Source organism: Pseudomonas sp. BSw22131 (assembly GCF_026810445.1).
Classification (GTDB): domain Bacteria; phylum Pseudomonadota; class Gammaproteobacteria; order Pseudomonadales; family Pseudomonadaceae; genus Aquipseudomonas; species Aquipseudomonas huanghezhanensis.
In genome coordinates this window covers 4,931,745-4,988,629 of sequence record NZ_CP113949.1, presented here as the reverse complement: position 1 = coordinate 4,988,629, position 56,885 = coordinate 4,931,745, and the positions used below count along the sequence as shown (strand labels likewise).

Annotated in this window: 50 protein-coding genes, 5 tRNA genes and 1 pseudogene (2 of these 56 cut by a window edge); 28 read left to right on the top strand and 28 right to left on the bottom strand. The window is 57.2% G+C overall.

All coding sequences use genetic code 11. The features are described from left to right. The 6 genes from OYW20_RS22515 to OYW20_RS22490 form a co-directional block, all read left to right on the top strand. A protein-coding gene (locus OYW20_RS22515) for a PilW family protein (protein WP_268798097.1) crosses the window boundary here: on the top strand, positions 1 to 97 show its 3' end. The gene continues 596 nt to the left of window position 1, outside the view; only the last 97 of its 693 coding nucleotides appear in the window; its start codon lies beyond the left edge, outside the window; the stop codon is at positions 95 to 97. Between the two features lie 11 nt (positions 98 to 108). Then, complete coding sequence (locus tag OYW20_RS22510) at positions 109 to 636, top strand: pilus assembly PilX family protein (protein WP_268798096.1); 528 nt, start codon at positions 109 to 111, stop codon at positions 634 to 636. Next, positions 623 to 3,730, top strand: coding sequence for a pilus assembly protein (locus tag OYW20_RS22505; RefSeq protein ID WP_268798095.1), 3,108 nt, complete (start codon positions 623 to 625; stop codon positions 3,728 to 3,730). The genes OYW20_RS22510 and OYW20_RS22505 overlap by 14 nt, the downstream gene beginning before the upstream one ends. Positions 3,731 to 3,742: 12 nt before the next feature. Continuing rightward, the gene (locus tag OYW20_RS22500; protein WP_268798094.1) at positions 3,743 to 4,171 is read left to right on the top strand and encodes a type IV pilin protein; all 429 of its coding nucleotides are present in this window, start codon (positions 3,743 to 3,745) and stop codon (positions 4,169 to 4,171) included. A 27-nt stretch (positions 4,172 to 4,198) separates the two neighbouring features. Then, the gene (gene thiO, locus OYW20_RS22495; RefSeq protein WP_268798093.1) at positions 4,199 to 5,302 is read left to right on the top strand and encodes a glycine oxidase ThiO; all 1,104 of its coding nucleotides are present in this window, start codon (positions 4,199 to 4,201) and stop codon (positions 5,300 to 5,302) included. 197 nt (positions 5,303 to 5,499) lie between these two features. Beyond that, complete coding sequence (locus tag OYW20_RS22490) at positions 5,500 to 5,664, top strand: hypothetical protein (RefSeq protein ID WP_268798092.1); 165 nt, start codon at positions 5,500 to 5,502, stop codon at positions 5,662 to 5,664. 108 nt (positions 5,665 to 5,772) lie between these two features. Here the strand turns inward: OYW20_RS22490 and OYW20_RS22485 are convergent, their stop codons facing one another. From OYW20_RS22485 to OYW20_RS22470, 4 genes are all read right to left on the bottom strand, one after another. After that, entirely contained in the window at positions 5,773 to 7,113 is a 1,341-nt protein-coding gene (locus OYW20_RS22485) for a sigma-54-dependent transcriptional regulator (RefSeq protein WP_268798091.1), read from the bottom strand. A 2-nt stretch (positions 7,114 to 7,115) separates the two neighbouring features. Beyond that, positions 7,116 to 8,708 (bottom strand): sensor histidine kinase, encoded by a 1,593-nt coding sequence (locus OYW20_RS22480; protein WP_268798090.1) that lies wholly within the window; start codon positions 8,706 to 8,708, stop codon positions 7,116 to 7,118. Continuing rightward, positions 8,698 to 8,937, bottom strand: coding sequence for a PP0621 family protein (locus tag OYW20_RS22475; protein WP_268798089.1), 240 nt, complete (start codon positions 8,935 to 8,937; stop codon positions 8,698 to 8,700). Before OYW20_RS22475 ends, OYW20_RS22480 begins: the two co-directional genes overlap by 11 nt. Positions 8,938 to 9,068: 131 nt before the next feature. Beyond that, a complete protein-coding gene (locus tag OYW20_RS22470; protein WP_268798088.1) occupies positions 9,069 to 10,085 on the bottom strand; it encodes an outer membrane protein assembly factor BamD in 1,017 nt (338 codons plus the stop codon). A 151-nt stretch (positions 10,086 to 10,236) separates the two neighbouring features. On the opposite strand from OYW20_RS22470, the gene rluD reads away from it, so the two are divergent. From rluD to OYW20_RS22435, 7 genes are all read left to right on the top strand, one after another. Continuing rightward, complete coding sequence (gene rluD, locus OYW20_RS22465) at positions 10,237 to 11,199, top strand: 23S rRNA pseudouridine(1911/1915/1917) synthase RluD (RefSeq protein ID WP_268798087.1); 963 nt, start codon at positions 10,237 to 10,239, stop codon at positions 11,197 to 11,199. 8 nt (positions 11,200 to 11,207) lie between these two features. Then, positions 11,208 to 11,936, top strand: a complete 729-nt coding sequence (pgeF, locus tag OYW20_RS22460) for a peptidoglycan editing factor PgeF (RefSeq protein WP_268801208.1) — start codon at positions 11,208 to 11,210, stop codon at positions 11,934 to 11,936. Between the two features lie 366 nt (positions 11,937 to 12,302). Continuing rightward, the gene (gene clpB / locus OYW20_RS22455; RefSeq protein ID WP_268798086.1) at positions 12,303 to 14,867 is read left to right on the top strand and encodes an ATP-dependent chaperone ClpB; all 2,565 of its coding nucleotides are present in this window, start codon (positions 12,303 to 12,305) and stop codon (positions 14,865 to 14,867) included. Between the two features lie 340 nt (positions 14,868 to 15,207). Next, positions 15,208 to 15,283 (top strand) — tRNA-Asn (locus tag OYW20_RS22450). Between the two features lie 21 nt (positions 15,284 to 15,304). Next, positions 15,305 to 15,381, top strand: a tRNA-Pro gene (locus tag OYW20_RS22445). 7 nt (positions 15,382 to 15,388) lie between these two features. Next, positions 15,389 to 15,464 (top strand) — tRNA-Lys (locus OYW20_RS22440). A gap of 94 nt (positions 15,465 to 15,558) precedes the next feature. Next, positions 15,559 to 15,635, top strand: a tRNA-Pro gene (locus OYW20_RS22435). Between the two features lie 108 nt (positions 15,636 to 15,743). On the opposite strand, the gene pstS is transcribed toward OYW20_RS22435, so the two are convergent. From pstS to OYW20_RS22410, 5 genes are all read right to left on the bottom strand, one after another. Beyond that, entirely contained in the window at positions 15,744 to 16,763 is a 1,020-nt protein-coding gene (gene pstS / locus OYW20_RS22430) for a phosphate ABC transporter substrate-binding protein PstS (protein WP_408005530.1), read from the bottom strand. 229 nt (positions 16,764 to 16,992) lie between these two features. Further along, positions 16,993 to 18,426, bottom strand: a complete 1,434-nt coding sequence (gene aldA / locus OYW20_RS22425; protein WP_268798084.1) for an aldehyde dehydrogenase — start codon at positions 18,424 to 18,426, stop codon at positions 16,993 to 16,995. 21 nt (positions 18,427 to 18,447) lie between these two features. Next, positions 18,448 to 19,248 carry an HpcH/HpaI aldolase/citrate lyase family protein gene (locus OYW20_RS22420; protein WP_268798083.1) on the bottom strand — a complete coding sequence of 267 codons (801 nt, stop codon included), beginning with the start codon at positions 19,246 to 19,248 and terminating at the stop codon, positions 18,448 to 18,450. Between the two features lie 12 nt (positions 19,249 to 19,260). Continuing rightward, positions 19,261 to 20,445 (bottom strand): L-rhamnonate dehydratase, encoded by a 1,185-nt coding sequence (rhmD, locus tag OYW20_RS22415; RefSeq protein WP_268798082.1) that lies wholly within the window; start codon positions 20,443 to 20,445, stop codon positions 19,261 to 19,263. A 30-nt stretch (positions 20,446 to 20,475) separates the two neighbouring features. Beyond that, entirely contained in the window at positions 20,476 to 21,774 is a 1,299-nt protein-coding gene (locus tag OYW20_RS22410) for an MFS transporter (protein WP_268798081.1), read from the bottom strand. A 145-nt stretch (positions 21,775 to 21,919) separates the two neighbouring features. Here OYW20_RS22410 and OYW20_RS22405 point away from each other — a divergent pair, with 145 nt between their 5' ends. Continuing rightward, positions 21,920 to 22,867, top strand: a complete 948-nt coding sequence (locus OYW20_RS22405) for a LysR family transcriptional regulator (protein WP_268798080.1) — start codon at positions 21,920 to 21,922, stop codon at positions 22,865 to 22,867. A gap of 158 nt (positions 22,868 to 23,025) precedes the next feature. Then, positions 23,026 to 24,426, top strand: coding sequence for a diguanylate cyclase domain-containing protein (locus OYW20_RS22400; RefSeq protein ID WP_268798079.1), 1,401 nt, complete (start codon positions 23,026 to 23,028; stop codon positions 24,424 to 24,426). Positions 24,427 to 24,652: 226 nt separating this feature from the next. Here OYW20_RS22400 and OYW20_RS22395 read toward each other — a convergent pair whose 3' ends face one another. The 4 genes from OYW20_RS22395 to OYW20_RS22380 all read right to left on the bottom strand — a co-directional run bounded on the left by OYW20_RS22395 (position 24,653) and on the right by OYW20_RS22380 (position 27,397). Beyond that, the gene (locus OYW20_RS22395) at positions 24,653 to 25,951 is read right to left on the bottom strand and encodes an NAD(P)/FAD-dependent oxidoreductase (RefSeq protein ID WP_268798078.1); all 1,299 of its coding nucleotides are present in this window, start codon (positions 25,949 to 25,951) and stop codon (positions 24,653 to 24,655) included. Between the two features lie 125 nt (positions 25,952 to 26,076). Next, positions 26,077 to 26,190: a hypothetical protein gene (locus OYW20_RS22390; protein WP_408005529.1), complete on the bottom strand. Its 114-nt coding sequence runs from the start codon at positions 26,188 to 26,190 to the stop codon at positions 26,077 to 26,079. A gap of 41 nt (positions 26,191 to 26,231) precedes the next feature. After that, on the bottom strand, positions 26,232 to 26,771 hold the full coding sequence (locus tag OYW20_RS22385; protein ID WP_268798077.1) for an MOSC domain-containing protein: 540 nt from the start codon (positions 26,769 to 26,771) through the stop codon (positions 26,232 to 26,234). Continuing rightward, positions 26,768 to 27,397, bottom strand: a complete 630-nt coding sequence (locus OYW20_RS22380) for a DUF1780 domain-containing protein (protein WP_268798076.1) — start codon at positions 27,395 to 27,397, stop codon at positions 26,768 to 26,770. The genes OYW20_RS22385 and OYW20_RS22380 overlap by 4 nt, the downstream gene beginning before the upstream one ends. 143 nt (positions 27,398 to 27,540) lie before the next feature. Here OYW20_RS22380 and OYW20_RS22375 point away from each other — a divergent pair, with 143 nt between their 5' ends. Further along, the gene (locus tag OYW20_RS22375; protein ID WP_268798075.1) at positions 27,541 to 28,002 is read left to right on the top strand and encodes a hypothetical protein; all 462 of its coding nucleotides are present in this window, start codon (positions 27,541 to 27,543) and stop codon (positions 28,000 to 28,002) included. A 53-nt stretch (positions 28,003 to 28,055) separates the two neighbouring features. On the opposite strand, the gene yacG is transcribed toward OYW20_RS22375, so the two are convergent. Genes yacG through pilB form a run of 5 tightly spaced genes read right to left on the bottom strand, consistent with a single transcriptional unit; the run spans position 28,056 to position 32,666 of the window. Further along, a complete protein-coding gene (yacG, locus tag OYW20_RS22370) occupies positions 28,056 to 28,259 on the bottom strand; it encodes a DNA gyrase inhibitor YacG (RefSeq protein ID WP_268798074.1) in 204 nt (67 codons plus the stop codon). After that, a complete protein-coding gene (gene coaE, locus OYW20_RS22365) occupies positions 28,256 to 28,879 on the bottom strand; it encodes a dephospho-CoA kinase (RefSeq protein ID WP_268798073.1) in 624 nt (207 codons plus the stop codon). The genes yacG and coaE overlap by 4 nt, the downstream gene beginning before the upstream one ends. After that, positions 28,876 to 29,748: a prepilin peptidase gene (locus OYW20_RS22360; RefSeq protein WP_268798072.1), complete on the bottom strand. Its 873-nt coding sequence runs from the start codon at positions 29,746 to 29,748 to the stop codon at positions 28,876 to 28,878. The genes coaE and OYW20_RS22360 overlap by 4 nt, the downstream gene beginning before the upstream one ends. A gap of 3 nt (positions 29,749 to 29,751) precedes the next feature. Beyond that, positions 29,752 to 30,969 carry a type II secretion system F family protein gene (locus OYW20_RS22355; RefSeq protein WP_268798071.1) on the bottom strand — a complete coding sequence of 406 codons (1,218 nt, stop codon included), beginning with the start codon at positions 30,967 to 30,969 and terminating at the stop codon, positions 29,752 to 29,754. 2 nt (positions 30,970 to 30,971) lie between these two features. Further along, on the bottom strand, positions 30,972 to 32,666 hold the full coding sequence (pilB, locus tag OYW20_RS22350; RefSeq protein ID WP_268798070.1) for a type IV-A pilus assembly ATPase PilB: 1,695 nt from the start codon (positions 32,664 to 32,666) through the stop codon (positions 30,972 to 30,974). Positions 32,667 to 32,891: 225 nt separating this feature from the next. On the opposite strand from pilB, the gene OYW20_RS22345 reads away from it, so the two are divergent. Beyond that, positions 32,892 to 33,326 (top strand): pilin, encoded by a 435-nt coding sequence (locus OYW20_RS22345; protein ID WP_268798069.1) that lies wholly within the window; start codon positions 32,892 to 32,894, stop codon positions 33,324 to 33,326. Between the two features lie 70 nt (positions 33,327 to 33,396). Beyond that, positions 33,397 to 33,472: transfer RNA gene (locus tag OYW20_RS22340), tRNA-Thr, on the top strand. Positions 33,473 to 33,703: 231 nt separating this feature from the next. On the opposite strand, the gene nadC is transcribed toward OYW20_RS22340, so the two are convergent. Next, complete coding sequence (nadC, locus tag OYW20_RS22335; RefSeq protein ID WP_268798068.1) at positions 33,704 to 34,552, bottom strand: carboxylating nicotinate-nucleotide diphosphorylase; 849 nt, start codon at positions 34,550 to 34,552, stop codon at positions 33,704 to 33,706. A 371-nt stretch (positions 34,553 to 34,923) separates the two neighbouring features. Here nadC and OYW20_RS22330 point away from each other — a divergent pair, with 371 nt between their 5' ends. From OYW20_RS22330 to OYW20_RS22310, 5 genes are all read left to right on the top strand, one after another. After that, a complete protein-coding gene (locus OYW20_RS22330; protein ID WP_268798067.1) occupies positions 34,924 to 37,170 on the top strand; it encodes a DUF1631 domain-containing protein in 2,247 nt (748 codons plus the stop codon). 142 nt (positions 37,171 to 37,312) lie between these two features. Further along, entirely contained in the window at positions 37,313 to 37,879 is a 567-nt protein-coding gene (gene ampD / locus OYW20_RS22325) for a 1,6-anhydro-N-acetylmuramyl-L-alanine amidase AmpD (RefSeq protein WP_268798066.1), read from the top strand. Next, positions 37,876 to 38,712 (top strand): regulatory signaling modulator protein AmpE, encoded by an 837-nt coding sequence (gene ampE / locus OYW20_RS22320; protein ID WP_268798065.1) that lies wholly within the window; start codon positions 37,876 to 37,878, stop codon positions 38,710 to 38,712. The genes ampD and ampE overlap by 4 nt, the downstream gene beginning before the upstream one ends. Positions 38,713 to 39,014: 302 nt before the next feature. Further along, positions 39,015 to 40,424 (top strand): putrescine-ornithine antiporter, encoded by a 1,410-nt coding sequence (gene potE / locus OYW20_RS22315; protein ID WP_268798064.1) that lies wholly within the window; start codon positions 39,015 to 39,017, stop codon positions 40,422 to 40,424. After that, positions 40,421 to 42,706 carry an Orn/Lys/Arg family decarboxylase gene (locus OYW20_RS22310; protein ID WP_268798063.1) on the top strand — a complete coding sequence of 762 codons (2,286 nt, stop codon included), beginning with the start codon at positions 40,421 to 40,423 and terminating at the stop codon, positions 42,704 to 42,706. Before potE ends, OYW20_RS22310 begins: the two co-directional genes overlap by 4 nt. 399 nt (positions 42,707 to 43,105) lie before the next feature. Here the strand turns inward: OYW20_RS22310 and OYW20_RS22305 are convergent, their stop codons facing one another. The 4 genes from OYW20_RS22305 to OYW20_RS22290 all read right to left on the bottom strand — a co-directional run bounded on the left by OYW20_RS22305 (position 43,106) and on the right by OYW20_RS22290 (position 45,336). Then, positions 43,106 to 43,378 (bottom strand): hypothetical protein, encoded by a 273-nt coding sequence (locus OYW20_RS22305; protein ID WP_268798062.1) that lies wholly within the window; start codon positions 43,376 to 43,378, stop codon positions 43,106 to 43,108. 96 nt (positions 43,379 to 43,474) lie between these two features. Beyond that, positions 43,475 to 43,756: a hypothetical protein gene (locus tag OYW20_RS22300; RefSeq protein ID WP_268798061.1), complete on the bottom strand. Its 282-nt coding sequence runs from the start codon at positions 43,754 to 43,756 to the stop codon at positions 43,475 to 43,477. Positions 43,757 to 43,822: 66 nt separating this feature from the next. Beyond that, on the bottom strand, positions 43,823 to 43,960 hold the full coding sequence (locus tag OYW20_RS22295; protein WP_268798060.1) for a hypothetical protein: 138 nt from the start codon (positions 43,958 to 43,960) through the stop codon (positions 43,823 to 43,825). Between the two features lie 194 nt (positions 43,961 to 44,154). Further along, a complete protein-coding gene (locus tag OYW20_RS22290; RefSeq protein WP_268798059.1) occupies positions 44,155 to 45,336 on the bottom strand; it encodes a sugar transporter in 1,182 nt (393 codons plus the stop codon). A gap of 402 nt (positions 45,337 to 45,738) precedes the next feature. On the opposite strand from OYW20_RS22290, the gene OYW20_RS22285 reads away from it, so the two are divergent. Continuing rightward, positions 45,739 to 47,316 (top strand): sensor domain-containing diguanylate cyclase, encoded by a 1,578-nt coding sequence (locus OYW20_RS22285; protein ID WP_268798058.1) that lies wholly within the window; start codon positions 45,739 to 45,741, stop codon positions 47,314 to 47,316. Between the two features lie 115 nt (positions 47,317 to 47,431). On the opposite strand, the gene OYW20_RS22280 is transcribed toward OYW20_RS22285, so the two are convergent. After that, a complete protein-coding gene (locus tag OYW20_RS22280; RefSeq protein ID WP_268798057.1) occupies positions 47,432 to 49,090 on the bottom strand; it encodes a putative bifunctional diguanylate cyclase/phosphodiesterase in 1,659 nt (552 codons plus the stop codon). A 154-nt stretch (positions 49,091 to 49,244) separates the two neighbouring features. On the opposite strand from OYW20_RS22280, the gene OYW20_RS22275 reads away from it, so the two are divergent. Then, entirely contained in the window at positions 49,245 to 50,756 is a 1,512-nt protein-coding gene (locus OYW20_RS22275) for an IS3 family transposase (protein WP_268798056.1), read from the top strand. Positions 50,757 to 51,037: 281 nt separating this feature from the next. Here the strand turns inward: OYW20_RS22275 and OYW20_RS22270 are convergent. Further along, positions 51,038 to 51,217, bottom strand: a pseudogene (locus OYW20_RS22270) (hypothetical protein); the annotation flags it as partial. 333 nt (positions 51,218 to 51,550) lie between these two features. On the opposite strand from OYW20_RS22270, the gene OYW20_RS22265 reads away from it, so the two are divergent. From OYW20_RS22265 to OYW20_RS22255, 3 genes are all read left to right on the top strand, one after another. Continuing rightward, a complete protein-coding gene (locus tag OYW20_RS22265) occupies positions 51,551 to 52,183 on the top strand; it encodes a LysE family translocator (protein ID WP_268798055.1) in 633 nt (210 codons plus the stop codon). A 443-nt stretch (positions 52,184 to 52,626) separates the two neighbouring features. Then, positions 52,627 to 53,994 carry a DUF6861 domain-containing protein gene (locus tag OYW20_RS22260; RefSeq protein ID WP_268798054.1) on the top strand — a complete coding sequence of 456 codons (1,368 nt, stop codon included), beginning with the start codon at positions 52,627 to 52,629 and terminating at the stop codon, positions 53,992 to 53,994. Between the two features lie 11 nt (positions 53,995 to 54,005). Then, on the top strand, positions 54,006 to 54,614 hold the full coding sequence (locus OYW20_RS22255; RefSeq protein ID WP_122358475.1) for a GAD-like domain-containing protein: 609 nt from the start codon (positions 54,006 to 54,008) through the stop codon (positions 54,612 to 54,614). Between the two features lie 31 nt (positions 54,615 to 54,645). On the opposite strand, the gene tnpC is transcribed toward OYW20_RS22255, so the two are convergent. The 3 genes from tnpC to tnpA all read right to left on the bottom strand — a co-directional run. Then, complete coding sequence (gene tnpC / locus OYW20_RS22250) at positions 54,646 to 56,256, bottom strand: IS66 family transposase (protein WP_268798053.1); 1,611 nt, start codon at positions 56,254 to 56,256, stop codon at positions 54,646 to 54,648. A gap of 61 nt (positions 56,257 to 56,317) precedes the next feature. Further along, positions 56,318 to 56,653 (bottom strand): IS66 family insertion sequence element accessory protein TnpB, encoded by a 336-nt coding sequence (gene tnpB / locus OYW20_RS22245; protein ID WP_268798052.1) that lies wholly within the window; start codon positions 56,651 to 56,653, stop codon positions 56,318 to 56,320. Beyond that, positions 56,650 to 56,885, bottom strand: partial view of an IS66-like element accessory protein TnpA gene (gene tnpA, locus OYW20_RS22240; protein ID WP_268798051.1) — the 3' portion only. It continues 97 nt past the right edge of the window; only the last 236 of its 333 coding nucleotides appear in the window; its start codon lies off the right edge, out of view; it ends in the stop codon at positions 56,650 to 56,652. Before tnpA ends, tnpB begins: the two co-directional genes overlap by 4 nt.

The following is a 56,885-nucleotide window of genomic DNA, read 5'->3' as shown; positions in this document are numbered from 1 at the left end:
CAGCGTGCGACTCACCATTGAATTGAAAGATGCGACCGGGAAAGTTGAAAACCAGACGTTCAGTGTGCTGGCTGCTTTGCGCAATCTGATTAATTAGGTGAAGTCCGAATGAGCTTATCCGGGAACAAACCGAGGGCGCCGATCAAGGGCGCCGAAAAAGGGATGGCGCTGATTGTCAGCCTGATATTTCTTTTGCTGCTCACATTGATTGGCATTTCATCAATGCAGAACGCAAACCTGCAGGAAAAAATGTCGGGCAGCGTAAAACTGCGAAATGAGTCCTTTCAGTATGCGGAGGCGGCGGTGCGCGCTGGCGAGTCAGTTGTTCAATTGAGCAGCTACAAATTGCTTGTCTGCAGCAAATGCGCGCCACCACCGGATGCGAGCAGTGTGGTTGCAGCGGGAACCAGCGGCGTCTCTGGCGTTACGTGGGTGGCAAGTAGTATTACGGTTGCAGGGGCATCTCGGATCACTGGCTATTATGCCGTTCAAAAATTTGCGACAACCAGGGACCCCGTCAACATCAATCTGGTGGGTACGGATGAAAGTAAATCCTGGACGCTTTATCGAATAACCGGCGTTGGCTTGCAGGGCAACTCGCGAACCGTGGTGGAAAGTATTTATGCCAAGCGTTAAGTCATATCGCAATGAGTGGCTATGGTTTGCCAAACTGTGGGCCGGGGTGTTCTTCGGGCTATACGGAGCAGCCACGGCCTATGCGGCGTTCGTCCCTTCAGACTCGCCGCTGTTGACGGCCGGTTCTGTGACACCGAACGTGATGCTGTTGGTCGACGACTCCGGGAGTATGAACAGCATTATCTGGGCCGCCGGGTTTAATCCTAATGCGACTCCGGTGCAGGTTTACAACTGCAGTTCTGACAATGACTGCGACTTCATCAATGCACTGGACATGGATAACACTAACTACTTTGTCGGCAATTTGAGGCGGGGCGGATGTTCCTCGGGGTACGACGGCTTTTACAAGGTCTCGACCAATAGTATTGTCTGTCTCCGGCTCCCGGACCCGGTTGGGAATGGCAATACCCGCTACACCACCGCTTACATCAGTTACCTGATTTCAGCGACGAACTTGTCGAAAAAGGATTACACCAACGACAGCACGATTCCCAATGATTACCGAATCAACGTAGCGCGTAACGTGTCTTCGGCGCTCGTGACCAGCAATCGAAATCTGCGTATCGGACTTGCAACCTTCAACGCACCGACCAACAGTAACCCGGGCCCGGGCGGCAACATTGCGCGCGCCATCACTGACCTTACCCAGACGACCACCACGACCTCTGATCAGGCGACAAAGAACTACAACGATTTGATCTCATCGATCTCGGGTCTGGCAGCCATTGCCAACACCCCGCTGGCGGAAACCTACTACGAGATCACCCGTTACTTTCGCGGTATGGCCCCTTACTACAACACAGTGCCGACTACGTACACCAGCCCCATCCAGTACCGCTGCCAGAAGAATTATGGTGTGGTCATCACCGACGGCTTGCCAACCTATGACCGGACGTTCCCGGCCAATGATCCATTGGGTGGCACAAACATACCTAACTGGGATCCGAACGATGATGATGGCGATAATCTGAATGGTGACGGTGAGGGCGATACGCTCTATCTCGACGACATCGCAAAGTTCGCTTACGACATTGATATGCGCATTGGAGGCACCGACGCTGCCAGCAAGAGTTGGGACGCCGCCGATTTCACCAAACAGAATCTGTTCACCTACACGGTAGGTTTCACCGCCGCCAATAAAATGCTCTTGAACGCGGCTAATAATGGTAAGGGCATTTACTATCAGGCCACCGACAGCGCTGGCTTGAACACCGCTCTATCGGCGGCACTCAATGACATTACTTCCAGGGCGGGCACCGGCGGTGGCGCGGCTTCGGACTCATCTTCGTTGTCCAGCAGCAGCGTGTTCTATCAAACCCAATATGATCCGACCGACTGGCGGGGCACGATCAAATCACTGGCGATTGGAGCAGACGGAACGGTCAACACGGCTTCCCCGAACTGGACGACAGATAGACAAATCGTCCCCGGCACCGTTGCTGCGAGCGCGACGTATGAGTCCTGGAACGCTGCCACCAGTAGCGTCATCCCCCTTTCCTACAACAGTTTTTCACTTGCGCAGAAGACCGTCCTCAACTCGAACCTCCCTTCAGGGATAACTGGCTCTGACCTGGTGGAGTGGAGCAAGGGCACAAACAAGACCGGCCTTAAAACTCGTACTGTTTTACTGGGCGATGTGATCAACTCCCCATTGGCTTTCGCCTCTCCATCGGACATCCTGGCTTCGGACCCGGCAGCCGATAACAGTTACACCACCTATCTGGACGTCAAAGCGGCGTCGATGGATCAAAACATAGTCGTCAACGCCAATGATGGTTTGGTCAATGTGATCAATCCATCAAATGGTAATAGACGGTATGCCTACATGCCATCCACTGTTCTGCCTAACCTCCACTATGTAGCGGATACCGCCTACGTGAATGGGGTGTCCCACAAGTTCCTGGCTGACGGGCAGGTGTCCATCGTCGATGTTCAGTTCTCCTCTTCCTGGAAGACCTTGGCGCTGGGTGGTGTGGGTGCGGGTGGCAAGGGTTTCTATGCTTTGCAGCTGTTTAATGCTTCTGGTTCAAACGCAGTAAATGCGCTTTGGGATATCAGCAGCACTACCACGGGCTACGCAAACATGGGGTATGCGTATGCCAAACCGGAAGTCGCCCAATTACCTGATGGTCGCTGGGCTGCATTTATCGCCAACGGCTACGGAAGCACCAATGGCGTCGCGTCGCTGTTTGTTGTCGATGTCAGTAACGGGTCGCTAATCAAGGAGATTCCCGTCGACATTACCGGTAACAATGGCCTGTCTTCGGTGAGGCTGCGGGTTAATGCGCAAAGCGTCGTCCAGTACGCTTATGGCGGAGATCTGAAAGGGCAGATGTGGAAGTTCGATTTCACTACGACCGCTGCGCCTACCGGGAAAGTTGGCTTGGGCGGCAGCCCGCTGTTCGTGGCATCAGGTGGTGCTAACCAGCCCATCACTGCGCAACCGATTGTGGGTAATAACCCAAATGGCGGCAAGATGGTGTACTTCGGTACTGGGAAATTGCTGGAAGTCGCTGACAAAACAACGAAGACGACTCAGGCTTTCTACGCTATTTGGGACAATGACGGCACGACTGCCAACTACCGTGAAAGCGATCTGGTAGCACAGGCAATCAACGGGGTTTATAGCGGCTCGGCGGGCCAGTTCTTCACTACAACCCAGAACGACGTCAACTATGCCGCCAAGAAGGGTTTCTATCTCCCGTTGATCTACAACAACGTGGCAACGGGTGAACGGGTCATCTACGCCGCAGATCTCGCCTTTGGCCGGGTGCGCTTTACCACCGCCATCGTTGATACGGCTGACCTGTGTTCCAGTTCGGGGTCTGGCCGATTTGTAGATCTGGATGCATTGAGCGGCAAAATGCTCAGTTATCCTGTTCTCGATAGTAACGGTGACAATGTAATCAACAGTGCTGATGGTACCGCCAGCGGCTTGCTGGTCAGTGGCGGCGTGCCGTATCTGGCGGCAACGCTGAATAAAGAAAACGGAAATCAGAGTCTTATTTTGAGCGGTGATCCTACCAAGCCCCTGCAACTGCTTGAGTTAGGCGGCTTGTTGAACCGACGCATCATGTGGCGCCAAATCAAGTAAGGAATGTGAATCATGCGTCGTAAATTTTCAGGCTTCACCCTCATCGAGCTGATGATTGTGGTGGCTATCATCGGTATCCTCGCGGCGATTGCCTACCCCAGCTACACCGAATACGTCAGGCGCACCCACCGTTCGGAAATCGCCGGACTGTTGTCCGAAGTCACTCAAAGCCTTGAGCGGTTTTATTCGCGAAACGGGACCTATGCGGATGTCGCTGCTGCGGGATCGGTACCTGCAGTGACGCTCGCTATTCCTGCGGGTAATGGTTTCTACACGATTGCTGCCAATCGTACGAATCCCCAAGCATTCACCCTTACCGCCACGCCGACTGGCACGATGGTGGGAGATAGGTGCGGCAGTTTCGTGATCGACAATACGGGAGCCCGCAGCAATACCGGTATGACGGGAAACGCAACGACGGCCACATGCTGGAGCCGGTGAGTCTTCAATTTCTGTATTGAGCATCTTATGTCCAAGCAACAGGTGGTCATCATCGGCGGCGGCGTCATTGGCCTGCTGACCGCTTTCAACCTTGCTTCAACCGGTATCCAGGTCGTTTTGCTTGATCGCTCAGCCGTCGGGCAAGAGTCTTCATGGGCGGGCGGTGGCATTGTTTCGCCGCTTTACCCGTGGCGCTACAGCCCGGCAGTCACGGCCCTGGCGCACTGGTCTCAGGATTTTTATCCACAACTGGCCCAGCGTTTATTTGCTGCCACCGGCATCGATCCAGAAGTGCACACCACGGGTTTGTACTGGCTGGACCTGGATGACGAACCGCAGGCGCTGGCGTGGGCTGCTCAGCAAGATCGTCCGCTTAATGCGGTGGATATCTCGTCGGTGTACGACGCAGTGCCTGTGCTGGGCGGCGGATATCGTCGCGCGATCCACATGGCCGACATCGCCAATGTGCGAAATCCTCGCTTGGTCAAATCGTTGAAAGCCGCGCTGCTGGCGCTGCCGAACGTGACGCTTCTTGAGCAGTCCGCGGTCACCGGGTTTGTGCGTGATGGCGACCGCATCCTCGGCGTCAGCACCGCTGCTGGAGAGGTATTGGGTGATCGTGTGGTTCTGGCGGCCGGTGCCTGGAGCGGGGAGTTGTTGCAGTCGCTGGGCATCAATCTGCCCATTGAGCCGGTCAAGGGGCAGATGATTCTGTACAAATGCACGTCGGACTTTTTACCGAGCATGATCCTCGCCAAAGGTCGCTACGCCATCCCGCGCCGTGACGGTCACATTCTTATCGGCAGTACGCTGGAACACGAAGGCTTTGACAAAACGCCTACCGGGAACGCGTCGGACAGTCTGAAAGCGTCCGCTGTGGAGCTGATTCCTGCGCTGGCGAACGCCGAAGTCGTGGGGCATTGGGCAGGTTTGCGGCCTGGCTCGCCGGAAGGCATTCCGTTCATCGGGCAAGTACCGGGTTTTGAAGGTTTGTGGCTCAACTGCGGTCATTACCGCAACGGCCTGGTCTTGGCGCCAGCGTCATGTCAGTTGCTGACGGATTTGCTGACAGGCCACACACCGATTATCGACCCCGCACCGTATGCGCCCGAGGGACGCCTTCAGGGCTGACGTTTTAACGCCTGCTCGACGCGGTGACACAATTGGCCTGTTTTGGAAAGCAGCTCTAAAAGCGCGTTACTCGGCAGCAGCATGTCGAGATTCACTGAACGCCTCAGCCTGGCCTGACTCCAAATCTTGCCCAGGCGCTTAGAAACAGCGTGTCGCGTCGATGGGTGTTGAATAATCTGCCCAATCAAGGATTCCCCATGACTGACCCACGTAACGTCGCCCACGACAAAAAAGTCCAGCAAGAGAAAAAGAACCACGGCGAAGAAATCGCGCCCAATGCCGAGCACGCGCCCCAGCCAGGCATGAAACCAGCGCTCAAGCACGACGATGACAAGCAAGACGAACAAGACGAGCAGGCTTGAACCAGGCACAGACCTGACTTAAAGACTGCTGTTTGGCGGCGCTGGCTGAAGTCAGCCGCCGCTATATCGCCCCGCCTCCACAAGCCTCGCCCCGCATTCGAAACGCTCTCAGTCCAGCCCCAGTTTCTTCAACCGATACCGCATGGACCGAAACGACAGGTTCAGGCGCTGTGCCGCCGCCGTTCTGTTCCAGCGCGTTTCTTCGAGGGCTTGCAGGATAAGCTTGCGCTCGATGCTCTCCAGGTAGTCTTCCAGATTGTCGATGTCTGCCAGGTTTGGATCGCTTTGCTCGCGGGCATTGCCGGGCTCGGCGAGGCGTAAGTCTTCGGCATTGATCTGATCGTCTTCGCACAGCGTGTACGCCCGTTCAAGCATGTTTTCCAGCTCGCGCACATTACCGGGGAAGCGATAGTTTTTCAGCGCATCCAATGCTTTGGGTTGCAGGCGGGCAGGGGGTTGAGCGCTATCAATAGAAAGCCGTTTCAGCACAGCGTTGGCCAGGTCCTCAATGTCTTCCCGACGCTCGCGCAACGAGGGCACGCGCAGTTCGATGACATTCAGACGGTAATACAGATCTTGCCGGAAGCGTCCGGCCGCGACCTCTTCGCTCAGATCCTTATGCGTAGCGCAGAGTATGCGCACATCCACCACCAGCTCTTGCTGGCCGCCTACTGCGCGGATGGATTTCTCCTGGATGGCGCGTAGCAGTTTCACCTGCATGGCCAGCGGTAAATCCGCCACCTCATCGAGAAACAGCGTTCCTCCGTTCGCGGCCTGAAACAGGCCTGGTTTGTCTTCATGGGCGCCTGTGAAGCTGCCTTTTCGGTGGCCGAAAAACTCGCTTTCCATCAGGTCCGACGGAATTGCGCCACAGTTGACCGGCACAAACGGCTGATCCACGCGCGGTCCTTGTTCGTGAATCAGCCTGGCGACGAGTTCTTTGCCACTGCCCGACTCGCCGCTGACATAGATCGGCGCCTGACTTCTGGCGAGTTTGCTGATCTGCTTGCGCAACGCCTGCATGGGCGGAGACTCGCCCAGAAGCCGCTTTTCAAGTCGACTCTCACTTGGCGTTGCAAGGCGCAGTCGCAGCGCGCTGCTGACCAGCTCACGCAGGCGACCGAGGTCTACCGGTTTGGTCAGAAAGTCGAAAGCACCCGCCTTGAGCGCGTGGATCGCTGTGTCCACGCTGCCGTGTGCGGTAATCATCGCCACCGGCACTTGCGCGTGCCGCTGCTGGATGTGCTGCACCAGTTCAAGGCCGTTGCCATCTGGTAGGCGCATGTCAGTGAGGCACAAATCGAACGGCTCACGGGCCAGCCATTCATGCGCCTCTTTGACATTGCGCGCACTGCGCGTGTCGAGCTTCATGCGCCCTAGAGTGATTTCCAGCAGTTCGCGGATGTCGGGCTCGTCGTCGACGATCAGGATTTTTTGCCGTGGGCTCATGTTCAACTCAATTTGAACGGATGGGCGAAGGTAATTCGCATGCAACTGCCGCCACCTTCCCGTGGTGAGTAATCCAGATTGGCCTGATTGCTCTCGCACAGCTCGCGCGAGAGGTACAGACCCAGGCCGGTGCCTTTGCTTTCGGTGGTAAAAAACGGTTCGAAGATATTGGTCAGGTGTTCCTGCGCAACACCAGGGCCGTCATCCAGCACTTCCAGAGTAGGCAGTTCGCTCATGGGGTTGTGATAAAGCTTGAGCCATACCTGACCAATCTCATTGTTTTGCGCACTGTAGCGCAGGCCGTTTTGCACCAGATTGCTCATCACCTGCTGCAGTTGCTCAGCATCCATGCGCGTAGTGAGGGTGCCCGGTCCTGCCTCAAGATGCACTTGCCGACCGTCGGTAACGGCGCTGTGATGTTCCGCGACAAATTGCTGGAGCCATTGCTTGAGGTCGAGCAATTGGGGCTCGGTTTGGCGCCTGCGAGAAAGCTGCAACACGTTTTCGATCACCAGATTCATCCGTCGCGACTGATCCTGGATGATCTGACTGAGACGCCGGTCTGCCGCGTCCAGTTCCTCCGACTCGCCCAGCAACTGCGCGGCATGACTGATGGCGCCCAGCGGATTACGGACTTCATGGGCAATGCCTGCGGTCAGCCGGCCCAGCGCAGCCAGTTTCAACTGCTGCGCCTGTTGCGAGATTTGCGACAGGTCTTCAAGAAAAATCAGCGTGTGATGATGGCTGTGCCGGGTCAGGGCAATAAATCCTGCGCGCAGTACCGGGCCTATCGCCGATGTGGGAATGCTGCGCGGCGCAAGCATTGGATTGATCTGCCATTGGCGCAAGCGATCCAACAGTGCTGGCGAATAATCATCAATGGTCTTGCCGAGCAGTTCTTCATGGCCGAGCAGCGTCAATGCGCTCTGATTGGCCAGCAACACCTGGCGGCGGGCGTCGAGCACGAGGATGCCGGTGCGCATGCGTTGCAGGATCAGTACGTTGAGTTCTTCGAGATTGTTGACGTGCGCTGCGCGTTGCTCGGCGATACCCTCGCTGACCTGTTGGCGTCGAACCAGGGCCTGGACGAGCAATGCCGCAGCGAAACACAAGGCGCCCAGCGAGCCTGCCTGCACATAGTGACTGGCGGCGGAGGGTTTGTTGTAGCTGATATAAAACGTCAGGTAGATGATGCCGATCGCCGAAATGGCTGCGATCAACAAACCGGTACGCTTGCGCAGCAGCACATTGCTGATCGCCACCGAGGCAATGATCAGATTGCCAATACCGCTCGGGGCGCCACCGCCTGCGTAAAACAGTGCTGACAGCATGAGCGCGTCGCTCAATGCCATAAACACCAATGGGCCTTGGGTGCTGGGGCGTTCCAGCAGTACCACGACCAGAATGTTGAGGACCAGATACACCCAGCAGCCGGTTCGAAACAGTTCGATATCGGCCAGCTCGAGCAGCTCTGCGTCCAGGCTGCTGGAGATGAGCAGTACCAGCATCACGCCAATGGTCAGCCGATAAAGGTGATACAGCCGAAGAATCCGCTGAGCCTGCGGGGTAGCCAGAGAAAGCGTTTCAGCGCTCACGTGTCGCGGGGCCCTGAAGCCGGTGCGGCTCGCTGCAATACCATTGCTGCCCTGAACTGAGCGCGCGATCCTGCGGAACATGCACGCCGCATTGAGCGCAGCGCACCATTGGCGCGGCTGCGAGTTCCGGCGGCTGTGATTTTGCGCGCGAAACAGTGCCACGGACAAGGCGTTTGAAAAACCAGATGGTCGCCATGATCAAGGCGATCCACATAATCAAGCGAATCATGTTTACCAGCTTAATGAGTGAAGATTTCGCAGTGTAGCCAAGGCGCTGCCAGCCGCACAGTGATGCACGTGCTTATAAAGTGTCCGGGCATGAAAAAAGGCCCCGAAGGGCCTTTTTCAGTGACCGAATGATCAGTCAAACACACCGAACGTCGCGTAGCTGAACCACGAGCGATCGGTGTTGCCTTCGGATTCGTGTTCCTGCTCGTCGAGTTCTGCCTGGTTTTCCGGCAGCAGATCTGCAGGAATCGCTTCCTTGGCGTCTTCATACTGCTTGATGACGTCCTGGTTGGCGCGGGTCTGACCTGGCGGCAGCGGAGGGCGGCTCTCGATCAGGCCCAGTGTCGCTTTCGACAGCCAAGAGCGGTTGTCGGCCTCTTGCTCTCTTGGTTCGAACTTGCCGTCCGCCAGTTGCGGGTGGTCAGGGTAGTTGGCTTTCAGGACTTCAAGGCTGGTGTTGGCCAGATCGTCCAGGTGCATGCGCTGATACGCTTCGACCATCACGGCGAGGCCATCGCCTACCGCTGGCGTTTCCTGGAAGTTCTCGACGACGTAGCGGCCACGGTTAGCGGCGGCCACATAGGCCTGACGGGTCAGGTAGTAGTCGGCAACGTGGATTTCATAAGCGGCCAACAGGTTGCGCAGGTAAATCATGCGCTGCTTGGCGTCGGGCGCGTAGCGGCTGTTTGGATAGCGGCTGGTGAGCTGGGCGAATTCGTTGTAGGAGTCACGCGCAGCGCCAGGGTCACGCTTGGTCTGGTCCAGCGGCAGGAAGCGCGCCAGCAGGCCGACGTCCTGGTCGAACGAAGTCAGGCCCTTCAGGTAATAGGCGTAATCGACGTTCGGGTGCTGAGGGTGCAGGCGGATGAAACGCTCTGCAGCCGATTTTGCAGCTTCAGGCTCGCCATTCTTGTAGTTGGCGTAGATCAGCTCCAGCTGGGCCTGATCGGCGTATCGACCGAACGGATAGCGTGATTCCAGCGCCTTGAGTTTTTCAGTGGCGCTGTTGTAGCTGTTGTTGTCCAGATCGGCCTGCGCCTGCTGGTACAGCTCGACTTCGCTGAGGTTTTCATCGACGACTTCTTTCTTCGAAGAACAGGCAGCGGTGAGTGCGAGGATGGCGATCAGCAGCAGGTGTTTCACTTGCATGGCGGCTTGCGTCCCTATAACGGCCTGCTGTCTTGCGCAGGACCGTCCTGTTATGATGAGCGCCCCGTGGAACCCCCGGGACAAAAGACGCCGTATTTAACCACAAGCGCGCAGCCGAAACCAAAGGCCAGTGCCACCTCCTAGTTTGAGCATGTCTGAGATCATAGAACTCCGCGCAGAGGTGCCGTCCGAATTGGGCGGTCAACGCCTCGACCAAGTCGCCGCCCAACTCTTCGCTGAGCACTCACGCTCGCGCCTTTCCGCCTGGATCAAAGACGGCCGCCTGACTGTGGACGGGGGCGTTTTGCGCCCGCGTGACATCGTGCATGGTGGTGCCGTACTGGCTTTGGTCGCCGAACAGGAAGCCCAGGGCGAATGGATCGCTCAGGACATCGAACTCGACATCGTCTATGAAGACGACCAGATCCTGGTCATCAACAAACCGGCAGGTCTGGTGGTTCACCCGGCAGCGGGTCACGCCGACGGTACGTTGCTGAATGCATTGCTGCACCACATTCCGGACATCGTCAATGTTCCGCGTGCAGGTATCGTGCACCGTCTGGACAAGGACACCACCGGTCTGATGGTGGTGGCCAAGACCATTCAGGCGCAGACGCAACTGGTCACCCAATTGCAGAACCGCAGCGTCAGCCGCATCTACGAATGCATCGTGATCGGTGTGGTAACAGCGGGCGGCAAGATCAACGCCCCGATTGGTCGCCATGGGCAGCAGCGTCAACGCATGGCCGTGATGGAAGGCGGCAAGCCAGCTGTCAGTCACTACCGTGTGCTGGAGCGTTTCCGCTCCCACACCCATGTACGCGTCAAGCTTGAAACAGGCCGTACGCACCAGATTCGCGTGCACATGTCACACATCAACTTCCCGCTTGTCGGTGATCCTGCGTACGGCGGCCGTTTCCGGATTCCGCCTGCGGCCAGTGTCACGATGGTGGAATCACTCAAGCATTTCCCGCGTCAGGCGCTTCACGCTCGCTTCCTGGAGCTGGATCATCCGACTACCGGTCAGCGCATGAGCTGGGAATCGCCTCTTCCGGATGACTTTGTCTGGTTACTGTCGCTGCTCAAGCAGGACCGCGAGGCGTTCATCGGATGAGCGAAGGTGTGACGGACTTTTTGATCCCGGACTGGCCTGCGCCGGTCGGCGTCAGATCGTGTGTCACGACGCGGGCGGGGGGTGTCAGCATCGCCCCGTTCGACAGTTTCAATCTGGGTGATCACGTCGACGACGATCCTGCTGCCGTTGCCAGCAATCGCACAGCACTGACGTCACAGCTCAATGTTCAGCCAACTTGGTTGCGTCAGGTGCATGGCATCGACGTTGTCGCTGCCAACTCAACCGCGGTGATGGAAGCTGATGCCAGCTGGACCGCCACCCCCGGTGTCGCTTGCACCATCATGACTGCCGACTGTTTGCCCGCGCTGTTCTGCAATCGCTCAGGCAGTCAGGTCGCTGCGGCTCATGCGGGCTGGCGGGGGCTGGCGGCGGGTGTGCTTGAGGCGGCTGTGGGAAGTTTTTCCGATGATCCGTCCGAGATCCTCGTCTGGCTCGGGCCTGCCATCGGGCCAGATGCCTTTGAAGTGGGTCCCGAGGTGCGCGAAGCCTTCATCAGTACGCACCCCGAAACCGCTCAGGCATTTGTGCCGAGTGTGAATGCAGGCAAGTTCATGGCCGACATCTATGCACTGGCGCGCCTGCGTCTGGCGGCGCATGGGGTGACGGCCGTTTACGGTGGCGGCCTGTCGACCTACAACGATTCACGTTTCTATTCCTACCGCCGAAGCGCTCGTACGGGCCGCTTCGCTTCCCTTATCTGGATCGAACTCGCCTGAGCCGTTTCTGCCCGAAGGGCTCAGGATTCCGGCTTGCCGACGAAGCTGAGACCTCGATTTGTCCTGACACTGCGCGTCGTTAGCTTCGCGGGCAATCCTCGCTCCAACAATGATCGGGTTCCGCCGGACGTAACGCATGCGCAGGTTTCATTGCCGCTTCGCGCTCGGCATTCTCGCTCCAGACAAAATCAAAATCAGATGTCCCATCATCCGTGTATCAAACTGACTGGCGACAGCTATCGTTGATCCACATCAATCAATCTTTGCTTGAATCCTGCGTAATTGCCCGCATCTAAAGGACCATCTGCCAGGTTCTCTTTATCAGGTGTGTTCATTGCTCCGGCCTGGCTATTAGGAAGGTGACTAATGCGTATCGATCGTTTAACCAGCAAATTACAGTTAGCCCTGTCTGACGCCCAGTCACTGGCGGTGGGCATGGATCATCCTGCCATCGAGCCTGCCCACTTGATGCAGGCGTTGCTTGAACAACAGGGCGGGTCGATCAAGCCATTGCTGCTGCAAGTAGGATTCGACGTCAACAGCCTGCGAAAAGAACTGAGCAAAGAACTCGACCAACTGCCGAAAATTCAGAACCCGACCGGTGACGTGAACATGTCGCAGGATCTGGCGCGCCTGCTCAATCAGGCTGACCGTCTGGCGCAGCAAAAAACCGATCAGTTCATCTCCAGCGAGCTGGTGCTGTTGGCGGCCATGGACGAAAACAGCAAGCTCGGCAAATTGTTGCTCGGGCAGGGTGTCAGCAAAAAGGCGCTCGAAAACGCAATTCTCAACCTGCGGGGCGGCGGAGCGGTCAACGACGCCAATGTCGAGGAATCGCGTCAGGCTCTGGACAAATACACCGTCGATCTGACCAAGCGTGCTGAAGAAGGCAAGCTGGACCCGGTGATTGGTCGCGACGACGAAATTCGCCGCACCATCCAGGTTTTGCAACGCCGGACCAAAAACAACCCGGTGTTGATTGGTGAGCCCGGCGTGGGTAAAACGGCGATTGCTGAAGGCCTGGCTCAGCGCATCATCAATGGCGAAGTGCCGGATGGCTTGAAGGGCAAGCGATTGCTGTCCCTGGACATGGGTGCGTTGATTGCCGGCGCCAAGTTTCGCGGCGAGTTTGAAGAGCGCCTAAAAAGCTTGCTGAACGAGCTGTCCAAGCAGGAAGGCCAGATCATTCTGTTTATCGATGAGCTGCACACCATGGTCGGCGCCGGTAAGGCGGAAGGCTCGATGGACGCTGGGAATATGCTCAAGCCCGCCCTGGCCCGAGGCGAGTTGCATTGCGTCGGTGCGACCACGCTCAACGAATACCGACAATATATAGAGAAGGACGCAGCGCTCGAGCGACGGTTCCAGAAAGTCCTTGTAGAGGAGCCGAGCGAAGAGGACACCATTGCCATTCTCCGCGGCCTTAAAGAGCGCTACGAGGTCCACCACAAAGTTGCGATCACCGATGGGGCGATTATCGCTGCGGCCAAGCTCAGCCATCGCTACATCACGGATCGTCAGTTGCCGGACAAGGCCATTGATCTGATCGACGAAGCGGCCAGCCGCATTCGCATGGAAATCGATTCCAAGCCTGAAGTCCTCGACCGTCTTGAGCGTCGCCTGATTCAACTGAAGGTAGAAGCCCAGGCGCTCAAGAAGGAAGACGACGAAGCGGCGATCAAGCGGCTGGAAAAACTTAAGGAAGAAATCGTACGGCTGGAACGCGAATACGCGGACCTGGAAGAAATCTGGACGTCGGAAAAGGCTGAGGTCACGGGGTCTGCGCAGATCCAGCAAAAGATCGAGCAGTCGCGCCAGGAGCTGGAAGCGGCACGTCGCAAGGGCGACCTCAATCGCATGGCTGAATTGCAGTACGGGATCATTCCTGACCTGGAACGCAGCCTGCAAATGGTCGATCAGCACGGCAAGCCGGAGAACCAGTTGCTGCGCAGCAAAGTGACCGAGGAGGAGATCGCCGAAGTCGTGTCCAAGTGGACCGGCATCCCTGTGTCGAAAATGCTCGAAGGCGAGCGCGACAAGCTGATGAAGATGGAAAGCCTGCTGCACCAGCGCGTGATTGGTCAGAACGAGGCGGTGGTGGCTGTGGCGAACGCGGTGCGTCGTTCACGCGCCGGGTTGTCCGACCCGAATCGTCCGAGCGGCTCGTTCATGTTCCTCGGCCCGACCGGTGTCGGTAAAACCGAGCTGTGCAAGGCGCTGGCGGAGTTTCTGTTCGACACCGAAGAGGCGATGGTGCGGATCGACATGTCCGAGTTCATGGAGAAGCATTCTGTGGCGCGGCTAATCGGCGCGCCTCCGGGCTACGTCGGTTATGAAGAGGGCGGTTACCTGACGGAGGCTGTGCGTCGCAAACCCTACTCGGTTATCTTGCTGGACGAGGTGGAGAAGGCGCACCCGGATGTATTTAACGTGCTGCTGCAAGTGCTTGAAGATGGACGCCTGACCGACAGTCATGGGCGCACCGTGGACTTTCGCAATACTGTGATCGTCATGACTTCCAATCTTGGGTCAGCGCGGATTCAGGAGCTTGAGGGTGATCGCGAAGCCCAGCGTGCAGCGGTGATGGATGCGGTCAGCTCGCATTTCCGTCCTGAGTTCGTCAACCGCATCGACGAGGTGGTGGTGTTCGAGCCTTTGGCCCGCAACCAGATTGCCGGCATTGCCGACATCCAGTTGGGACGCCTGCGTAAACGCCTGGCTGAACGCGACCTGGCATTGGAACTGAGCCCGGAATCGATGGACAAGCTGATCGCCGTCGGCTACGACCCGGTGTATGGCGCGCGGCCTCTCAAGCGTGCGATTCAGCGCTGGATCGAAAACCCGCTGGCGACGCTGATTCTGTCCGGTGGCTTCATGCCAGGCACGAGCATCACCGGCCGGCTCGAAGGCGAAGAGATCGTTTTCGGCTGATTCGGGGTCTGGTTTCATAGAGTGGCGAAAAGGGGCTTCCTGCGTGGAGGCCCTTTTTCTGAGCGGCGCTTTTGAAGGCGCACTTGGAATGACAGGGCTGAAGGGGTCTTCTTTGAAAAAGTCGCAAATCATTGTCTTAAAAGCAATTTAGAGGGTTGACAGCTGTTTCTGGAAATGTAGAATAGCGCGCCTCGGAGACGTGAACGCAGCGATGCAGACAGGCCGAAGAGACTGAAAATGCAGGAGATTCAGGGTAGTAAATGCAAGACATTGTTTTGCATGGATGTACTGAGTTTTTTGTGCTGAAAGTGCTGTAACGTTGCATCTGAAATTGAATAGTTCCGTGATAGCTCAGTCGGTAGAGCAAATGACTGTTAATCATTGGGTCCCAGGTTCGAGTCCTGGTCACGGAGCCAATTTTCAGAATGTAGCTTTGTCGGGGTATAGCGCAGTCCGGTAGCGCGCCTGCTTTGGGAGCAGGATGTCAGGAGTTCGAATCCCCTTACCCCGACCACTATTTTGGGTCGTTAGCTCAGTTGGTAGAGCAGTTGGCTTTTAACCAATTGGTCGTAGGTTCGAATCCCACACGACCCACCATTTTCTGCCCAGCTTCATCGGGTTGAATCTTAGGGAGTGACGCCAGTTGCGTCACCCGCTTAGAATGCACCCAAGAGGTGTGTTCTCGTTTCATCGGGGTATAGCGCAGTCCGGTAGCGCGCCTGCTTTGGGAGCAGGATGTCAGGAGTTCGAATCCCCTTACCCCGACCATTTTCTGCCCAGCTGTATCCGGGTTGAAGACTGGCCCCAACGCCAACCGCGTTGAGGCAATTAAAAAAGGCGTCCTTCGGGACGCCTTTTTTATTGCCTGTTTTTAGCTTAATTCGCCTTCGGCGCATCGCCCCACGAAGCTTCGATCTGATTCTTCAGATCCATAGGGATTGGTGCGAAATCCAGAGATCGCGCTTGTTCCTGTCCGTTGTCCAATGTCCAGCGGAAAAAGTCATTCACGGCTTTCTGGCGATCCGCGTCCTTGGGTTGTCGGTGCATGATGATGAACGTGGCGGCCGTAATCGGATACGCCTTCTCGCCCGGGGCATTCAGCATCGAGATATCAAAATCCTTGGCGTTTTTCCAGTCTGCGGTTGCCGCAGCGGCCTGGAAGCTTTCCGTGCTCGGCGCGACGAATTCCCCAGCCGCATTGCGCAGCAGTGCGTAATTGAGCTTTTGCTGCTTGATGTAGGCGTATTCCACATAGCCGATGGCGTTGGGCATTTGCTTGACGTAAGACGCCACACCTTCACTGCCTTTGCTGCCCAATCCTACGGGCCATTTCACCGACGTTCCCTCGCCCAATCGGGTTTTCCACTCAGGGCTGACTTGCGATAAGTAACCTGTGAAGTTAAATGTGGTGCCCGAATCTTCCGAGCGGTAAACCACTTGAATGGCCGCATCGGGCAACTTCTGGCCGGGGTTCAGCGCAACGATTGCCTGATCGTTCCACTTGCGGATATTGCCCAGGAAAATGTCGGCCAGTACCGGCCCGGTCAGCTTCAGGCTGCCAGGCTGGACGGACGCGATGTTGATGACGGGGACGACCCCGCCGATCACTGAGGGGAATTGCTGAAGACCTGACGATTGCAACTGCGCAGACTTCATCGGCATGTCGCTCGCGCCGAAGTCCACCGCAGCCTCTTTGATCTGAGCGATGCCAGCGCCGGAGCCAATGGACTGGTAATTAACGCGGATGCCGGTTTTCTGGTTGTAATCAGTGGCCCACTTGAACAGCACCGGGTAGATGAACGTCGAGCCCGCGCCCGTCACTTCGGTGGTGGCAGCCTGGGCGCTGATGCAAAAGGACAGATTAAGCGCGATGCCCAGACCGGCGCTGAGCATCATTCGGGAAAGCTGAAGCATGGAGTGACTTCCTGTGATCGAACGACATCGAGTGAGATGCTCTTATGGGATCACAGTAATCAGCATGTTTTTGTGACAGGAACTGAACATAGGCAGCTAGCACTATCTGCAGGAGCGAATTCATTCGCGAAGCAATCTGTCAGGCGATGAAAGCGGGTCGTCTGAACCGTTTTCTCGCGAATAAATTCGCTCCTACAGGTCACACGCTCCATCAGCTCTGTATGTAAACCGCATGCGTATGCGTGTACTCATACAACCCATGCTTACCATCCGCGCCGCCGATCCCGGATTTGCGAACACCGGCATGGAACCCTTGCATCGCTTCGAAGTTCTCCCGATTGACGTAGGTCTCGCCGAAGTCGATTTCGCGAATCGCGTGCATCGCCTTGCTCAGATCCCGTGTGTAGATCGAGGACGTCAGGCCGTATTCGCAGTCGTTGGCCAGTGTGATGGCTTCGTCCAGATCGTCGATGATCTGAATGGGTAGCACCGGGCCGAAGATCTCCTTGCGCATGATCTCCATGTCGGCGCGGCAGCCGGTCAGCACGGTCGGCTGGTAGTGGAAACCCTGTGGCAGATCGGCTACTGAACCGCCCGTCATGATCTCTGCGCCTTGGGCCAGAGCTGTCCTGACCTTGGCGGCAACGCTGTCCAGACCCTGGCGGTTGATCAACGGCCCCATCTCCACGTCACCTTGCGCCAGCGGGTCGCCGTAGCGAGTTGCGGCCATCGCGGCGGTGATCTTGCCGATGAATTCGTCGGCCACACGCCGCTCAACGTAAACGCGCTCGGCGCAGTTGCAGACTTGCCCGGTGTTGATGATGCGTGAGTCCCGGATGGCCTTGACCGCCAGATCGATATCCGCGTCCCCAAGCACAATGGCGGGCGCCTTGCCGCCCAACTCCAGATTGAGTTTGGTGATGTTGCTGGCGGCGGCGGCCATAATGCGTGAACCCGTTTCGACGCTCCCGGTGAAGCTGATCATGTTCACTTGCTTGTGCGCACTCAAGGCTGCGCCCACACGCCCGTCGCCACTGACCACGTTGAACACACCTGGCGGCAAATCGATCTCTGCCACCAGTTTGGCGAACTCAAAACAGTTGTTCGGGGTTTCTTCGCTCGGCTTGATCACGATGGTGTTGCCGGTGATCAGCGCGGGCGCCATTTTGCGGGCGATCAAAAAGAACGGGAAATTCCACGGCAGAATCCCTGCGACCACACCCAGCGGCTTGCGGAACAGAAAAATATTTTCGCCAGGGCGGTCGCTGGTGATGATTTCGCCTTCAATTCGTCGCGCCCACTCGGCCATGTAATCCAGGTAATCAGCGGTGAAGTTCACTTCGACTTCGGCCAGGCCGCTGATCTTGCCCTGCTCCAGGGTAATGGTGCGGGCCAGATGCGCGACGTTTTCACGCAACTTGCTGGCGATCTTGCGCAGATAGCCTGCGCGTTCGATGGCGGGTTTGCGCGCCCAGTCTTGCTGAGCGGCGCGGGCGGACCCCAGTGCGCGGTCGACTTCGTTGCTGTCACTTGCGGGGACTTTTGAGAGCACCGCGCCGGTGGCCGGGTTGGTCACTTCAAAATGCTCTGCACTGCTGCTGAACTGGCCGTTGATGTAGTTCTGATAAACCGGGATGGAGGACATTGGGCAGACTCCTTCTTTCAGTTAATAAGTGCGCGACGGCGCAGGTGCATTCGGGGTGTCGCGATAGCGCGCAAGATTGGCCTGCGCGGCCTGGCGCAGCAGACTGATGTCGATCCCGACTGCGACAAACTGGCAGCCCCAGCTCAGATAGCGTCGAGCGTCGTCTTCGGCGGGCGCGAGGATGCCGCAGATTTTGCCGGCGGCCAGCGTGGCCTCTACGGCGTGGCGAATCTTTTCCTGCACTTGAGGGTGTGACGGATTGTTGATGTGGCCCAGCCCTGTGGATAAGTCAGCCGGGCCTATAAACACTGCGTGCACGCCCTCGACCGCCGCAATGGCTTCGACGTTTTCCACGCCTTTGCGCGATTCCACTTGCACGATCAGGCACAGCTCCTCATGTGCGGTGTTGAGGTAGTCGGGCACGGCGTCCCAGCGGGTGGCGCGGGTCAAACCGCCGCCGACGCCGCGTATGCCGTGAGGCGGGTAGCGCATGGCATGCACCAGCGCGCGGGCCTGCTCGGCGGATTCAACCATTGGTACCATCAACGTCTGTACGCCGACGTCGAGCAGTTGCTTGATCAGCACCGCGTCGCCGGTCACTGCGCGCACAACCGGCGCGGTGGAGTAGGGAGCCACTGCCTGCAACTGAGCCAAAATACTCGGCACGGTATTGGGCGCGTGCTCGCCGTCGATCAGCATCCAGTCGTAACCCAGCCCGGCGACGATTTCTGACGCGTAGCCGGTGGCAAAACCTGCCCAGATTCCGTACTGCGGCTCGTTTTGAGTCAGCGCCGCCTTGAACGCGTTGTGAGGCATTTTCATGAACGGCTCCTGTCAGTGAGTGTACGGACGGTGCAGCTGGCATTCGGGGTTGAGCGTCACGCCAAAGCCCGGTTGATCGAGTTTCGACAAGCGCATCCGGCCGTTCTCGGGCACCGGTTCGCCGAGCAGTTGCGGGTGGAACATCGGCACCACCTCGTCGGCCTTGGGCGCCATCATCAAAAATTCTGCGAACGGGCTGTTGGTGCGCGTGGCGACGAAGTGATAGCTGTAGACCGACGATCCATGGGGCACGACCATGGCGTTGTGGGCGTCCGCCAGCGCTGAAATCTTGATCAGCTCGGTGATCCCGCCGCACCAGCCGACGTCCGGCTGAATGATGTCGCAGCAGCCCATTTCCAGCAGCATGCGAAAACCCCAGCGCGTGGCTTCGTGCTCGCCAGTGGTCACGAGCATGCCTTTTGGCACGTTCTTGCGCAGCTGCGCGTAACCCCAGTAATCGTCGGGGGACAGCGCTTCTTCGATCCACTTCAGCCCGAACTCATGAGCGCCGTGTGCCAGTTTGGTCGCGTAGTTAAGGTCCAGGCTCATCCAGCAGTCGAGCATCAGCCAGAAGTCCTTGCCCACACGCTCACGCATCACCGCCAGTTCTTCGAGGTTCTTGCGCAAGCCTTCTTCACCTTCGGAGGGGCTGTGATGCAGCGGCAACTTGCCACCGATGAAGCCCATTTTCTGCGCGAGATCCGGCCGCGCACCGGTTGCATAAAACTGCAATTCATCGCGCACCGCGCCACCGAGCAGTTGATGAACAGGCTCTTGGCGCACCTTGCCGAGCAAGTCCCATAGCGCCAGGTCGATGCCGGAAATGGTGTTGATCACCAGCCCTTTGCGCCCGTAATACTGGGACGATAAATACATCTGGTCCCAGATTTTCTCGATGTCAGTCACCTTGGCGCCTTCCAGAAAGCGCGCCAGATGTTTTTCGACGATATAGGCCGCCGGCTCGCCGCCTGTTGTGACTGAGAAGCCCACGTTGCCTGCCGAATCCTCGATCTCAACCACGAGGGTGCCCAACACGTTGATGCCGAAGCTGCGACGGCTTTGGCGGTACTCCGGGTATTTGCTCATGGGCGTGGAGATGTGATCGTCGATCCAGTGGCCGTCGCCCTGGTCGTGGTAATCGGCGCCGCCGCCCCGCAGGACGAACGCGCGGACGTGTTTGATGGTGGGCGTGCTCATTGAGGACTCCTTGCGTCGTAAAAATCGAAATCAGTGCTGAAAGGTCGGCTGCTTGTGAGGTGTTGCCTGCTTCGGCGGTCGGATGCCCATCACCAATGCGGCGGCGATCAGCGTTGTGCACGCCAGCAGATACAGACCGGCGGTGGGAGATTGAAACGCGCCCTCGGCCCAGTTCTTGAGAATCGGAGCGATGAAGCCGCCCAGTGCGCCGAATGAGTTGATCAGCGCGATTGCAGCGGCTGCGGCGCTGCCAGCCAGAAAGCTGCCAGGGAAAGTCCAGAAAACAGGTTGCACGGCGATGAAGCCCGAGGCAGCAAAGCACAGCGCCAGAATCCCCAGCAGTGGATTGGAAAAAGTAACGGAAGCGGCGATGCCAATGCTCGACACCACCAGCGTCAGCGCGGCGACCAGACGGCGTTGCCCTGTGCGATCGGCAATGGCCGGGACGCGCCAGGCGGCGATCAGCGCGCAGATCCACGGAATAGCGCTGACTAGCCCGACCATGAAGCCGACCTTGCTGCCCATCAGTCCGGCGACTTGGGTCGGGAGGTAAAACACGACGCCGTAGACGCTGGCCTGGATCAGCAGATAAATCATGCACAGGTACAACACCGCCGGTTGGCACATCGCTTTGATCAGGCTGCCGTGGCCCTGTTTGCTGGCGTTTTCTGCGTCGAGTACCGCCTGAAGTTGTTGACGCTCATCGGCGCTCAGCCATTTGGCATCGGCGGGGCGATTGTCGAGATAAAAGTACGCCCAGACGCCGACCACCGTCGCCATCAGACCTTCAACAGCGAATAGCCACTGCCAACCGTGGCTGCCGAGCACGCCATCCAGTTCCAGCAGCAGGCCGGACAACGGGCTGCCAAAAATGAACGCCAGCGGTGCGCCAAAGTAAAAGAAGCCCATGGCTTTGCCGCGCGCAGCCTGAGGAAACCAATAGGTGAGATAGAGGATGACGCCGGGGAAGAAGCCCGCTTCGGCCACGCCCAGCAGAAAACGCAGCACGTAGAAGGTCGTTTCGGTATGGGCGAACACCATCGCAGCCGACACCAGCCCCCACGTCACCATGATCCGGCACATCCAGAGGCGGGCGCCTATCTTGTGCATGATCAGGTTGCTCGGCACTTCGAGCAGCGCGTAGCCGACGAAAAATACGCCAGCGCCAAACGCGAAGGCGGCGTCACCGATGCCGGTGTCTGCCTGAAAAGCCTGTTTGGCGAAGCCGACATTGGCGCGGTCGAGAAACGCCATGATGTACATCAGCAGCAAGAAGGGGAGAAGCCGCCAGGAAACCTTGGCGAGCAGGGACGCGGGGAGAGTATTCACGGCAGTTTCCTTTTTGGAATTATTGACTGCGTCAGCCAGCGTCAAGCTGGAGTGGATGCGAATGTACTGCCGCCATGCGATGCATGACCAATCGTTTTTAGCTTAAGATCGATACCCTCACGGTATCGTTGGCAGGAAGCAATTCATGTCCGAAAACAGCTCCCCTCATCACCTTTTCAGCCGTCTGCGTTACAAGCATCTGCAGATGCTGGTCGTGCTTGGCTCCAGCATGAACCTGCACCGGGCCTCGATGAACATGCACATGTCGCAACCTGCGGCGACGCGGATGCTGCATGAGATCGAAGACATGTTTGGCTGCGAACTGTTTGAGCGGCTGCCGCGCGGCATGCGGCCGACGGCCCTGGGCAAGGAGCTGCTGCGCTTTGCCGAATCGGCGCTGAGTGGCCTGGACCGCTGCGCTGCAGATATGCAGGCGCGTAAGCACGGAGGTTATGGTTATCTGGCCATCGGCACGATCATGGGCGCAGCGCCCGATCTGGTGATGAACGCAGTGGCCGAGATCAAGGCGCTCAACCCGCAGTTGCGCATCCGGATCATGGGCGATACCAGCGATCAGGTGATTCAGTTGCTTGAGCAGGGGCGCATCGACCTGGCCATCGCCCGGCGCAATGCGGCCACCGATCGGGAGCATTACACCTTTGAGCCGCTGGGCAACGAGCGCTTGATGGTGGTCGTGCACCAGGGTCATCCTCTGGCCAAACGGCGCAAGCTGGACTGGGCCGAACTGGTGAGCGACTGGCCGTGGATTCTGCAACCGGACAGCAGCCCGGCGCGCATCGCATTCGATCAAGCGCTCGAACGGTTGGCCCTGCCATTGCCTGCGGACATCATTGAATGCAGCTCGGTCTACTCGATGCAGCAACTGGTGCAGTTGACCGACGCGATCATGGTGCTGTCCGAATCGGCGCTGCGTGATTACCTGAAGATGGGGCTGGTCAAAGCGTTGCCGGTCAAGATCGAGGAGCGCATGGCGCCGTTTGGTCTGCTGACGCGCAACGGCGAGTCGATGAGTCGTGAGTTGGCGCAGTTCACTGAGCTACTGCGGGCCCGCAGTGCTCAGGCAATCGACTAACCCTGTTTGGAGGCTTGCCCACGAAGTGAGTGGCCCGGTTTCACCTGACTCTCTGCGTCCTCAGCTTCGCGCGCCAGCAGGATTGCATCAAGCAGGTGGGTGGCGTCTGTGGGCACGCGGTATAAACTCCCAAGTGTATTGTCAGTCCGGTCGGTCCTATGAAAGCCCCCATTGCGCTGTACGAAACTGAACGACTTCAAGCGCTCCGGGCGCTGGAGATTCTCGACACCCCTGCTGAAGCATCGCTGGACCGCATCACCCGGCTCGTCGCCACGGTGTTGCACGTACCCGTTGCTTTGGTGACGCTGGTCGATGAGCAGCGCCAGTGGTTCAAATCCCGCGTGGGGCTTGAGGCCCAAGAGATGTCCAGAGACGATTCCTTCTGCGCGCACGCTATCCTGGAAAACGAGCCGATGGTGGTGCCTGACGCCCTGCAGGATACGCGCTTCAGCGACAATCGACTGGTCACCGGAGGCCCCCATATCCGTTTTTATGCGGGTGTCCCGATCCGCACCAGCAAGGGGTTCGCTGTCGGTACGCTGTGCGCCATCGATCAGCAGCCACGGATCCTGACCCAGGAAGAAATCAACACGTTGAGTGATCTGGCCGAGATCGTCAGCCGGGAGATCCAGCTGCGTGAAAACCTGAGAATGGTCCATACCCAGGCCAAGAAGTCCGACGATTTGTTCGAGGCGAGCGAGGCGGCCTACCGCTCGATGTTCGAACTGGCTTCAGTGGGTATTGCGTTGGTGGCGCCCGATGGCTGCTGGATCAGTGTCAATCAGGCACTGTGTGATCTGGTGGGCTATAGCGCGCATGAGCTTCAGCACCTGACGTTTCAGGACATCACCTTTCCCGATGACCTCTATGCCGACATGGGCCTGTTGGGCAGTCTGGTTGCTGGCGACATAAATCATTACCAGCTTGAAAAGCGCTTCCTGCATAAAGATGGAAAGCCGGTCTGGGTTGACCTGAGCGTTACGAAAAAGCATTCGGCCACAGGCGAACTCGAATACTTCATCTCTATCATCCAAAACATTCAGGGCCGCAAGGAGCTGGAGCAAGAGGCCAAGCATGACTCGCTGACCGGCTTGCTGAATCGGCGGGCTCTGGACGCGTTGCTGCCGATTGCTCAAGCCCGTTCTGATCGTTCCGAGACGCTGCTGGCATTGCTGTTTCTCGATCTCGATGGCTTCAAAGGCATCAACGATACTTACGGTCACGATGCAGGCGATGAATTGCTGCGCACGATAGCTGAACGCTTGAAGGTCAACGTACGGCGCACCGACAGCCTGATCCGGTTGGCGGGAGATGAATTTATCGTGATTCTGGAAGGCATCGTTCCCGGCGCCGATGAAGCCCGTGAAGTTGCCAAAAAGCTGCTGGTGGCGATTGCCGAGCCGATGACCATCAAGGGTCATTCAATCGCGACCCGAGCGAGCATCGGCTTTTCGATTTACGAGCCCAATTCCGGCAAAGCGCCTGATGAACTGATCCGTGAAGCGGACCGCTGGATGTACAAGGCCAAGCACTCAGGCAAGGGCCAGGTTTTACCCTAGAGGGGCACACGGCATGCGCAGTCGTTGTAGGAGCGCGGGCGTCTGGCCGAAGGCCGCGGGAGTCTGGCTTGCCGACGATCTGCTGCGAAGCAGCAGTGAGCCGGATAAATGCGGTGCGTCAGAATGACCCTTTTCTCAGGTTTTGCGACCGGTTTCCGGCCGATCGCTGGCAAGCCAAGCTCCTACGCCCTCCGGGCAGAAACGGAGCAAATGCGGTCTGGTTGCATCAGTGCAGTTTCATTCTCGGCTCTGTCCCGCGGCCAATGCGGCTGCCGAGCATCAGCATGGCGGTGCGGAATACGCCGTACAGCGCCATCTGGTGCATGCGGTACAGCGAGACGTAAAACATCCGCGCCAGCCAGCCCTCCAGCATCACGCTGCCGGTCAGGTTGCCCATCAAATTGCCCACCGCCGAGAATTTCGACAGGGAAATCAGCGAGCCGTAATCCTTATAGCTGTACTCCGGCAGGTTCTGGCCCTCGATACGCAGCTTCAGCGATTTGACCAGCAACGACGCTTGCTGATGCGCCGCCTGAGCGCGTGGCGGTACGTTGCGGTCGGTGCCCTTCATCGGGCAAGACGCGCAATCGCCGAACGCAAAAATGTTGTCATCACGCGTGGTTTGCAGCGTCGGACGCACTTGCAACTGATTGATCCGGTTGGTCTCAAGCCCCGCTATGTCCTGCAGAAAAGCCGGCGCGCGTATCCCCGCCGCCCAGACTTTCAACGTCGCGGGAATCACCTGGCCTGACGCTGTGATCAGCGCATCGGCTGTCACTTCGCTCACTGCCGAGTTGGTGAGCACGGTCACGCCGAGCTTTTCCAGCGTTTTGTGTACCGGCCCGCCGATGCGTTCCGGCAGTGCTGGCAACACGCGCGGACCGGCTTCGATCACGGTGATGCGCAGGTTCTCCGGCTTGATGTGGCCAAGGCCGTAAGCGGCCAGCTCGTGCGCGGCATTGTGCAGTTCTGCTGCCAGTTCGACGCCTGTGGCACCGGCACCGACGATGGCAACGTTGATCTCTTCAATGACATCCGTCTGGCTCGCGTGAGCACGCAGGTAGCGATTGAGCAATTGCTGGTGAAAGCGCTCGGCCTGTTTTCGCGTGTCCAGAAACAGACAGTGCTCCGCTGCGCCTTTGGTGCCGAAATCGTTGGTGGTGCTGCCGACCGCGATCACCAGCGAGTCGTAGTCCAGGCTGCGTTCCGGCACCAGTTCGTTGCCGTTTTCGTCCAGCGTAGCCGACAGGTGAATCTGCTTTTTCTCACGGTCCAGGCCCATCATGCGGCCCAGTTGAAACGTGAAGTTGTTCCACTTGGCCTGCGCCACGTAGTTCAACTCGTCTTCATAGGAATTGAGCGACCCGGCAGCCACTTCGTGCAGCAGCGGTTTCCAGATGTGCGTCAGATTGGCGTCAACCAGCACTACGCTGGCGGTGCCTTTCTTGCCAAGGGTTTTACCAAGACGGGTGGCCAGCTCCAGACCGCCAGCGCCTCCGCCGACAATCACAATACGATGGGTCATGGGGATATCTCATAAGGCTTAAGGAATTCGGTTTGAGCGCGCCCGTTGTTCTCCGGGCCGACGCGAGCGCAAGGCAGCTCATAGCGTCAGATAGCTCGGTAATTGGCTAAACAGGCCCGGGCCGATCACGACCACAAACCCCGCCACAAGGAGCAGCCCTGGCTCAATGGCCCGGCGCTCGACTGATGTTGGGGGGGGTGAAGGCAGTCTTCGACACGTCTTTGGTCGTCAGGGTTCAGGCGGCTGTTCAGGTGAGCCTCTTCATGGACGTCGGTCTGTGTCAGGAAGCTACGTGACTGGGTGAATTTAATGCGCTATCGAGGGTGTCCAGCGGTTCGATGCAGAGTTCGTCATCGAGCCGGATGATTCCGCTTTGTAGCACCCGCACGGTGATTCCGCCACGCCCGCGCACGGCCTGAAAAGTCCCGTGTCCGAGACGTTGCTCAAGTCGTGCGCAGGGCTGGCACCAACCGGTGGTTTCGAAGATCGCCTGCCCGATGCGAAAGCGCCGGTTTTTCAGGCTGAACAGATTGATCCCGCTGATCACGATATTGCGGCGCAAGTCTTGGGGCATGACAGGGTTGTCTGCGGCGCGACCCATCAGCGAGCTGACGACCGCCAGGTGCTCCCACTGAATCAGCGTGACCTGCCGCGCATTGCGAGGGCCAGGGCGTGCGTGATCGCCGGTCAGTCCGGCTTCACGGCGTGCCTCGACCGCGTCCAGTTCAATCATCTCGCCACGCGATTCCGGGCGCACGCCAATCCAGCGTACGCGGCCTGTCTGCGGCACATCGGCGATCAATTCCTGCAAGGGACTCATAGACTGATTCCTACGTCGAACACCACGCTGCGGCCCAGGTTGGTCCTGAGAAAATCCGGCGCGTCGGGATGGGCAAAAAGCACGCGTGCGAAGGTGGGGCCGACCAGTGACAACGAGCGCCAGCCTTGGCGCAGGTATTCGGTGGGCGGCGGAAAGTGGCTGTTGAGGTCAAGCACTTCGCGTTTGAGGCTGGCGAAGGCGATGATGTCCAGTTCGCCGAGGTCCAGCCCGCGTTCTTTGTAGTTATGGGCCTTCTTTTTCAGGGTAGGCGCCAGGCGGTGCAGCAGTTCAGACGCTGGAATGCGCTTGGGCTTGGCCTCGCGGCGCACCAGTTGGCTGAGCGAAAACGCGCTGCGCCGGCGCTGCAATTCTTCACGCCATTCATCATTCAACCGACGGCCTTCATCCAGCACAAAAAAAACCTCGAAACAGGCATCGCGAAACAGCACGTCCGGCGGCTCTTGTCCTGCCGGCAGAAAGTCTTCATTGCGATGCGGGATGTTCAAACCCTGTAGCAAGCGCTGGCAAACCCAACGCTCACGCTCCCACTTGCGCGCATTGGAAAGGAACGCGTTGGCTTGTTCGGCTTGAGTCGTCAAAAGACGCAGGTAGTCAGAGTCATCCATGCGCCCAAGCTTAGCGTTCTACGGCGCAGAAAAAACCTGTCTGGCTGGATTAAAGTTAATGGCGAGCGCGGAGTCGACTGCGACTTGGCGCTAGAATCGCTGGCAACTGCGCTCAGCGCCTTTTCTGCCACAGGATGATCGGATTGAAAATCTTCCCTGCATTGCTGTTAGCACTTGTGCCCCTGACTGCGTCGGCGCTTGAGGTGGGCGATCCCGTTGCGCCCTGGACATTGCTGGACCAGTACGATCAGCCGTACACCCTGAGCCGGGACGCGCAGACCTTATTAGTGGCGCGCAGCATGGATGCGGCCAAACTGGTCAACGCTGCCTTACAAGACAGCCCGAAGGGTTACCTTGAACAGCACCACGCGGTGTTCGTGGCGGATATTCAAAAGATGCCGGCCATCATCGCCAAGATGTTTGCCGTGCCTGCCATGCGTGCTTACTCGTACCGGGTCATGCTGGATCGGGATGCGCGCGTGGTACCGCGTTACCCCGGTGATGCCGAGAAAGTCTTGCTGCTGCGTTTGCAGGACGGAAAGGTGTTCAGCCAGGAGCAGTTTTCCCAGGCTCACGATTTGCGCCAAGCGCTTGATAAGCGCTGATGAACCTTCGTGGCGTCTGCAAGGACGCCACTTCAATGAGTGACAGGGCGTGATCAATGGTGGCGGGGGTCGAAGTCACCTGAAAACAGCTCGTCTTCGGCATCCGGCGCTACCGGTATTGAGTGCTCATCTGACGCCCAGGCGCCCAGGTCAATCAGTTTGCAGCGGTCAGAACAGAACGGCCGGAAGGTGCTCTCGGGCTTCCATTCCACCGGCGCTCCACAGGTTGGGCAATCGACGGTCATTGGTTGGCTCATGATTGGCCTCCACACAAAGTTAAATAAAAGTGATGCAAGCGCTCGACCTCGCTTTTCAGCCAGGCGGGATCGCGGTCATTGACGATCACGTCATCGGCGCGGCTCAAGCGTTGCTCCCGCGTGGCCTGCGCCTTGAGGATCGCCCGGACTTGTTCTTCGTTGCTGCCATCGCGTGCGACCGTGCGCTGAATCTGAATCGCCTCTGGCACATCGATCACCAGCACGCGTTTCACCATCGCGTGCTGAGTGGTTTCGAGCAGCAGCGGTGACACCAGAATGGCGTAGGGCGATTGGGCTTTGGCGAGGTAAGCAGCGATTTCCTCACGTATCAGCGGGTGCAGCAAAGCTTCTAGCCAGACGCGCTGCGCCGGGTCTTTGAAGATCAACTCGCGTAACGCTGCACGATCCAGCGTGCCGTCTGCCTGCAACACGCCTTCACCGAAGTGGCCGGCAATGGCGGCGAGAGCAGGGCGGCCCGGTTCGACCACCCAGCGTGCAGCCTGATCGGCGTCCACCAGATGCACGCCGAGATCGACAAACACTTGCGCGGCTGCGCTTTTGCCGCTGCCGATGCCGCCAGTCAGGCCAAGAATCCAGGGTTGAGCAACAGCGTGGGTCATCTGAAACCGGCAATTTGCAGATACGAAGCGGTTATTTGATCACCCCAGAGCAAAGCGATCCACCCCGCGATGGCCAGATAAGGACCAAACGGGATTGGCGTGCTGGTTTCGACGTTGCGCAAGCGCAGCATGATCAAGCCCAAAACCGCGCCCACCAGCGACGACAGTAGAATCGTCAGCGGCAATATCTGCCATCCACCCCATGCGCCGAGCATGGCCAGCAGCTTGAAATCCCCATAACCCATGCCTTCTTTGCCGGTGACCAGCTTGAACAGCCAGAACACCAGCCACAGCACCAGATACCCGGCCACCGCGCCCCAGAGTGCGTCGGTCAGCGAGGTGAACAGGCCAAACGTATTGACGATCAGGCCCAGCCACAGCAGGGGTAGAACGATTGAATCGGGCAGCAGTTGGTGATCGGCGTCGATCAGGCTCATCGCTAACAACCCCCAACTCAAGACCAGCATCGCCCCGGCCTGCCATCCAAACCCGAAATGCCAGGCGATAAACGCCGACAGCAATCCGCAGGTCAGCTCCACCAGCGGATAACGCTTGCTGATCGGCGCTTTGCAGCTTGAGCATTTGCCGCCCAGAAACAGGTAGCTGATGACCGGCAGGTTTTCCCACGCACGGATCTGGTGTGAACAATGCGGGCAGCGTGAGTGCGGGAGGATCAGATTGAACGTTGGCGTCGTTGGCTCTGCTGGCAACTCGAGCATCTCGCGCGCCTGGGTTTTCCAGTCGCGGATCATCATGATCGGCAAGCGGTAAACGACCACGTTGAGAAAGCTGCCAACCAGCAGGCCTAAAACAAGCGTGCACAGGATAAAGGCCAGGGGAGAGCTGGCCAGGAGATCGAGGAGGGACATGGGTTAGACGACGTTTCCGAGTTGGAAGATGGGGAGGTACATGGCGATGACGAGGCCGCCGACGACAACGCCGAGGAAGGCCATGATCATCGGCTCCATCAGGCTTGTAAGGCTGTCGACCAGGTTATCGACTTCGTCCTCGTAATAGGTCGCGACCTTGTCGAGCATATTGTCCAGTGCGCCGGACTCTTCGCCGATAGCCGTCATTTGCACGGCCAGCATCGGGAAAACACCGGTGCTGCGCATGGAGAAGTTGAGTTGCATGCCGGTTGAGACGTCTTGCTTGACCTTGTTGACCGCGTTTTTAAAGACGACGTTACCGGTTGCGCCTGCTACCGAATCAAGCGCTTCAACTAACGGGACACCCGCAGCGAAGGTGGTCGACAGCGTGCGGGCGTAACGGGCGACCGCAGACTTGTAGAGCAAAGGGCCGATGATGGGAAACTTGAGAAGCGCACGATCTACACCGTTGCGAAACTTTTCGGATGTTTTGTGTGCCCGTTTGAACGACCAAAAGGCGAGAAACATCGCGCCCAAAAACATGTACCAATACTCCTGTACGGCTTCCGACAAGCCAATCACCATCAGCGTAAATGCTGGAAGTTTGGCGCCGAAGCCTGCAAACACCGATTGAAACTGCGGCACCACTTTAATCAGCAAAATGCCGGTCACGATGAAGGCGACCACGACAACCGCAATCGGATACGTCATGGCTTTTTTGATTTTTGCTTTCAACGACTCGGTTTTTTCCTTGTAAGTCGCAACCCTGTCGAGCAGCGCTTCCAGCGCACCGGCTTGCTCGCCTGCGTCCACCAGGTTGCAGAACAGGTCATCAAAATATTGAGGCTTCTGACGTAGCGCCGTGGCAAAGCTGTGGCCGGATGCGACTTGCTGTTTTACGTCATCAACCAGTGTGCGCATGTTCGGGTTGTCTGTGCCCTCAATGATGATGTCGAACGACTGCAACAGCGGTACGCCCGCCTTCATCATGGTTGCCATCTGGCGGCTGAAAAAAGCGATGTCCAGCGGCTTGATTTTCTTGCCTTTGCTGAAGATCGAAACGGACTTTTTGCGGACTTTTGTGGGGTTGATACCTTGTTTGCGCAGCTGCGCCTTGACCAGGGCCGGGTTGTGGCCGTTGATTTCACCTGTGACTTTCGTGCCCTTCTTGTCCAGACCTTCCCAGGTAAAGGCGCTGACTTTTACTGCTTTGGTCGCCATGCTTAATCCTTGGTCACCCGGTTGATTTCCTCAAGGCTGGTCACGCCCTGCATGGCCTTCATCAGGCCGGAGGTGCGCAGGTCGTTGAAACCGTCCTTGCGCATCTGCTCGGAAATCTCGATGGAGTTGCCTTCTTCCATAATGATGCGTTCCAGCGCCGGCGTGCTTTTAACCACTTCGTAAATCCCGACGCGGCCTTTGTAGCCGCCGTTGCACTGGTCGCAGCCCACTGGGGAGTAAAGCTTAAAACTGCCGATTTTTGCCTCGGGGAAACCTTCCGCAATCAAAGTCTCGCGGGGGATATCCACTTCCTTCTTGCAGTAGGGGCACAATTTGCGTGCCAGCCGCTGGGCGATGATCAGGTTGATCGCGGTCGCGATGTTGAACGCTGCGACGCCCATGTGGTGCAGGCGGGTCAGGGTTTCTGCAGCACTGTTGGTGTGCAGCGTCGACAGCACCATGTGACCGGTTTGTGAGGCCTTGATCGCGATCTCGGCCGTCTCCAGGTCACGAATCTCCCCGACCATGATCACGTCCGGGTCTTGCCGCAGAAACGCGCGCAGCGCCTGCGAGAAGTCCATGCCCTGACGCGGGTTGACGTTGACCTGATTGATGCCTTCCAGGTTGATTTCAACCGGGTCTTCGGCGGTGGAGATGTTGATGTCTACCGTGTTGAGAATGTTGAGGCCGGTATAAAGCGAAACGGTCTTGCCGGAACCGGTTGGGCCTGTCACCAGGATCATGCCCTGCGGCTGGCGCAAGGCTTCCAGATAAAGTGCCTTTTGCTCCGGCTCATAACCCAGCGCATCGATGCCCATCTGCGCCGTGGTCGGGTCGAGAATCCGCATCACGATTTTCTCGCCCCACAGTGTCGGCAGCGTGTTAACCCGGAAATCGATCGCACGGTTTTTTGAGATGCGCAGCTTGATGCGGCCGTCTTGCGGTTTGCGTCGTTCTGAAATGTCCAGACTCGCCATCACCTTCAAGCGTGCAGCAATTCGACCGGCCAGATGAATGGGCGGCCTCGCCACCTCGTGCAAGATCCCGTCGGTACGCAGACGCACGCGGAACATCTTTTCATAAGGTTCGAAATGAAGGTCGGAGGAGCCCAGGCGGATGGCGTCCATCAGCATCTTGTTAACGAAACGCACGACCGGCGCGTCGTCCGCATCCTGACCGCCAATCGAGCTCTCTTTGCTCTCGTCGACAGTTTCGATTTCAAGGCCGAGATCGACGTCGGCCAGATCGCCCATTCCGCCATTGCTGTCAAAAAATTTATCGATGGCGATGGTGAGCTTGTCGTCTTCGACGAGAATTGCTTCGGTTGTCAGGCCGGTGCTGAACTGGATGTCGGTAATGGCTTGGTGATTTGTCGGGTCCGAAATACCCACGAACAACTTATTGCCACGCCGCCACAGAGGGAGCGCGCAATGCTGACGAACCAGCTTTTCGCTGACCAACCCTTTGGGCTGGCTTTCCTTGTCCAGCATATTCAGATCAAGAAAAGGAATGCCGAACTGGTCAGATGCCACTTCAGCCAGCGTCAGGCTTTTGACCAGCTTGCTTTGTACCAGGTGATGAACCAGCGACACCTTGTCACGGCGAGCCTGTTGGTAAGCCTGCTGCGCAGCTTTTTCATTGAGCAGTTCGGCAACAACGAGTTGCTTCGCCAAACCGGTTAAGACGACATCAGTCATTGCGGGCACCAGACACAGACAATGAATGGTTTATAACCCAGTCGGGCTGGACTGCCAAATCGGCACAGCAAGGGTGACCAAATTTGTCAGTTAGTGTCGGAGGTGGGGTGCGCTGTGCAGGCTTGGCAGGGGATATAGCGCGTTAATAGGTGCATGTGCAGGGTTGGCACGGCGTGTGCTTTTACTCATACAAGGCACACATTATTGACGCCTGGAGAAGTAAAAATGAATCTACAGAAAGGCTTCACCCTTATTGAATTGATGATCGTTGTTGCGATTATCGGTATTTTGGCTGCGGTTGCTATTCCGGCTTACACCACCTACACGCTCAAAGCCAAAGTTTCTGAGGCGGCAGCCGTTTCGGCGCCTTCACAACAGGCTCTGGCTCTTGCGTTTAACGAAGGTTCGCTCTCCTCCACTACGACTAACGCCACACTCGGCCTGCCTGCTGCAACGGCTATTACTAGCAGATATGTGACGTCGGTTACGACAGCGGGTACTTCGGCCACAGCAGGTACGGTTACTGTAGTAATGCAGGGTACTAACTCAGCTGATATCGACACCAAGACGATTATTTACACGATGGGTTGCGTTGCTGGCGCTCAATGCACCTGGACTGTGGGCGGTACGGTTACTGGAACTTATTTGCCTAAGTTCTAATAGGCCAACGATCGGGTTGTACTCTTAAGTAATTTAGAAGTCTCTTGGAGTCTGCTTATTCCGCCTCCTAGCCGAAATAGCTCAGTCGGTAGAGCAGCGCACTCGTAACGCGAAGGTCGTAGGTTCGATTCCTATTTTCGGCACCAGAAACACGAAAAGCCCGGTCCAAGAGACCGGGCTTTTTCGTTTTGCTGCGTTTGTGTCTGACCGACTCGAACTCTGTAGGGACCAGCTTGTTGGCCAGGCGGGCAATGCTGCGTTTCCTCCGAATCGCCCCGCGAATAAATTCGCGTCTACAGGCTGGCGTCGGGGCGCGGTGAATCACCTGCGTCCGTCAATGCATTCGCCCGCCAACTTGCGCGGTCGTTCGGACTGTTTTAAATGCTCAACCGCATCGACAAATCCACGGCCTTTACATCTTTCGTCAGCGTTCCGATGGAGATGTAATCCACGCCGGTTTCGGCGATGGTGCGCAGGGTGGTTTCGTTGATCCCGCCGCTGGCTTCGAGCTTGGCGCGGCCTGCGGTCAAGCGGACGGCTTCGCGCATGTCGTCCAGGCTTAATTCGTCGAGCATGATGATGTCGGCGCCAGCGTCCAGGGCTTGCTTGAGTTCGCTCAGGCTTTCGACTTCAACCTCCACCGGTTTGCCGGGCGCAATTTTGTGTGCAGCGTTGATTGCTTCGGCGATGCCCCCGCACGCGGCGATGTGGTTTTCCTTTATAAGGAAGGCGTCGTGCAAACCGATGCGATGGTTGTGGCAGCCACCGCAGGTGACGGCGTATTTCTGTGCCAGGCGCAAGCCCGGGAGGGTTTTGCGGGTGTCGAGCAGGTGGACCTGAGTGTCGGCAACCATGTCGGCGTAATGTTGAGCGCGGGTGGCAACGCCTGACAGCAACTGCAGAAAGTTCAGCGCGCTGCGTTCGCCGGTGAGCAACGAGCGTGCAGGGCCTTCGAGGTGAAACAGCGACTGATTGGGCTTGACCCGGTTGCCATCACTGACTTGCCAATGCACGGCAACCCGCGGGTCGAGTTGTCGAAACACGGCATCCACCCAAGAGGTGCCAGCAATAACCGCCTCGTCGCGGGAAATCACCGTCGCGGTGGCCAGACGCTCGGCTGGAATAAGTTGAGCGGTGATGTCGCCAGTGCCGACATCCTCAAGCAATGCGCGGCGCACGTTGGCTTCGATTTCTGCTGTCAGCGCGGCAAGACGAAGATTAGGCATATCGGGCTCCACTTACTAAGTGCCGCGATTATAGGGCAGGCGCTGCTACCAACCCACCTGCTCCGGGGCCTTCATATGATTGGATTGACGACTGTTGGTCGGTTTTTTCACCGTTCATGCGATGGAACGCATTTTTTGCGGTCTATCGCAGGATATGTAGCTTCGTCCATCCTATAGTCCATGAGGGGCGAAGTGTGCGCTGGCGAGCGGGCACGTTTTAAAAGATACTTGCCTTGCATTTGACGTCATAGCTTTGACGTGTTGCCTGTTTATCCTAAGGAACTTCGAGATCACCTCACAACTGGCGCCGCGAGCGCGTTTTGTGTCTGGGTGGTAGTTGTTGCGTGTGCAGTTGTAGAGCGGAGGCCTTGATGCAGAATGACGTTAAAGTAGTGTCCATGAACAAAGCGGTCCCCGATCAGACCGGTGCGTCGCCTGTGGCACGGCTGCCTGTTGTTCTCCTTCAAGTACGTGATAAAGCGGCTCAACAGCTTAAAGAGAGCCTGCAGACGCTATTCGATAACGCGGACGACACGCTGTTTGAGATGGCCGACCGCGCTCACAACAACGCCGAACAAAATATCTTCTTCGAAGCCATGCGTGACCTGCGCTTGAAGCGAAAGAGCATCGAGCGCAATTTCCTCGATAGATTCTTCGAATCCTTTTTGCGTCTTGGCCAATACCATATTGTCGAACCTACGCTCGCCGACCCCGTTTCCTTCGACAAATTAGCCTTGGTCCACAACGACGATCTCGAGAGAACCGTCGCAGTGGATGCAATGGTCACGAAAGTCATCAGTCGTGACGGCGTTGCCTTGAGCCAGGTAACGACTCGTCTGAATGAACTGATCCCCCAGCCGTTGACCGATGAATCCAATCCTTTGGGGCCAGCTCGCCTTTGTGATTGTTTTTTGCAGGCGGGCCGCAGCCTTGGCGTTGAGATCAAGGTCAAGCTGATCATCCTCAAGCTGTTCGAAAAGTATGCGTTGAGTAACGCCGACCAGCTTTACGAAGAAGCCAACCAGCTGTTGATTGCAGCCGGTGTGTTGCCTGAATTGAAGGTGTTGCCGTCGCGCCGGTCCACGGATCGTTCGACCTCATCTTCATCGCGCTACACCGACGCCCACCGCGCCGAAAGCGCTGCGCTGGTCCAGGCCACCGAAAGCCTGGACCGAAGCGTGCAAGAAGTGTTCGGCGCTCTGCAGGACCTGTTGGTTCATGTGCGCGGCAGCCTGACCCCGCGCAAAGAGGGCAGCGGCGAAGCGCGGCCTATCTCGAGTTCCGACCTGCTGCGACTGCTGTCGCACCTGCAGCAATATGTACCCAATACCGATGCACCGGACGACTCCGATCTGCGCACTCAGCTTGAGCACTTGATCAATCGCGTCAGCGTCAAAAGCGGCAAATTCCGCGTCGTGGGTGCGATGGATGAGGACGTGATCAACCTGATCACCATGCTGTTCGAATTCATCCTCGACGACCGTAATCTGCCGAGCTCGCTGAGGGCGCTGATTGGTCGCCTCCAAATCCCGATGCTGAAAATTGCCGTTATCGATAAAAGCTTTTTCAGCCGTGGCAGCCATCCGGCGCGCCGTCTGCTCAATGAGATTGCCTCGGCAGCGTTGGGCTGGGGCGGGCGTGACGACACGCAGCGTGACTCGCTCTACTCGCGTATCGATCAGATCGTTCAGCGTCTGTTGCACGACTTTGTCGATGACCCGCAGATATTTACCGAACTGCTGGTGGATTTTCTTGCGTTCACCGGCGACGAGCGCCGTCGAAGCGAGCTGCTGGAACAGCGCACGCGTGATGCCGAAGAAGGACGCGCGCTGGCAGAGATGGCGCGCCAATGCGTGCAGCAAGCGTTGAACGAACGCCTGCTGGGCAGGACATTGCCGGAAGTGGTGGTGCGTCTGCTTCAGGAAGCCTGGAGCAAAGTGCTGTTGCTGACCTGCCTCAAGCACGGTTACGAGTCTAGCGAGTGGCAGGCTGGCCTGATGGCGATGGACGACCTCATCTGGAGCGTCGAGCCACATGATGATGCCGACGCGCGGCAGCGGCTGCTGGATCTGGTGCCGGGCCTGTTGAAGTCCTTGCGTGACGGGCTGAGCAGCGCGGCATTCGATCCATTCGCGACCGGCGATTTCTTCAGTCAGCTGGAAGCGCTGCACGTCCAGGCGTTCCATCACGTAACCCGGGCCGCTGATGAAGGCGCTGTGCCGTCAGCCCCTGACGCGCTGGACAGCACGTCTATGATGGCGGTGGTCGAAGAGATTGTGTTGATAGCGCCAGGGGAGCAAATCCTCAGCGAGCCTACCTTGCAGTTGCCGGCCGATGACCCGGGATTGCTGCAGGTCGACACACTGCGTCTGGGTTGTTGGGTTGAGATTCAGGAAGACGAAGAACACAAGCTGCGCTGCAAGCTGGCGGCAATCGTCGAGCCGAGCGGGCGTTACGTGTTCGTTAACCGCACCGGTATGAAGGTCCTGGAGAAAACCCGAATGGGGCTCGCGGTCGAGTTTCGTCGTGGATCGATCCGGGTGCTGGACGACGCCTTGCTGTTTGATCGCGCCCTGGATTCGGTGCTGGGGAATTTGCGCAAGCTCAAGGGGCCGTGAGTTGATTACTTGCGCCACTGCCGATCCAGCGCGAACCTTCTAACGCGCTCGATCCATTTATCAAACGGATGATTCCCGTCCCACAATCCCTCCTATCGCGGGCATACTGGCCGCTGTCGATTTACCCGTTCAAGGAACATTCATGCGATTGGACTCCGCCACGGGCTGGTGCCACGGCGCGCATCATTGCCCCTCGCCCAATTTCAACAGTCGGCCCGACGCCGAAATTTCGTTGCTGGTGATCCACAACATTAGCCTTCCGCCGGCACAATTCAAAACCGGCAAGGTCCAGGCGTTCTTTCAGAACACGCTGGATGTCACAGAGCATCCCTACTTTGAAAGCATCGCCGAGCTGCGGGTGTCAGCGCATTTTCTGATTGAGCGCGATGGCGACATTACCCAGTTTGTCTCCTGCCTCGACCGCGCCTGGCATGCCGGTGTTTCGATTTTCGAGGGGCGCGAGACCTGCAACGATTTTTCCGTCGGGATCGAGCTGGAAGGCACCGACGACCAGCCCTTTACCGATGCTCAATATGCCGCGCTGATTGAGCTGACAACCCAACTTCTGAACGCTTACCCGATGATCACCTCGCACCGTATTTGCGGTCACAGTGACATTGCGCCGGGACGCAAGACCGATCCGGGTCCATGCTTTGACTGGGCGCGGTTTCGGTCAGCTTTGAAGGTTGAAATGAGGAGTGAGCAATGAGTTTTCTGGTGTTGCTGTTGGCCGTGTGGATCGAGAAGTTTTCGGCACTGCGCCAGCGTGTCCAGCGCGACGGGCCTTGGTTGCGGCAGTTAGGCAGGCTTGAGTCCAACCCGCGTACGGCCAGGCGGCCCTGGATGATATTGGCAGGGATGGTGTTGCTGCCGGTGCTGGTCCTCGCGCTGGTACTGCTGGTTTTGGGCTCGGTGGCCTATGGCTGGCTCGCGCTGCCGATCCATTTGCTGGTGCTGATTTACAGCTTGGGCCGAGGTGATGTTAAGGCCGACCTTGGGCCTTTTCGCGATGCATGCCGTCGAGGTGATCAAGAGGCTGCCGTGCTGGTTGCAGAACGTGATCTCGGGGTAGAGGCGGACAACAGCGAGCAACTGTTGCAGGGCGTGCAGAGCTATTTGCTGTGGCAGATATACCAGAGCTTTTTTGCGGTGATCTTCTGGTATTTCTTGCTGGGGCCGGTTGCAGCGCTCAGCTATCGCCTGCTGGCATTGGCGGCCGAACATGGCAAGACGCCTGCGCTGATGGAGCGTGCTGCCCAACTGCGCCACGCGTTCGACTGGATCCCTGTGCGCCTCTTGGCTGCCAGCTTTGCATTGGTCGGCAACTTCGTGGCCGTCAGCCGGGTGATGCTGCATGAGCTGCTCAACTGGAACATCAGCGCAGCAAGGCTCATTACCAATGTTGGCTGCGTAGCGGGCGAAGTACCGGCGCCAGCCATGGGCGTCGAGGGCGTCAGCAGCCTTGATGTGCTGTGGGAATTACTGATCCGCGCAGCCATTGTCTGGTACGCAAGTTTCGCGCTGTGGACGTTATTGGTGTGAAGCACCTGAGTGCCTAAAGCGATCAAACGTAAAGTGCACGAAATCGCTGGACTATTCGCACTGCCATTGATCCTGGTCAATGGCAGTAGTTTTTTCAGCGATAAACTGATGCGATGAAAAACTCTTGCTGTAATTTCCCCGCTGCTACGAATCCCTCCGAATGGGTGATTGCATCACTCTTCAAGTTATTCCTTCTCCGAAGGTGGCGTTTGGCTGGTTATTAGTTAACCGGCCATTTCGCGCTAAAACTCGGTCTTTTGCTATAGCTCACACTCTCTCACGTCATTGAACGGGGCAACCGAATGTCAGCTGTAAAGAAAATGAGCGTGGGGCAACTGACAATGTTGACGGCCGTCAACATGTTGGGCTCAGGCATTGTGTTATTGCCGTCCAAACTCGCCGAAGTTGGCGCTATTTCAATTCTTTCCTGGATCATCACGGCCACTGGCTCACTGGCGCTGGCCTACGCATTTGCGCGCTGCGGGATGCTCAGTCGAAAGACCGGCGGCATGGGGGGTTATGCCGAATATACGTTCGGCAAGGGCGGTAACTACATCACCAACTACACCTACGGCGTGTCTTTATTAATCGCCAATGTGGCGATCAGTATTACCGCGGTGGGTTATATCCAGGTGCTGCTTAACGTGCAGTTGGGCTCCATTCAAGTGGGGATGGCAACCATCGCCTTGTTGTGGCTGACCACGTTCGCCAACTTTGGCGGGGCAAGCATCACCGGCAAGATCGGCGCGATTACCGTGTGGGGCGTGATCGCGCCGGTATTGGTGGTCTCGACGATTGGCTGGTTCTGGTTCGACAGCAGCGTGTACGCAGCCGGCTGGAATCCCCACGGCAAAGGCTGGTTTGAGGCTGCCGGGGCGTCCGTTGCCATTACGCTTTGGGCATTTTTGGGCCTTGAGTCGGCCTGCGCCAACACCGATGCCGTGGAAAATCCGGAGAAGAACGTGCCCATCGCCGTGCTCGGCGGCACGTTGGGTGCGGCGGTGATTTACATCGTGTCGACCAACGTCATTGCGGGCATCGTCAGCAACCCGGAACTGGTCGCGTCCACCGCACCATTCGGGCTGGTCTTCGCCAAAATGTTCAACCCGATGGTTGGCAGCGTGGTCATGGCGTTAATGGTGCTGGCCTGTGTGGGTTCGTTGCTGGGCTGGCAGTTCACCATTGCGCAGGTATTCAAAAGCTCTGCCGATACGGGGTATTTCCTGCCGATCTTTGCCAAAGCCAACAAGGCCGGTACGCCGATTATCGGCATGTTGATCCTGTTGGCGGGGCAAACGCTGCTGGGGGTTCTGACCATCAGCCCCGACTTGAGCAAGCAGTTCGACATGCTGGTGAACCTGGCGGTGGTGACTAATCTGGTGCCGTACATCCTGTCCATGGCGGCTGTCATGACGATGCAAAAAGTCTCCAATGTGCCGGCCGGCAAGGCGCTGGCGACCAACATCATTGCCTGGATCGCGGCAGCCTACAGCTACCTGGCGCTTTACAGTTCCGGTGAGCAGGCGCTGATGCTAGGCGGCGTCGCGACCATTTTTGGCTACACGCTATTTGGCTTCGTCAACAATCGGCTGATTCGTCTCGAAGCTCTCAACAACAGCGTGCCTGTGCAAACGGTCAGCGCGCGGCATATCGAAGGCGAGCCGGTGCCGGTCAACAGCCTCAATCTGACCACTCTGGAGTCTCGACCATGACGGAAAACAGACATTCACTCGGCATGCTGGCGTTGTTGGTCAGCAGCCCGCCGGACAAGCGCACGGTGTTCGGGCGTGCATTGAATCAATTGATCAGCGATGTGGAAGAGCGCTCCATCAGCGTGCTGGTGTCCGAAAGCCTGAGCGATGCGACGTCGATCCTGCATTCCGATCCGGCCATTCAATGTGTGCTGTTGAGTTGGGAAATAGACAAGAGCGAGGGGCACGAGCAGTGCATCAAGCTGCTGACCAATCTTCGCGAGCGCAATACACGCGTGCCGGTGTTTTTGATCAGTGACCGCAGCACCGCGTCGACCATTCCGCTGGTGGTCATGCAGCACGCCGATGACTTCATCTGGCTGCCTGAAGACACCAGTCGCTTCCTCAGCGGGCGCATCATGGCGGCCATCGAGCGCTATCGTCAGGCCGTTCTGCCGCCGATGTTCGGCGCGTTGCTCAAGTTTGCGCGCTCGTACGAATACTCCTGGCACACGCCGGGTCATGCGGGCGGCACGGCGTTTCTGAAAAGCACGGCGGGCAGGGCGTTCTACGAGTTTTTCGGGGAAAACCTGCTGCGTTCGGACCTGTCGATTTCGGTAAGTGAGCTGGGATCGCTGCTTGATCACAGCGGCCCCATTGGTCAGGGCGAACGCTACGCGGCTAAAGTGTTTGGCGCGCATCGCACCTATTACGTCACCAATGGCTCATCCACGTCCAATCGCGTCATCCTGATGGCCAGCGTCACGCGCAATCAGATCGCTCTGTGCGACCGTAATTGCCACAAGTCCGCCGAGCATGCGATGACGCTGTCGGGCGCGATTCCCACGTATCTGGTCCCGACCCGCAATCGGTTCGGCATCATCGGCCCGATCCTGCCGCAAACTCTGAGCGCAGAGGCCGTTAAAGCTGCCATCGCCAGCAACCCGCTGGTGACAGCAGACATTGATCCGACGCCGATTCACGCCATCGTCACTAACTCGACCTATGACGGCCTGACCTACAACGTCACGCGGGTGGAGGAGTTGCTTGGGCAGAGCGTGGACCGGCTGCATTTCGACGAAGCCTGGTATGGCTACGCGCGGTTCAATCCGCTGTACAAGGATCGCTTTGCAATGCACGGCAGCCCGGATGATCACGACGAGTCGCGGCCCACTGTGTTCGCCACGCAATCGACTCACAAGCTGCTGGCAGCGCTGTCTCAGGCGTCGATGATCCATGTGCGAAACGGGCGTAATCCGATCCCCCACGGGCGCTTTAATGAGTCGTTCATGATGCACGCATCGACGTCGCCCAATTACGCGATTATGGCCTCGTGTGATGTCAGCTCGGCGATGATGGAGGCGCCCAGCGGGCAGATTCTGACCACTGAATCCATCGAGGAGGCCGTCGCGTTTCGGCAAGTCATCTCGCGCATGCAGAGCGAAATGCTCAACCACGACGACTGGTTTTTCTCGTGCTGGCAGCCGCCGTCGGTGCAGATCGACGGGCTCGCGGTGCCGTTCCATCACGTTGACCCGGTGACGCTCAAGACCGACCCCAATTGCTGGGTCTTGCACCCGAACGAGGTGTGGCACGGCTTTGGGAATATCGAAGAGGGCTACTGCATGCTCGACCCGATCAAGGTGTCGGTGCTGAGCCCCGGTATGGGCGACGATGGCAACCTGCTCGACTTCGGTATTCCGGCGTGTGTGGTGAGTGCGTACCTGGCGCGGCAGGGAATCGTGGTCGAGAAAACGACGGACTTCACGATCCTGTTCCTGTTCTCGATCGGCATCACCAAAGGCAAATGGGGCACGCTGGTCAACGCGTTGCTCGATTTCAAACGCGATTACGACAATAACCTCGAGCTTGAGCTGTGCCTGCCGGATCTGTTGACGGCCAACCAGCAACGCTACAGCGGCATGGGGTTGAAAGACCTCGCACAAGACATCTTTGCGGCAATGAAGAAAAACAAGACGACGTCGACCATGGCCAAGGCGTTCGGCACGTTGCCCAAGGCTGAGTTCAGCCCGGTGGAGGCTTACGAGAAACTGGTTAAAAACGAGGTGGAGCAGGTCACGCTCGAACAGGCTGCCGGGCGTATTGTCGCAACCGGTATCGTGCCGTATCCGCCCGGGATTCCGTTGCTGATGCCTGGGGAAAACGCCGGCCCCGCCGATGGGCCATTGCTCGCGTACCTGAGTGCGCTGGAGAACTTCGACAAAGCATTCCCCGGCTTCACCCACGACACCCATGGCATCGAAAGCGAGGCGGGGGTTTATCGGCTGTTGGTATTGAAGTGAATGCCCTGCTCGACGTCTGTAAGCATGAATTCATTGGCGTGGCGGCGGGGCTGGCTCAACCCTGACGACCTCTCGCCAACAAGTTGGCTCCTACAGAATTGGCGTGCGACCTGTAGACGCGAATTCATTCGCGTGGCGGCGGTTCTGTTTCAACCGGGACGACGTCTCGCCAACAAGTTGGCTCCTACAGAATTGGCCTGCTGCCTGTAGACGCGAATTCATTCGCGTGGCGGCGGGGCTGGCTCAACCCTGACGACGTCTCGCCAACAAGTTGGCTCCTACAGAATTGGCGTGCGATCTGTAGACGCGAATTCATTCGCGTGGCGTTGGGCTGATTCCACGCTGAGACCCATTTGCCAATAACTTGGGTCCTGCAAAAGTGGCGATCGCTTAGGGGGGCTAATTGCTCTGGATTTTTTGCAGCGCTTGCTGCGTCAGTGACACGCACTCTCGGGCGCCGTCGTCGTTGTGGCGGGCGCGGGCCGATTCGGCTCGATGGACAGTGGTGTCGACGTCGCTTTTAACCGCCTCACTCAACCCGGGGTTGGCAACTTTGGCGTCTCGGACTTTGCTCAGGTTCATCTGGCACTGAGTGTCGTCGTCATTGGCGAAGGCGGACGGTGGCAGTAGCGCGGCGGTCAGGAGAAGGCCAGCGAGCAGGGCATGTTTCATTGTTGTTTTCCGAATGAAAGAGTGACGGATCGCCGGTGTGGGCCGACGTGCAATCAAACAGCGGATTCAACAATTTCGCCAGCCAAATATCTGAATTTATCTGCTGTCGCTCGCTTGCGTGAAACGCATTGGTTGCCGAGCAGGCATTTCGTTTTCAACGTCCAGCCTGTGCGAGATCAAAACGTCATTCAGAAACCGAAACGGGTCCGTCAGCCCAACGACTTCATTGCTGAAGTGACGGGTGGCGGCGGACATCAGGAGAGAATCAAAACGATCATCGCTGATCAACGACTGCGTTTTGCGGGCGACGACATGTTGTGAGTAGTAGTTATTGCCAAACGCAGGGAATCTCACGTGCAACGTCACTTCTCGGGTCATGTCGGGCGCTCCGCAACGCAGTGAATGCTGATAACAAGGTGCTGATGAGTGTCAGCTACTTGGCCGTTAACTGGCCGGTGCCATTACACGATTTTCATTTTCGCTGGCGGCTACAGGAGCCACTGCCAGATCGAAAAACCTGAGGGCAACGACGTAAGTGGTAAACGCCGTCAGTGCCAGGCAAGTCAGCAGATGAATCAACATGTTCCAGCCCTCAGTTCGTACTTGGGTGTGGGGCGATGGTACGCCCATGGATTTTCAGCGGAAGCCATCAACTCCAATGGTGAATATCAACAGGATTAATGGTGGCCGCGATGATGAGGTCTGTTGAATGCCGGACACAAAAAAGGCGCTGAGCATGAGCTGGCAGCGCCTTTTTCGGGGATTGCTTCAATCAATCAGGCGCGCAGCGTCTCGCCAAAACGGTAAGTCGCCAGGCAGCACAGCAACAGTCCACCGACTGCCAGCAGCCCGCCGACCAGGCCGATATTGGCGATGCCCAACTGGCTGATCACCAGGCTGCCCAGCAATGCGCCGCCGCCGATGCCGATGTTGTAGATGCCCGAGTGCAACGCCATCGCCACGTCGGTTGCATCGGGCGCCAACGCCAGAACCTTGGACTGCATCACCAGCCCGAAGCACATGATGGCGATCCCCCAGACGATGCTCAACGTGCCGAGCCAGGACGCTTTGCCAGCCAGTGGCAGCAACAGCAGCAGGCTCAGTGACAGCGCCGCTATAGACGTAATCAACAGCCCTTTGGGGAAGCGGTTGTTGTAACGGCTGAACACGAAAGAACCGAGGATGCCGGCGCCGCCGAACAGCAAGAGCAGCACGGTGGTCATTTCGCCGTTCATGTGAGCGACGGACTGTGCGAACGGTTCGATGTAGCTGTAGGCCGTGAACTGAGCCGTGACTACCAGCGCCGTCAGCAGGTACAGCGTCATCAATGCCGGGCGCTTGAACAGAATCGGCAAGCTGCGCAGCGATCCTGAGTTCTGGCTCGGCAGCAGCGGCAGCGACTTCAGCAAGCACAGTACGGTGAAGCCCGCAGCGCCGGCGATTGCCAGGAACGTCATGCGCCAGCCCAACGCTTCGCCCAGGATTCGTCCCAGTGGAATGCCGAGCACCATCGCCAGCGCAGTGCCAGTCGACAGCAAACCCAAGGCCTGCACTTGCTTGCCCTCGGGCGCTACCCGCACCGCCAGCGATGCAGTGATCGACCAGAACACCGCATGCGCGAACGCAATACCAATCCGGCTGACCAACAGCATGCTGAAACTCGTCGCCAGACTGGACATCACGTGGCTGGCGATAAATACCACGAACACAAACATCAGCAACTTGCGCCGCTCGACGTTACGCGTCATCAGCATCATGGGCAGCGAAGTCAGCGACACGACCCAGGCATAGACCGTCAACATCAAACCCACTTGCGCCGTCGACATGTCAAAGCTGTGGCCGATGGCGCTCAGCAGGCCGACCGGGACAAACTCGGTGGTGTTGAAGATAAACGCTGCGAGCGCCAGGGCGATAACGCTTAGCCAGCTTCCGGTGCGGGCATCCAGGGTGCTATTCATTTAAAGACGTATGAACCTCGTATAAATATCGACGGCAGCTGACACGCCCAACCCTCAAATGACCCGCACGCAAAAATGCCGCCTGAGGCCGAAGCCTTGGCAGTGCATGAGGTGAGCAAAATATTATGAGTATGGGGAGGTGTAGCCTGATGCCGAGAAGTCTACGCCGCTGTTAACGTTGTCACAACACGCCGCTCTAGCACGGGCCTAACAGGTGACGAGTGGTGAGAGGGCAAAAAGCCGGCTTGTCTGGCCGGCCTGGGGTTGTGTCCTGCACTGCGCAACGTGGGCTTGCTGCTCCGAGAGCCCTGCGCAGCAAACCTCTGCAGATTGCCAGGCAGAATCGGCTGGAAGGTACGGAAACTGCATAGCTCGTCTCACCGCCATTTTGATGACAATCCCATGAAGTCTCTTTCCTTTATGTCGACGAGGCTTACAGCTTCATCGCTCACCAAAGCGCTGATTTGCTTCATTGCTTTGGTCTGTCTATCGCTGATTTTGGCTACTGCCTGGCAGATGAAGCAATCCAGGGATGAGCGCCTCGCTACCGCCAGGATTGAGGTGTCCAACATCGTGCTTGCCGCTGAGCAGCAAGCTCAAGACACTGTAAGACAGGCTGATAATACGTTGCGCGATCTCGTTGAGCGCGTGGAACACGACGGTACCGCAGGTGAGCAGCAAAGCCGATTAACGAAGCTGATGGCTCAAGCCGTGGTGAACGTACAAGGGATCCAGGGGCTCTTCATCTACGATGCTCAAGGTAATTGGGTTGCCAATTCCTTTTCCAGCGGCGTGCAGTTGCAAAGCAACGACGACCGCGCGTACTTCGCCTATCACCGCGATAACACTGATGAATCCATCCACGTCGGTTCCATTGTGGAAAGCCGGAATACGGGAGACATGATCATCCCGATCAGCAGGCGCATCAATGCTGCTGATGGCAGTTTCGCAGGCATTGCCCTGGCTACGGTGCCCGTGGCTTATTTTCAGGACTTTTTTGAGCGCATGGATGTAGACGACAAGGGCGTTATCTTCCTCGCACTGAACAATGGCGACCTGCTGGCTCGGCGACCTACGTTAACCGCACTGATGACGACCAATGTGGCCAAGGGTGATATTTTCACTCGCTATCTGCCATTCAGTGATAGCGGTACTGCCGTCATCAACTCTATGGTGGATGGCGTAGAAAGAATCTATGCCTATCGGCGGGTGTCCGGATTGCCCATCGTCGCCGCCGCTGGCGTCTCCTGCCAGCATGTGTTCGCTCCCTGGTGGGCCTATGCGTATCGATCCACGGCTCTGACCGGCATCATTATTCTGGCCTTGGTTTTACTGGGCATCCTGTTGTATCGGCAGATCAAGCAGTTGATCACTGCAGAAGGTGAACTGAACATTACTCGAAACGAGCTGGAGATCATCGCTCAGACCGACAGCTTGACGCATCTGCCCAATCGACGTTGCTTTGATGCTGCCTTGCAGCGGGAGTGGGGGCGAGCAAGCCGTAATCACTCAACTATCGCCATTATTTTGTTGGATATTGACTGGTTCAAGCAATACAACGACAACTACGGCCATCTGCGGGGTGACGACTGCCTGAGGCAGGTCGCGGGGCTCATCGGCAACAGTGTCAAGCGAGCTGGTGATGTGGCGGCACGCTATGGCGGTGAGGAGTTTGTCATTCTGCTGCCGGAGACGGATTTGGCCGGTGCGCTGAGCGTTGCCGAAAAGCTCAAATCATCCATTGTGGACAGCCCTATAGAACACTCAGCCAGCCCGCTGGGCAAACTGACGATCAGCTCGGGTGTGGTAGTGATCAACGCACCCGAGAAGGACCGGTATACCGCGGCTCTGGAAGAAGCAGATCGGCTCCTTTACTTCGCTAAAACCAAAGGTCGCAACCGCGTCGAGGGACGATTGATTCAGGGTTGGGATGGCGCGGATGATCGTTCCAGCGTTTCACCGGTACTCTCTGGTGCTTGAGAGTGACAGGGGTCTGCAGCTCGGAATGGACATCCCGGATTTGCCCATTCGTATCGGAACGCCTGGGTCAAAGCCATCCGCTACTTGGCGAGCAACTGCACCCAATTAACGCTATCTAGCGTTGATTGGCAGTGTGCTCATGCAGCAGGTGGCCCGCTGCTTCGCCAGACGAGTCAGCACGCTCTTCAGATGCCCTTAATTGCCCGGCAGTCAGATCCGTCGCCATCAGCGCTGTCACCTTTGCAGCCGGTAGGGCTCGCCCAAATAAGTAACCTTGCGCAAAGTCGCATTGATGTTTGGCCAGCCAATCGGCCAGTTGCTCATGCTCCACACCCTCAGCAGTGATTTGCATGCGCAGGCTCTTGCCCAGCGCGAGAATGGCTTTGACCATTTCGTTCTGATTATCCAGCGATGTGTCGAAGAAAGACCGGTCAATCTTGATCTTGTCGATAGCCAGCTGAGTCAGATGATACAGCCCCGAATAACCCGTACCAAAGTCGTCCAGAGATACAGTGACGCCCATTGCACGCAGGCGTTCCAGATTCAATCTCGCACTTCCCACGTTGGCTACGAGGGCATTTTCAGTCACTTCTACCTCCAAATGACTCAGCGGGAAGTTGCCCCTACGGGCCAGATCCTCCAGCCATTCCGGAAACTCGTTGCTCTCGATCATTGATGAAGTGACGTTGACCGCCAGCGTCAGGGTGTTTGGCCACTCTCGCGCCTCGGTGAAGGCCTGGAGCAAAAGGCTTTCAGTGAGCAGCTTGATCAGGCCTAACTGTTCGGTGAGTGGTATGAAGTCCTGAGGCATGACAATGCCGCGTTCGGGGTGTACCCATCGGGCCAGTAGCTCGAACCCTTCCAATCGTTGCTCCGGGAGACTAACGATGGGTTGGTAAAACGGCTGGATCTGCCGTTCTTCAATGGCTTGCCTTAGCTCCTGCTCGAAGCGCATTTGTTCGCGCTGCTCCTGCTCAAAGCTGGCTTCATAGAAGTTAAATGCAGCGCGCCCGAAGTTTTTACCGCGGTACATGGCGCTGTCAGCTCGCTGCAACAAGGTTTCGGCAGCAGTGCCATCCAGAGGCGACACGGCAATACCCAAAGTTGCGCTTAAAGACAGGCCTGGCAAACCTATGTCCGCACGGGCAATTTTAATCAGGACTTCCTCCGCCAGCGTCGCTAACTCAAGGTGTGTGAAATCACCGGTGACAGCAAACGTAAACTCATCCCCCCCCAACCTTGCTACCGCCCCCTGCCAGCCAGCAGTTGCCTTGCGAAGCGTGTCAGCGACAGCACATATGGCGACGTCGCCAGCAGCGTGGCCGTGTATGTCGTTGATATTTTTGAACTTGTCCAGATCGAGCAGGAATACCGCCGTTTTTACCCCAGGCTGTTCCAGGCGCGAAACCAGTTGCTCGTGAAACACCCTGCGGTTCAGCAGGCCAGATAGAGGATCATGGCGTGCCAGCGAGTCGCTATGCGCCTGGGCCACAATGAGGTTGTTGTAGCTAAGGTGCAGACGGTTTACCAGTCGCTTCAACAGAATGAAAGGCACAACCATCGCCAAGACGGCAAAACCTGTCGACGTCAGGACAAAACGCCAGCGCTCAGCGGTTTCGAAGTCGCCGTCATAGGGTAATTCCAACAACTGCATGGCGACAGACTCGAGCTTGAATTCCCAAGCAATGGCCAGCAGGAAGATGGAAAACAGGTAGAACCCCAGCAAGGCGTAGAGATTTTTTCGCACTAGCTGCGGATCGCGAATGAGTGTCATGGAGGCGCGCGCTCTTGGGGCCACCAGTAGTGCGGCCATGCCATAGTTATCGGTCGTTAGGCGCAGGTCTTGACCCGAGCCCCCGGTGTCAGGATAGTTGTCGCCTCTCCGGTTTTTCCTAAAAAAGTATATCGGGGGCGGAAAGAGACTGGTCGTGCCGTACTATTCACCTGAACGCAGAGCCGCATTACTCAAGATGCTGCTTCACCCGCTGAACCTGTCGATGGCCGAGGTTTCCCGGCGCGAAGGGGTCAGCGAAATGTCTTTGTCCAACTGGCGCAAACAGCTCAGTTCTGAAGGAAGTGCAGTGTCCGAAAACAAGTCGCTGACCGAGAACTGGTCAGCCGAAACCAAGTTTGCTGTCGTGCTTGAAGCCGCCGGTTTGTCCGAGATCGACCTGGGTGAATACTGCCGCCGCAAAGGCCTTTATCCCGAGCAAATCACGGCTTGGCGACAAGCCTTCATCACCGGCCAGAAATCGGAAAAGGCCCTGCAAAAAGAAGAACGAGACCAGGCGCGCAAAGACAAGAAACGCATCCAGGAACTTGAGCGCGAACTGCGCCGCAAAGACAAGGCGCTCGCTGAAACAGCCGCGTTATTGGTGCTGCGAAAAAAGCTCAACGACTACGGGGAACGACCGACGACGAGGCCAACTAACGTCTCTGCCAGAGCGGCAGTTACTCGTGGCCTGGCTGGGCGAAGCGGTCGCGGCGGGAGCCAGAAAAATCAGGGCCTGTCGGGAAGTTGGTCTGTCGCTGCGCACCTTGCAACGGTGGACTCAAACAGACGCTATCCAGACCGACGCCCGTACGACGGTCACACGGCCAACGCCACGAAATGCGCTGACCGAGCAGAGCGACAGGCCATTGTGACGCTGTGTAACAGCCCGCAGTATGCCCACTTGCCGCCAAGCCAGATCGTGCCGCGACTGGCCGACCAAGCCTGTTATCTGGCGTCGGAGTCGACGTTTTATCGCGTCTTGCGCGCAGCGGGCCAGCAGCAACATCGAGGCCGTAGCCTGCGGCCCAGAAGACACGCAGCACCGACAACACACGCAGCCAACGCACCCAATCAGGTGTGGTCGTGGGACATCACGTATCTGCCGTCGCCGGTACGCGGCAAGTATTACTACCTCTATCTGATCGAGGATATTTACAGCCGCAAGGCCGTGGGCTGGGAGGTCTACGACGTGGAGAGCGGCGAGAAAGCCGCCGCACTGCTGCAACGCAGCGTGATAGGCGAGCAGTGTTTACGCGAACCGCTGGTGCTGCACTCGGACAACGGTGCACCGATGAAGTCGGTGACACTGCTGAGCAAAATGTACGACCTGGGCATCACCCCGTCACGTGGCCGACCGCGTGTCAGCAACGACAATCCCTACTCGGAGTCGCTGTTTAGAACCCTGAAATACTGCCCGCAATGGCCGCAGGATGGTTTTGCCAGTTTGGATGCTGCTCGGGCTTGGGTGAGGGGTTTATGCGCTGGTACAACAACGAGCACCGACATAGCCGCATCCGGTTCGTCACACCGGCTGAGCGGCATCGAGGACTGGATCATCAGGTCTTGGCCCAGCGACATGAGCTGTACGAACGAGCGAAGGAAAACAAACCGGAGCGTTGGTCAGGTCGGACGCGTAACTGGAAGCCGATTGGCACCGTGCTGCTGAATCCGGATCGAGAGCAACAGGTCGAGAAAAGAGCGGCATAGTTAGACGGTGACGCGACAACTACCTTGAAAAACGCCGCGAGTTACAACTTAAAGTCAGTTATTCATGGCTGCTTATCCGATGCGCCGGCTTTTATCCAAATGACTGATAAGTCCATTTAAATAAAGCTATCAGAGGGATTATTTTTAGCTGGCTATCCAACCTGCGGTTTTAAAATACGAACATCACCAACGTTATAAATCTCTTGCCGACGCATTGGCTGATAACGCGCTTTGTCGTCTTTAATCAAACCTAAACAACTGCCGAATCAAACGCGGCATGCTTCCCGTCCAGCGTTTGAAGGACCGCCGGAAGTTGGCCGCGTCTTTGAAACTCGGGTACTCGGCCACTTCTTCATTGCTCAAGCCCTTGATATGGTGCAGGTACAGCGCCACATGCTTGCGCGCCAGGTCGTGCTGGGCCGGGGGCGCGTCAGAAACTCTCGGGGGATTCGCATCATGTCCAGTTGCCTTGCGAACTGCGTGTTCCCCCAGAGTGACCCAATGTAGAAATAGGCGTGACGTTCATCCAGCAGTAACCGAGGGCTTAGCCGCGGGCACAGCAGCGCGCTTGTGGATCAGGGTTTGCGTAAGCGTCTGGCAATAACGTCTTGCGGGCCGGTTCACTTCTTGTCAGCACTTGGCGAACACACCTTTCTGATGTCAAGGTCAGAGTGACACCTCCTCAAAGGGAGTGCCGTCTCGTAAAATGCGGTATCTCGCACACACGGCCTCGCCCCCAAGGAATGGACTTTAATGATCGATATCTCCGTAGCAGTACTTTTCGCAGGTGCTTGCCTTGCGCTTACGCTGACTCCAGGCCCAGATATGCTATTGATTGCTTCCCGGAGCATGAGCCAAGGAAGGGCGTCGGGTTTCGTGTCGCTGGCAGGCATCCAGGTAGGCACCTACTGTCACGCACTAGCTGCGGCCTTGGGACTATCACAATTGTTGATCAATATCCCCACTGCATACGACGTCGTCCGGTTCGTGGGTGCTGCTTATCTAGCATTTCTTGCCTGGAAAGCATTTACATCCACTGCATTGCCGCTGAAGGCCAATGGAACCCTTGCATCTACGCCTCTGCTGCGTATTTTCCGGCAAGGTCTGGTGACCAATCTGCTAAACCCAAAAATGGCACTCTTTGTCTTAGCGCTATTTCCACAATTCGTTGACCCCTCGAAAGGTTCGATGGTCGTTCAGATGCTGCTATTCGCGACCATCTTGAACGTCATTGGCTTGCTCGTGAACGGATCTGTGATTTTGTTGGCGAGTAAGGTTGGAAGCAAGCTGGCTACAAATGCCCAGATTGCCAAGCGCCTTAATCAAGTTCTTGGCGCGGTGTTCATAGGGTTGGCTTGCCGCTTGGCATTTATATCCGGGAGATGAGATTCCAGAGGCGCGGGACATGGTGAGCGTCCGCCCAAAACACCTTGCGTAATTAAACGGGCGTCCACTTGTGTGGCTACAACTCGGCAATCTGACTCGCCCGCTGCGTAGGCAGGCGATTGAGGACATCCTTTAAGTACGCATAGTTGCCGGGTCTTGTGCGCCAGCCCCGCGACCGATTGCTCAAGTTCCAGCGCCATGACTCTGGACTGACTCTCTGTATGCGTCTGGCGAAGTCATCTAGTAGGTAAATTTTTAGACGTCCGACGTGAGTATCCTGACTCTGCGTCGCACTGCCTGAACCACAGGGGAGCGGGAATCTTTTGGCACGAGCCTTTCGACTGCCGCTACCTTCAAGGTTTTGACCCCTTGAAATCACTTTTGACATAACATGGCACAAAGTTTAGCTTTCCAAATTCTCCCCCAGAACGCAGGAGCGATGAATGCCTTTATGGACAAGGATCCCCAGTTGGCTCGATATCGAGGCTTATGCCGAACGCCTATTTAGTAAGCGCGGCATAGGGGAACGCGAAAGGGGCATGAATCCTCTCAGCCCACCCAGCTCCATAAATGTACCTAGTATCGATCTGATTTATCGCCGGGTCAGATGTGTCCGCCGAGCTTGTGATCTGGGCGAAAAAGAGGCCGCCAACAGCATCCTGAAGCGCTTTTCTGACCTTGATATTCGAAGCATCCTTGATGAGATGATTAGCGCAGTGGTCGACATGGCCATGATCATTATCGGCAGTGCGTTAACTGGCGCTACGATAGGTGGAGGGATCGGATTACTTGCTGGCGGCATCGGCGCGTTCCCAGGCGCGACGGCAGGAGCACTGGTCGGAGTGCAAGCGGGAACTTGGATTCTTGGAGTACTGGGGCTGGCCTCGATTGCTGAATTCTTCACAGAAGGCCTTAAGCCGATAGCTACGGGCTACATTCGTGGGGTTTCCACCGCTTGGAACGGCCCTCGAGAGCGAACCGGCAATCCGTTGAGTTCCTTTTCCGATGACAGCATGGCAGCACAACAAGGTGCGTGGGATATTGCACGCTCCCATGAGGCCGTAGTGATTCTCCTGCTAAGCGCTATCGTTGCTTATCTGACGCGAGGCCGTGGAAACGCAAGGGTGCTCGCAACCGAAATGCGAGGCAGCGAGCGAGGTGCAAAGCTTGGCCAGTGGATGCTCAAGCACGAAGAAGCATTGAAAAAACACCCTGACCTACAAACGGCAGAGCCTCGCAGAGGCGCACTTGGGCCGCAGGAACCACCACCGAACAGTCCATCTGGAAAAGACAAAGAGCCGCCCAAGGGCAAGCCAAATACTATGCCGCGCCATGACGTCGAATGCTTCAAGGCAGACAAGATGCCGGCCTCTAAAGTCGGAGAGTTCGAGCGGCAATTGAAGGGGCAGGAGGACGGGCTGAATCGGCTGACGGTTGATGAGTATTTAGAGAATATCGCCAATCCGGCGAAGCGTAGCCAAACGGCTGCCCGACGGGCTCGAAAACATTTACAAGCCAGCTTGCAAACACGATTTCAAAGGGAATATTCGAAAACGCTAGGCCCCGTAGCTGCGAAAGCAGAGAGTGTGAAAAAAGCCAAGGAAACGATGTCGAACCTTGCAGGACTACACAACCCTGATCTGAGCGCTGGCGGGAAAGATATCATCGCCGATTTCGGTGACCGACAAGTCAACTCCAGCATAGGCCCTCAGTGGGGGCCAAAAATTAAAAATTTGAAAAAGGCCGTGGAGGCAGTGCCAGCAACTTTACGTGGTGACACCTATCTCAATGTAAAGCTGCATAAATGTTAAGGGGAAAAGCTATGGATGAAGTATTTTCAATTTTTTTACAAACCTTTGGCGGGCCTGTTGATCGGCAGGAAGTACCAACGTCAAGTATTGAACTCTATAGAGGTAAGCTACCCAATAAGTTGTTGGAATACTGGGTCGAACACGGCTGGTGCGGTTACGGTGAGGGAATTTTCTGGATAGTTAACCCGCAAGAATACGAAGGGGTGGTAGCGTCATGGATTGAAGGGACCAAATTTGAAAAGCGCGATACCTACCACCTGATTGCCCGCAGCGCATTTGGTGACCTGTACCTATGGGGCGAAAAAACAGGATTTTCACTTAAAATCACTAGCTGTATTTCTCGGTGTGTCATTCATGACTTTGAAATTACTAGTGATGAGATGGATAGAGAGCTACAAAACTTTCTTCTATCTACAGAAGTTGAGTATAACGATTTCGATGACTTGTTCACACCGGCGAAGAAAAAGCTCGGCACGTTGCGCCATGATGAAATGTATGGTTTTGTTCCAGCGTTAATGCTTGGCGGGTCGGCATCTGTTGATCATGTTGAGAAACTAAAAACAGTGGAGCATTTAATCCTGCTGTCCCAGCTTGCAGAGCTTGAGCCATATAACTTTTAAGGCATGCATGCGCGCATATCGCCTAGGGTATTTAATCCAGTTGCCACTTATACGGCAGCAATTGATCGACTTCAGTCGCCCGCTGCGTCGGCAGGCGCGTAAGAACATCCTTCAAATAGGCGTACGGATCATGACCATTCAGACGTGCAGACTGGATCAGACTCATGATCGCCGCCGCCCGTTTTCCGCTGCGTAACGACCCTGCGAAGAGCCAGTTCTTGCGTCCGAGAGCCCATGGTCGGATCTGGTTCTCTGCCCAGTTGTTGTCTATGGGTACAGCCCCGTCGTCGAGGTAGCGCGACAGCGCTGTCCAGCGTTTCAGGCTGTAATCGAGTGCCCTGCTGATGGCCGAGCCCTCGGGCACGAGGTCACGCTGAGCGAGCATCCAGGCATGCAACATATCCATTACCGGGACGGCTTTTTCTTGCCGTATTCGGCGGCGTAAGTCCGGTTCCAGATCGCGGGCTTCGCTTTCGATTTCGTACAGCAACTGGATGTAGCGCAGGGCTTGCTCGGCGAGCGTGCTTTTATTGGTAGCGTGCAGTTCGAAGAATTTGCGACGCGCATGAGCCATGCAACCGATCTCGGTCACGCCGAGTTCGAAGCTTGCCTTGTAGCCGCCAAAATCATCGCAGACCAGTTTGCCCTTCCAGTCATTAAGGAAGTTGCGGGCATGCTCACCGGCGCGACTGGGACTGAAGTCGTAAACCACAGACGCCGTTTCGCAGAACTGGGTGGTGGCGTAGGCCCAAACATAGGATCGGTGGGTTTTCTTTGTTCCCGGCATGAGCATTTGAACGGGTGTTTCATCGGCATGAATAACTTGTTGGCCGAGTACCACCTCGCGTAGCGCATCCACCAGCGGCTGCAACTGAACCCCAGTCATGCCAACCCATTGAGCCAGTGTTGAGCGTGGAATCGCCAGGCCCGCTCGACCGAAGATCGACTCCTGACGATAAAGCGGCAGATGGTCAGCAAACTTGGCGATCATGACGTGGGCCAGCAGGCCGGCAGTCGGGATGCCCTTATCAATGACCTGCGCCGGAACCGGTGCCTGGATGAGCGTTTCGCAGTCATCGCAGACCCATTTGCCACGCACATGGCGTTCAACGCTAAACACGCCGGGCGTGTAGTCGAGCTTCTCGCTGACATGTTCGCCGATACGCTTGAGGGCGCAGCCGCATGGGCAGTGGGTGTTGTCCGGTTCGTGATGGATCAGTGTGCGCGGAAACTCAGCGGGCAGTGCCGTGCGCTTGGGCTTTTGCTTTTTCTCGGGCGATGCCGGAGTCGGTTGCAAGGCTTGAAGCTCGGCTTCAATCGCCGCGATATCTGTATCGATCAGATGGTCGAGCAGGCTCGCTTGCTCAGGACTCATCTGCTCGCTGCGCTTGGCAAACTTCATGCGTTTGAGATGCGCGACCTCAAGGGTCAGTTTCTCGATGACCGTCTGATCGCGATGGATCTTCTTGCCCATCGTCTCAACGGTTTTACCCATCGTTTCGACTTGTTGGTCGAGCGTCTCGACCGTCTTGCCCAGCGTGTCTACCTGGTGGTCGAGCGTCTGGACACGCTGCATCAACTGCGCCGCCAAGGCGCGCAGTTGTTCAGGTGCCAGATGATCGATATTTGGGAGCGAAGTCATGCTGCGGATTTTGCCAGAGCAGGCAATTCACAGCGATAGACCGATAGGCTAATAGCGACCGTTAAAGCAGTGTGATCGCGCCTCCAGAACCTGCGCGTTGCCACGGCAAACCCAGCACCAATGCCTGAAGTTGCTCGGTATTCAGTTCCATTTCAGAGCCATGGCGATTGCTAGGCCAGTGAAACTTGCCTTGGTTCAACCGGCGCGCCGCCAGCCAGACTCCAAAGCCGTCATACACCAGCACTTTCATGCGATTGGCGCGGCGGTTGGCGAACAGATAAGCACAGTGCGGCTGCGCCGCACCGAACACCGCAATCACCCTGGCCAACGCCGTTTCGGTGCCAGCGCGCATGTCCATCGGCTCGGTGGCAAGCCAGATGGAGTCGATGCGGATCATCGCAGCAAGTCTCGAAGAAAGGTTGCGCAGGCAGCGGCATTTTCAGTCGGCCAGTTCACTTTGACAGTGCCACGCGGGTGCTGGATTTCAACACAGATATTCGACGATGCAGCTTGCGAGTTTGCTCCCGTCAGCGGCATGGGGAGCGGAATAAATGCAGGTTGCAGCGCTGTGCTTTTCTGCGCTTGCAGCCGAATCCATTTGTGGACGAGGTTTGCGTTGAGGCTATGGT

What these genes read in the sequence shown, in the direction of transcription:
- tnpB (WP_268798052.1), bottom strand. Translation starts at nt 56,653, where the DNA reads ATGATCCGCATCGACTCCATCTGGCTTGCCACCGAGCCGATGGACATG.
- potE (WP_268798064.1), top strand. Translation starts at nt 39,015, where the DNA reads ATGTCAGCTGTAAAGAAAATGAGCGTGGGGCAACTGACAATGTTGACG.
- OYW20_RS22355 (WP_268798071.1), bottom strand. Translation starts at nt 30,969, where the DNA reads ATGGCGACCAAAGCAGTAAAAGTCAGCGCCTTTACCTGGGAAGGTCTG.
- OYW20_RS22405 (WP_268798080.1), top strand. Translation starts at nt 21,920, where the DNA reads ATGTCCGAAAACAGCTCCCCTCATCACCTTTTCAGCCGTCTGCGTTAC.
- aldA (WP_268798084.1), bottom strand. Translation starts at nt 18,426, where the DNA reads ATGTCCTCCATCCCGGTTTATCAGAACTACATCAACGGCCAGTTCAGC.
- thiO (WP_268798093.1), top strand. Translation starts at nt 4,199, where the DNA reads ATGTCCAAGCAACAGGTGGTCATCATCGGCGGCGGCGTCATTGGCCTG.
- OYW20_RS22260 (WP_268798054.1), top strand. Translation starts at nt 52,627, where the DNA reads ATGCCTTTATGGACAAGGATCCCCAGTTGGCTCGATATCGAGGCTTAT.
- OYW20_RS22295 (WP_268798060.1), bottom strand. Translation starts at nt 43,960, where the DNA reads ATGTTGATTCATCTGCTGACTTGCCTGGCACTGACGGCGTTTACCACT.
- yacG (WP_268798074.1), bottom strand. Translation starts at nt 28,259, where the DNA reads ATGAGCCAACCAATGACCGTCGATTGCCCAACCTGTGGAGCGCCGGTG.
- OYW20_RS22400 (WP_268798079.1), top strand. Translation starts at nt 23,026, where the DNA reads ATGAAAGCCCCCATTGCGCTGTACGAAACTGAACGACTTCAAGCGCTC.
- ampD (WP_268798066.1), top strand. Translation starts at nt 37,313, where the DNA reads ATGCGATTGGACTCCGCCACGGGCTGGTGCCACGGCGCGCATCATTGC.
- OYW20_RS22510 (WP_268798096.1), top strand. Translation starts at nt 109, where the DNA reads ATGAGCTTATCCGGGAACAAACCGAGGGCGCCGATCAAGGGCGCCGAA.
- OYW20_RS22285 (WP_268798058.1), top strand. Translation starts at nt 45,739, where the DNA reads ATGAAGTCTCTTTCCTTTATGTCGACGAGGCTTACAGCTTCATCGCTC.
- OYW20_RS22280 (WP_268798057.1), bottom strand. Translation starts at nt 49,090, where the DNA reads ATGACACTCATTCGCGATCCGCAGCTAGTGCGAAAAAATCTCTACGCC.
- OYW20_RS22500 (WP_268798094.1), top strand. Translation starts at nt 3,743, where the DNA reads ATGCGTCGTAAATTTTCAGGCTTCACCCTCATCGAGCTGATGATTGTG.
- OYW20_RS22345 (WP_268798069.1), top strand. Translation starts at nt 32,892, where the DNA reads ATGAATCTACAGAAAGGCTTCACCCTTATTGAATTGATGATCGTTGTT.
- OYW20_RS22290 (WP_268798059.1), bottom strand. Translation starts at nt 45,336, where the DNA reads ATGAATAGCACCCTGGATGCCCGCACCGGAAGCTGGCTAAGCGTTATC.
- OYW20_RS22420 (WP_268798083.1), bottom strand. Translation starts at nt 19,248, where the DNA reads ATGAAAATGCCTCACAACGCGTTCAAGGCGGCGCTGACTCAAAACGAG.
- OYW20_RS22310 (WP_268798063.1), top strand. Translation starts at nt 40,421, where the DNA reads ATGACGGAAAACAGACATTCACTCGGCATGCTGGCGTTGTTGGTCAGC.
- nadC (WP_268798068.1), bottom strand. Translation starts at nt 34,552, where the DNA reads ATGCCTAATCTTCGTCTTGCCGCGCTGACAGCAGAAATCGAAGCCAAC.
- OYW20_RS22470 (WP_268798088.1), bottom strand. Translation starts at nt 10,085, where the DNA reads ATGCAAGTGAAACACCTGCTGCTGATCGCCATCCTCGCACTCACCGCT.
- OYW20_RS22305 (WP_268798062.1), bottom strand. Translation starts at nt 43,378, where the DNA reads ATGAAACATGCCCTGCTCGCTGGCCTTCTCCTGACCGCCGCGCTACTG.
- OYW20_RS22490 (WP_268798092.1), top strand. Translation starts at nt 5,500, where the DNA reads ATGACTGACCCACGTAACGTCGCCCACGACAAAAAAGTCCAGCAAGAG.
- rhmD (WP_268798082.1), bottom strand. Translation starts at nt 20,445, where the DNA reads ATGAGCACGCCCACCATCAAACACGTCCGCGCGTTCGTCCTGCGGGGC.
- OYW20_RS22330 (WP_268798067.1), top strand. Translation starts at nt 34,924, where the DNA reads ATGCAGAATGACGTTAAAGTAGTGTCCATGAACAAAGCGGTCCCCGAT.
- pilB (WP_268798070.1), bottom strand. Translation starts at nt 32,666, where the DNA reads ATGACTGATGTCGTCTTAACCGGTTTGGCGAAGCAACTCGTTGTTGCC.
- OYW20_RS22255 (WP_122358475.1), top strand. Translation starts at nt 54,006, where the DNA reads ATGGATGAAGTATTTTCAATTTTTTTACAAACCTTTGGCGGGCCTGTT.
- tnpC (WP_268798053.1), bottom strand. Translation starts at nt 56,256, where the DNA reads ATGACTTCGCTCCCAAATATCGATCATCTGGCACCTGAACAACTGCGC.
- clpB (WP_268798086.1), top strand. Translation starts at nt 12,303, where the DNA reads ATGCGTATCGATCGTTTAACCAGCAAATTACAGTTAGCCCTGTCTGAC.
- OYW20_RS22395 (WP_268798078.1), bottom strand. Translation starts at nt 25,951, where the DNA reads ATGACCCATCGTATTGTGATTGTCGGCGGAGGCGCTGGCGGTCTGGAG.
- OYW20_RS22475 (WP_268798089.1), bottom strand. Translation starts at nt 8,937, where the DNA reads ATGATTCGCTTGATTATGTGGATCGCCTTGATCATGGCGACCATCTGG.
- OYW20_RS22300 (WP_268798061.1), bottom strand. Translation starts at nt 43,756, where the DNA reads ATGACCCGAGAAGTGACGTTGCACGTGAGATTCCCTGCGTTTGGCAAT.
- ampE (WP_268798065.1), top strand. Translation starts at nt 37,876, where the DNA reads ATGAGTTTTCTGGTGTTGCTGTTGGCCGTGTGGATCGAGAAGTTTTCG.
- OYW20_RS22265 (WP_268798055.1), top strand. Translation starts at nt 51,551, where the DNA reads ATGATCGATATCTCCGTAGCAGTACTTTTCGCAGGTGCTTGCCTTGCG.
- OYW20_RS22380 (WP_268798076.1), bottom strand. Translation starts at nt 27,397, where the DNA reads ATGGATGACTCTGACTACCTGCGTCTTTTGACGACTCAAGCCGAACAA.
- pstS (WP_408005530.1), bottom strand. Translation starts at nt 16,763, where the DNA reads ATGATGCTCAGCGCCGGTCTGGGCATCGCGCTTAATCTGTCCTTTTGC.
- OYW20_RS22485 (WP_268798091.1), bottom strand. Translation starts at nt 7,113, where the DNA reads ATGAGCCCACGGCAAAAAATCCTGATCGTCGACGACGAGCCCGACATC.
- coaE (WP_268798073.1), bottom strand. Translation starts at nt 28,879, where the DNA reads ATGACCCACGCTGTTGCTCAACCCTGGATTCTTGGCCTGACTGGCGGC.
- OYW20_RS22505 (WP_268798095.1), top strand. Translation starts at nt 623, where the DNA reads ATGCCAAGCGTTAAGTCATATCGCAATGAGTGGCTATGGTTTGCCAAA.
- OYW20_RS22360 (WP_268798072.1), bottom strand. Translation starts at nt 29,748, where the DNA reads ATGTCCCTCCTCGATCTCCTGGCCAGCTCTCCCCTGGCCTTTATCCTG.
- rluD (WP_268798087.1), top strand. Translation starts at nt 10,237, where the DNA reads ATGTCTGAGATCATAGAACTCCGCGCAGAGGTGCCGTCCGAATTGGGC.
- OYW20_RS22385 (WP_268798077.1), bottom strand. Translation starts at nt 26,771, where the DNA reads ATGAGTCCCTTGCAGGAATTGATCGCCGATGTGCCGCAGACAGGCCGC.